This is a genomic window from Streptomyces griseus (assembly GCF_900460065.1).
In the GTDB taxonomy this organism is placed as follows: Bacteria; Actinomycetota; Actinomycetes; order Streptomycetales; family Streptomycetaceae; genus Streptomyces; species Streptomyces griseus.
Window position 1 is genome coordinate 115,344 of record NZ_UAVD01000028.1, and the last position, 55,577, is coordinate 170,920.

Below are 55,577 nucleotides of genomic sequence, written 5' to 3' on the forward strand. Positions count from 1 at the left end.
GCCGGCCGCTTCCTACTTCGCCCGGTCGAAGTCGATGGCGCTGTAGGCGCGGAGCTTCGACAGCCGGTGGGACGAGGAGATCGTCCGGATCGTGCCGGACTTGGAACGCATCACGATCGACTCGGTGGTCGCCGTCTCCGCGCGGTACCGCACACCGCGCATCAGCTCACCGTCGGTGATCCCCGTCGCCACGAAGAACACGTTGTCGCCGCTGACCAGGTCGTCGGTCGACAGCACCCGGTCCAGATCGTGGCCCGCGTCCAGCGCCCGCTGCCGCTCCGCCTCGTCCTTGGGCCAGAGCTTGCCCTGGATGACGCCGCCGAGGCACTTTATGGCGCACGCCGAGATGATCCCCTCGGGCGTCCCGCCGATGCCCATCAGCAGGTCGACGCCGGTGCCCTCGCGGGCCGCCATGATCGAGCCCGCGACATCGCCGTCGGAGATGAACTTGATCCGCGCGCCCGTCTCCCGGATCTCCTTGACGATGCCCTCGTGCCGGGGCCGGTCGAGGATGACGACGGTGACGTCCTCGGGCATGGAGTTCTTCGCCCGCGCCACCCGCCGGATGTTGACCGACACGGGCGCGTTGATGTCGACGAAGTCCGCCGCCTCGGGCCCCGTCACCAACTTGTCCATGTAGAAGACCGCGGACGGGTCGAACATCGCGCCGCGGTCGGCCGCCGCCAGCACGGCGATGGCGTTCGGCATGCCCTTGGCGTTGAGCGTGGTGCCGTCGATCGGGTCGACCGCGATGTCGACCTCGGCGCCGGTGCCGTCGCCGACCCGCTCGCCGTTGAACAGCATGGGGGCTTCGTCCTTCTCGCCCTCGCCGATGACGACGACGCCGTTCATCGAGACGGTCGAGACGAGGGTCCGCATGGCCTTCACGGCGGCGCCGTCGGCGCCGATCTTGTCGCCGCGGCCCACCCAGCGCCCGGCAGCCATGGCGGCGGCCTCGGTGACCCGGACCAACTCCAGGGCCAGGTTGCGGTCGGGGGCCTCCGGGGAGACCTCCAGTTGGGACGGCAGATGATGCTCGGACATCGGAGCGCACCTTTCTGTACGGCGACGACCGGATATGAGGGTGCTGTGACTCTATCGGTAGGTCGATAAAATGAGCAGGCCGGGTCACGCATGAGCGCCCCTGTGCCGGGGCCGTGACGGGCACCCTGCGGCCGGGCGTGTCAGGCCGCGTGCCACCATGGATGCCGTGGCAAGCAAGCGAGGCAAGCAGACAGTCCGGGACATGATCCTGTCGACCTTGGTGATCGCCGCCTGCGCGGGCGTCATCTACCTGTTCATCCCGAAGGACGAGCACGCCGACCCGATCAAGGCCGTCGACTTCACCGTGGAGCTGGCGACGGTGCGCACCGCCGCCCCCTATCCGGTGGCCGCTCCCGAGGGGCTGCCGAAGGAGTGGAAGGCGACCTCCGTCCGGTACGACGACGTCGCGGGCGACGCCTGGCACCTGGGCTTCCTCGACGCGGACCGCCGGTACGTCGCGGTCGAGCAGTCCACCACCGCCGCGGGTACGTACGTCCCCGAGGTCAGCCGGAAGGCCAAGGACACCGGGCGCACCGAGACGGTGGCGGGCCGGGAGTGGCAGGTCTGGGAGGGTGCGAAGTACGACGCCCTCGTCCTGCCCGGAGAGGGCCACACCACGGTGGTGACCGGCTCGGCCCCGAAGGAGAGCCTGGTCGAGATGGCCGCCGCGTTGAAGACGGCGCCGCCCGCCGCCCCGGCTTCCTGACGCGGCCCCGCTTCCGACCGCGTGCGCGAAGGGGCCCCGGAACACCTGGTGTTCCGGGGCCCCTTCGCGTGTGACGGGACTCAGACGGTCGTGATGACCTCGTCGAAGGAGAGGCGCGGGCTGCGCGGGAACCAGGCGTCGTCGCCCGGCTTGCCGATGTTGACGACCATCAGCGGGGTGTGGTCGTCGTCCAGGAACTCCTTCTGGATGCCCGCGGCGTCGTAGCCGGTCATCGGGCCGGCGGCCAGGCCGGCGGCGCGGACGCCGATGATGAAGTAGGCGGCCTGGAGCGCGGCGTTGAGGCCGGCGGCCGACTCGCGGACCGGACGCTCCGAGAAGAACAGGTCCTTGGCCTGGGGGAAGTGCGGGAGCAGCGCCGGGAGCTCCTCGTGGAACTCGTTGTCGGCGGCCAGGATCGCGACCAGCGGGGCGGTGGCGGTCTTCGGCCGGTTGCCCTCGGCCATGTGCTGCACCAGGCGCTCGCGGCCCTCGGCGGAACGGACCAGGACGACGCGCAGCGGCGACTGGTTGAACGCGGTCGGCCCGAACTTGACCAGGTCGTAGATCGCCTGGACCTGCTCGTCGGTCACCGGCTCGTCGGTGAAGGTGTTGGCGGTACGGGCCTCGCGGAAGAGGAGGTCCTGGGCGGCGGGGTCGAGAACGAGGGACATCTGGTGCAAACCTTCCGAGCGAACGCGGTGGGGAGAAGACCCGAACGTACGCCAGAGGTAGGTGAAGTTTCAACTAAAGTCGGCCGGGAGTGATCCATTGCACAGTACATCTGTCTTGCGCGACGGCCCCCGGCCCGCACCCCGCCGGTCGCCCCGAGGCGCCCGCGCCGCATGGGACCCCCCTCGGCGGGCCCGGCGGGCCCGCCCCGCCCGCCACGCCCGGGAGCGCCGGTTCAGCCCTGGTCGTCGCCGTCCCGCGGACGGGCCAGGGCCGCGTCCAGTCGGGCGCGGGCGCCCTCCAGCCAGTGCCGGCAGATCTTCGCCAGCTCCTCGCCCCGCTCCCACAGGGCCAGCGACTCCTCCAGCGTCGTGCCGCCCGCCTCCAACCGGCGTACGACCTCGATCAGCTCGTCCCGCGCCTGCTCGTACCCGAGCGTGCCCGTGGCGGCAGCCGCCGTCGTCCCGTCGTCGTCCGTCATGTGATCCACCCTAGATGTCAGCTGTAACGACTTCGTGGGCACCGAGGCCCCTGCGACACGGCCGCCCGGCCGCCCGTCTCCCGGCCCGTACGGGCGTGGAGCCCTCCGGGGCCGGCCACCCCGTCCCGGCGGACTCGGCCGCCCCGCCCCCCGGCCTCATCCGTCCACCCGCACCGTGAACTCGCCCTCCGAGACCCGCGCCCGCAGCGGCTCGCCGGGCGCCCCGGCCTCCTCGGGGGAGCGGACCACGTGTCCGTCGGGCCGCTGGAGCACCGCGTAGCCCCGCTCCAGAGTCGCGGCCGGCGACAGCGAGACGACCCGGGCGAGCGTGTGCGACAACTCCGAATCGGCCCGGTCCAGCAGATGCCCCAGCACCCGGCGAGCCCGCCCCAGGAGGGCGTCCACCTCGGCCTCCCGCTCGTCCACCAGCCGGTGGGGACGCTCCATCGCGGGGCGGCCCAGCGCGTGCGCGAGCCCCCGCTCCTCGCGGTCCAGCAGCCCCCGTACGGTCCGCAGCGCCCGGTCCCGCAACTGCTGCACCCGCTCCAGCTCCTCGCCCACGTCGGGGACGACCTTCTTGGCCGCGTCCGTCGGCGTGGAGGCGCGCAGGTCGGCGACCAGGTCCAGCAGGGGCGAGTCCGGCTCGTGGCCGATCGCGGAGACCACCGGCGTACGGCAGGCGGCCACGGTCCGGATCAGCTGCTCGTCGGAGAACGGCAGCAGGTCCTCGACGCTGCCGCCGCCCCGCGCCACCACGATCACGTCGACCTCCTGGAGGGCGTCCAGCTCCTCGACGGCCTGCACCACCTGGGCGACCGCGTTCACCCCCTGCACGGCGGTGTTGCGGACCTCGAAGCGCACGGCGGGCCAGCGGCGGCGGGCGTTCTCCAGGACATCGCGCTCGGCGGCGGAGGCACGCCCGCAGACCAGCCCGACGAGCTGCGGCAGGAACGGCAGCGGCTTCTTGCGGTCCAGCGCGAAAAGCCCCTCGGCGGCGAGCGACTTCTTCAGCTGCTCCAGCCGCACCAGCAGCTCGCCGATGCCGACCGGCCGTATGTCCGTCGCCCGCAGCGACAACTGCCCCCGGGGCGCGTACCACTCGGGCTTGGCCAGCACGACGACGCGCGCGCCCTCCGTCACCACGTCGGCGATCCGGTCGAACACCTGCCGGAAACAGGTCACGCTCACCGAGATGTCGTGCGACGGGTCGCGCAGCGTCAGGAAGACGACCCCGGCCCCCGGGCGCCGCGACAGCTGGGTGATCTGCCCCTCCACCCAGATGGCGCCGAGCCGGTCGATCCAGCCTCCGATGAGCCGCGACACCTCACCGACGGGCAGCGGCGCTTCCGCGGACGTGTTGAGAGCCATACGGGCGAGCGTATCGGCAGCCACCGACAGGCCCCCCGCCCCGCGCGGAGGTCCGTGTCCACGCGGGGCGCGAAGCCGTACGCCGCGCAGCGCCGCGGCGCACGGAGTCCCACGATTCGCCTACGGGACCGGGACCCCCTTCTCCGCGGCCCCACCCGGCCCCTCGCCACCGCCCCGGCGGCCCGTCCCCTGCACCGCCAGCACCACGAGCCCCACCCCGAGCCAGCAGAGCCCCACCACCTGGGCGGACGTCGTCGCCTCCACGATGACCGCGACCAGCACCCCCGCACCGACCACCGGCACGAGAACGTGCCGCCACCACACCGGCGGACCCTCCATCCGGCGTACGGCGAACCAGCCGACCACCGACGCGTGCAGCAGGATGAACGCCGTCAGCGCGCCGATGTCCACCACGGAGACCAGATGGTCCAGGCCGTCGTCGCGCCGGGCCGCCCACACGGCGGCCACCAGGGTCACGATCGCCGCGCCCAGGATCGCCACCCGCGGCACGCCCGACGACGGGTCGACCCGCGCGAGGAAGCGCGGCAGGCGCCGCTCCCGGGCCATGGCGAAGACGAGCCGGCCGGCCGCGGCCTGCCCGGCCAGCGCGGCGAACGCGGCGCCGATCGCCTTGCTGACCGCCACCAGGTCGTGCAGCCACGTCCCCACCGAGGCGTCCACCGCGTCGTAGAACGCCGACCCCTGTGCCGCCGGGTCCGCCGCCAGCTCCGCCGAGCTCACCGGCTCCAGCAGCGCCGCCAGATAGGTCTGCGCCACGAATAGGACACCGGCCAGCACCAGACAGAACAGCACCGCCCGCGCTACCTTCTGCGAACCGCCCGTCACCTCCTCGGCGAAGGAGGCGATGGCGTCGAAGCCCAGATACGACAGCACGGCGATCGACACGGCTCCCAGTACCGCCGCCATGGAGAACCCGGTGTCCCCGGTCAGCGGCGTCAGCCAGCCGCGCTGTGCCCCGTCCCGTACGAGGACGACCACGGCCGAGACCACGAAGACCAGCAGCACCACGATCTCCATGGCCAGCACCGCGAAGCCGACCCGGGCGGCGGCCCGCACCCCCCACAGGTTGAGCAGCGTGGTCACGAGCACGGCGACCGCGGTCCACACCCACCGCGAGACCTCCGGGACCAGCGCGTTCATCGCGATCCCCGAGAAGAGGTAGGCGACGGCCGGGATCAGCAGGTAGTCGAGCATGGCCATCCACCCGGCGATGAACCCCGGCCCTTCCCCGAGCCCCTTGCGGGCATACGTGAAGACCGAACCGGCGAAGGGGGCGACCCGCACCATCTGGGCGTAACTGAAGGCGGTGAACCCCATGACCACCGTGGCGACCACGTAGACGAGCGCGACCGCGCCGTCGGACTTGGCGTCCAGGGTGCCGAACACCCCGACCGGAGCCATCGGGGCGATGAAGAGGAGCCCGTAGACGACCAGATCCCGGAACCCGAGCGTCCGCCGCAGCCGGCCCGGTCCCGCACTGCTTCCGACACCGCCCCCCGTGCCGCCGCCAGGCCCGCTTGCCGCGCCGCCGCCATGCCCGCTTCCCGCGCCGCCCCCCGTCCCGCTGCCCGAACCGCCGCTCTCCGGAACCGACGCCATAGCCCCTCCATCACCATCCGTCATGACTCACGAACGCACCGCGACCAGTCTCCCGACCCGGCCGTCCTCGCGCCTGTTCGCCACGGCCTTACGATGGGACGCATGACTGCAACTCCTGCCCGCCGTGTCCTGCTCGCCGCTCCCCGTGGCTACTGCGCGGGCGTGGACCGTGCCGTGATCGCCGTCGAGAAGGCCCTGGAGCAGTACGGGGCCCCGATCTACGTGCGCCACGAGATCGTGCACAACAAGTACGTCGTGCAGACCCTGGAGAAGAAGGGTGCGATCTTCGTGGACGTCACCGCGGAGGTGCCCGAGGGCTCCATCGTGATGTTCTCCGCGCACGGAGTCGCGCCCACCGTCCACGCGGAGGCCGCCGAGCGCAAGCTCGCCACCATCGACGCGACCTGCCCGCTGGTCACCAAGGTCCACAAGGAAGCCGTCCGGTACGCCAAGGACGACTACGACATCCTCCTGATCGGCCACGAGGGCCACGAGGAGGTCATCGGCACCTCCGGCGAGGCCCCCGACCACATCCAGCTGGTCGACGGCCCCGAGGACGTGGCGAACGTCGAGGTCCGCGACGAGTCGAAGGTCGTCTGGCTCTCCCAGACCACCCTGTCCGTCGACGAGACGATGGAGACGGTCGACGCCCTCAAGTCGAAGTTCCCCAACCTCCTCTCGCCGCCCAGCGACGACATCTGCTACGCCACGCAGAACCGCCAGATCGCGGTGAAGAAGCTCGCCGAGGACGCCGAGCTGGTCATCGTGGTCGGCTCCAAGAACTCCTCGAACTCCATCCGGATGGTCGAGGTCGCCCTGGACGCCGGAGCCCCCGCCGCCCACCTGGTCGACTTCGCGAGCGAGATCGACGAGGCCTGGCTGGAGGGCGTGACCACGGTCGGCCTGACGTCCGGCGCCTCCGTCCCCGACGTCCTCGTCGACGGCGTCCTGGAATGGCTCGGAGAGCGCGGTTACGCGGACGTGGAGACGGTGAAGACGGCCGACGAGTCGATCACCTTCTCGCTCCCCAAGGAGCTCCGCCGCGACCTGCGCGCCGAGGCCGCCGCCCTTTCCGCCGAGTAGCCGCGCACCGGGCCCGGCCTGCCCGTACCGTGGGTCCCATGGAGATCTTCGGCGTGGACATCGGCGGATCCGGGATCAAGGGCGCTCCCGTGGACCTGGACCGCGGAGACCTGGCGCGGGAGCGCCACAAAGTGCTGACACCGCACCCGGCCACGCCCAAGGGCGTGGCCGACGGCGTCGCCGAGGTCGTGGGCCACTTCGACTGGACGGGCCCCGTCGGCATCACCTTCCCCGGAGTCGTCACGGACGGGGTCACGCGCACCGCGGCCAACGTCGACAAGGGCTGGATCGACGTGGACGCCCGCACCCTGCTGGGCGAACGGATCGGTCAGCCTGTCACCATCCTGAACGACGCGGACGCGGCCGGGGTCGCCGAGATGACCTTCGGCGCGGGCAAGGGCCGTACGGGCACGGTCATCCTGCTGACGTTCGGTACGGGCATCGGCAGCGCGGTCTTCACCGACGGGAAGCTCGTCCCCAACACCGAGCTGGGCCACCTGGAACTGCACGGCCACGACGCGGAGAAGCACGCCTCCACGAAGGCCAAGGAGGACGAGGACCTCAGCTGGCACCACTGGGCGCACCGGGTCCAGAAGTACCTGCTGCACGTGGAGATGCTGTTCTCGCCCGAGCTGTTCATCATCGGCGGCGGCGTGAGCCGCAAGGCGGAGAAGTTCCTGCCGCTGATCGAGAAGGTCAGGGCCGAGATGGTCCCCGCCCAGCTTCAGAACAACGCGGGGATCGTGGGAGCGGCGATGGCGGCCGCGGGCCAGGCGCACGCCGAGAACTGACCGGACCGGACGGCACCACGGGTCCGCCCCCACCGCCGGTGGGGGCAGGCCGAGCGCCGGTGGGGGCGGGCCGAGCGCCGGTGGGGGCGGGCCGAGCGCCGGTGTGGGCGAGCCGAGCGCCGGTGTGGTGGGCGGGCCCGAGCGGTGGTGAGGGCGGGCCGAGCGCCGCTCAGGGCCGCTGAGGACGCCGCGCCCCCGCACCCGCGCCGCCCGCGCCCGCGGCCCCGGCCCGTACGGGCTTCGCCGCCACGGCCCCGGCGGCCGAGGCCCGGGGTGCCCGCTCGGGTGCGGTGCCACGCCCCTGGGCCAGCACGTACCGCCGCCGGGCCCGCATCTGCCGCACCTTGCGCACGGTGGCGATGAGCCCGGCGACCAGCGTCCCCCCGTACAGCCAGCCGGCGTGCACGGCGAGGGCGGTGACGAGCCCCATGGTCTGCCCGCCGAACCCCTCGGACCCACCGGAGATCGGGAACACCCCGACGGCGAAGGCGATGGGCACGCTGATCGGAGCGGTGACCAGGTCGGCGGGCCGGACCCAGAGGGCGGTCAGAGCGGAGACGGGCAGAAAGAGCAGCCCGTAGACGAACTCCGAGCCGTCGAACAGCAGCCGGTCGACACAGGCCAGCACGAACATGGTGAGGGCGGCGAACAGCCCGGCCCCGATCCCGGTGAGCCGGGGGTTGGGAAACCGCCGCAACGCGAGAACCACCGGCGGCACCCTGCGCACCCGCACCCGGTACACGGCGGAACCACCCGGCGAGGGCGGGGCGGTCGCGGCCTGCGGGGGCTGACTGCGCTGCGGGGGACGTGTCCTGTGCTGCTCCACCTGGACAACGTAGGTCGCGGGGGGCGGGGAATCAGGCGTTGGACACGCGCTTTGGCCGACCTTGGCGTTGCGTTCGATGTCACACCGCCGAAAGGCGGAGTGTTCGGACCGACGGCGCCCGGGCGATCGCACTGTTCGAACCGGGTACGAGCGCGGGAGGCGGAACGGTGCTGACCGGGGGGTGGACCCGAGTGAGGCGAACGATCCGAACCGGGGGCGGACCCGGATGAGGGGACACGATCCGAACCGGGGGCGGACCCGGGTGATGGGACACGGTCCGAACCGGGGCGGGCCCGACTCGGGCGGCACGGTCCGAACCTGCGCGAGGGGCCCGTGAAACCGCCCTGTACGAGCGCGAGGGGCGGCCCCGTAAACTGGAGAATCGGTCCCACTCCGGGACTCGGCGGACCCGGCCCGACAGCCGAGCCGGCCCCGGACGCCCCTGACCCCCTCCTCACTCCAGGAAGTCGCCAAAGTGTCGCTCACGATCGGAATCGTCGGTCTGCCGAATGTCGGCAAGTCGACCCTGTTCAACGCCCTGACCAAGAACGACGTGCTGGCGGCCAACTACCCGTTCGCCACGATCGAGCCGAACGTCGGCGTCGTCGGCGTCCCGGACCCGCGCCTGAACAAGCTCGCGGAGATCTTCAACTCCCAGCGGCTCCTCCCGGCGACGGTGGACTTCGTCGACATCGCCGGCATCGTCCGGGGCGCTTCGGAGGGCGAGGGCCTGGGCAACAAGTTCCTCGCGAACATCCGCGAGTCCGACGCGATCTGCCAGGTCATCCGGGCCTTCAAGGACGAGAACGTCGTCCACGTCGACGGCAAGGTCTCGCCGAAGGACGACATCGAGACGATCAACACGGAGCTGATCCTCGCCGACCTCCAGTCCGTCGAGAAGGCCGTCCCGCGCCTGACGAAGGAGTCCCGCCTCCAGAAGGAGAAGGTCGCGGTCCTCGCCGCGGTCGAGGAGGCGAAGCAGATCCTGGAGACCGGCCAGACCCTCTTCGCCGCGGGCATCACGGCCGGCACCGAGAAGGGCAAGCTCCTCCACGAGCTGCACCTCCTCACCGTCAAGCCCTTCCTGTACGTCTTCAACGTCGACGAGGACGAGCTGGTCGACGAGGACTTCAAGAACGAACAGCGCGCCCTGGTCGCCCCCGCCGAGGCGATCTTCCTGAACGCCAAGATCGAGTCCGAACTGATCGAGCTCGACGACGACGAGGCCCTCGAACTCCTCCAGTCCATGGGCCAGGAGGAGCCCGGCCTCGCCACCCTCGGCCGCGTCGGCTTCGAGACCCTGGGCCTCCAGACCTACCTCACGGCAGGCCCGAAGGAAGCCCGCGCGTGGACCATCAAGAAGGGCGCCACGGCCCCGGAGGCGGCCGGTGTGATCCACACCGACTTCCAGAAGGGCTTCATCAAGGCGGAGATCGTCTCCTTCGCCGACCTGGTCGAGACCGGCTCGGTCGCCGAGGCCCGCGCCAAGGGCAAGGCCCGCATGGAGGGCAAGGACTACGTCATGCAGGACGGGGACGTGGTGGAGTTCCGCTTCAACGTGTAGGCGTGCGCATACTCTGCATGATGAGTCGGAATGTGCACATCAGAAGGGGTCGAGCCTTTGCCGGGTTCGACCCCTTCGGCGTCACTGTGCGCGATGAGTGGCGCATATTCCGACGACGTATGGACGGCGGTTGATCGGGTGCCGTAAACGGGACCGGAGTCCCACGTGAACGCGATCTCTTGGGCGAAAGTCGCCGCCGTCGTCCTGTCCGGATGGGGAAAGACCCTGACGAGGTGCTCCTCTCATCCTGAGATTCCAGCCTCGGCCGCTACGCCGCTGTGCGCTTCCGCAGCCCGCCCACGGCCCCCGGTCGCAGGTCGGGCACGTCGGACGGTTCCGTTCGTGGCCCGGAGGGGTAAGAAGCTGGGTAAGTCCCCTTGGGGAGGCTGATTCGATGCCGTGGTTCGCTTGGTTGCTCGCCGCCGCGGCGCTCGGAGCTGCGGAGTTCTTCACTCTCACGCTCGTCTTCGGGTTGCTGGCCGGCGCGGCGTTGGTCGCTGCCGTCGTGGCCGGAGTGGGCGTCGGTCTGCTGGGGCAGCTCGTGGCGCTCGGGCTGGCGGCGGTGGCGGGTCTGGCCCTCGTCCGGCCTGTCGCGCTCCGGCAGATGACGCAGGGGCCCTTGACCTACGAGGGCAGCGACGCGCTGATCGGCAAGCGGGCCGAGGTCGTGCAGGAGGTCACCGCGACCCACGGGCTGATCAAGATCTCCGGCGAGGAGTGGTCGGCTCGCGCTCTCGATGAAAACCTGGTGATTCCGGTGGGCGCTCTGGTGGACGTCATGGAGATCGAGGGCGCCACCGCCGTCGTGTATCCCCGCGAACTCCTTCCGTGAACGGCTCGCAGCGCGGGAGGACCGAGGAGGAAGTATGGATCCGGTTGTCATCCCGATTCTTGTGGCGGCGATCGTCGTCGTGTTCCTCGTGGCCGCCACCGTGCGTATCGTTCCGCAGGCGCGCCGCTACAACATCGAGCGGTTCGGCCGGTACCGCCGGACGCTCCAGCCGGGCCTGAACTTCGTCCTGCCGGTGGCGGACCGGGTCAACACCAAGCTCGACGTGCGTGAGCAGGTGTACTCCTCCGACCCCAAGCCGGTGATCACCGAGGACAACCTCGTGGTCAACATCGACACCGTGCTCTACTACCAGATCACCGATCCGCGGGCGGCGGCCTACGAGGTCGCCGACTATCTGCACGCCATCGATCAGCTCACCGTGACCACCCTGCGCAACGTCATCGGCAGCATGGACCTGGAGGGGACGCTCACCTCGCGTGAGGAGATCAACGCCCGGCTCCGGGCCGTCCTCGACGACGCGACCGGCAAGTGGGGCATCCGGGTCAACCGCGTCGAGATCAAGGCCATCGATCCGCCGAACACCATCAAAGAGGCGATGGAGAAGCAGATGCGGGCCGAGCGCGACAAGCGCGCGGCCATCCTGCACGCCGAGGGTGAGCGGCAGGCCAAGATCCTCACCGCGGAGGGCACGAAGCAGAAGGACATCCTGGAGGCGCAGGGTACGCAGCAGGCCATGATTCTCCGGGCGGACGGCGAGTCGAAGGCCGTGGAACTCGTCTTCCAGGCCGTCCACCGCAACAACGCCGACGCGAAGGTCCTGGCCTACAAGTACCTGGAGACGCTCCCGCATCTGGCGCAGAGCGACAACAACACCTTCTGGGTGATTCCGGGCGAGCTGACCGAGGCGATCCGCACCGTCACCACCGCGTTCGGCGACCAGGCGTCGGGCACCGCGCCCCCGCCCGGTGCGCAGCGCGAGGACGCGACCGACGCCGACGCCTCGGACAAGGACCACGTGGGGGCCCCGGAGGTCGAGGCGAACTCCACCCTCGCGCTGGACGCCGTCGCGGCAGCCGACGAGGCCGCGAAGCAGGCCGCCGTCGCCGTGAGCGACGCGAAGGCGGAGGCGGAAGCCGCGGGAGAGACACGGCTGCCGGGGCGGGAGCAGGCTTCCGGCGACTGAGCGGCAGCAGCGGTACGGGGGCGGCTCCCGAGCGCCCGACAGCCCTCCTTGCACGACCTCGCGCGGCAGCCCTGCTCCTGCGACCTCGCGTGGCAGCCTTGCTCGTGCGACTTCGCGCGCCACCCCTGCTCGTGCGACCCGCGTGGCGCGCGTGCGGCCCGGCAGTCCCGTACGGCCCGGGCAGCACCTGGGCCCCGGCGGTGAGCACGTACGGTCCCGTACGGCCTGCGTGGCCATCCGCAGCCCCGTACCGCCCCCCGGCGGCGTCGTGCCCCGTCAGGTTCCGGTACGGCGGTGGTGCAGGTCCGCCGCCGTGTCCAGCGTGCGGTCGATGCCGCCGGCGACGGTGGGGTTGGTGTTGTTCACGTGCCGCACGATCGCCGCGCCCGCCCATGAGATCGCCGGGGGAGGGACAGAAAATCTGTGGAACAGCGGTGGCACCCCGTAGATCTCGCGGAGGATCTCCTCCACGACGAACTCGTTGACCGGCCGCCGCTCGACGCGGTGGGCGGCGGCGACCTCGTCGCTGAACGCCGCCAGGTCCTCGATGCCGCACCGGTCGCCCAGGCGCGGCGCGAGCATCACGGCGATCACCGTGACGAGGAATCCGTTGAAGGCGATCCGGTCGCCGGGCGACAGTGCCTCGTCGAGCGCCTTCGCCCGGCGGTCCTTGAGGACCAGGCACCTGATCTGGTCGCGGAACCGCGGCTCTACGCGCACTTTCCCACCTCCTGCTCGACAACTGGGCTGATCGGCCGCTTCGCCACGGTGCGGCTACTCGACGTGGGTGAAGGACATGAGCACCGCCAGCACGGCGTCCTCGAACGACGCGTGCCGGCCGACCTCGTCCGAACGGAAGACGCCGTGGGGGCGTACGACGGCGAAAGCGCTCCACAGTCCCAGGTAGTGGTCCAGATGGCCCGCGTGAAACGTTTCCCCGCCCTGGTCAAGGATCACGTGGACGGTCTCCTCGCCGGGGGTCGTGCCGGGCTGTGCCCGGAGCACGAACCGGTGGCGTCGCAGCGACTGCCCGAGCGCCTCGCTGATATCGGGGATCGACATGTCGCACTCCCTGTCTGTGCCGTGCGTCGCAGGAGCTGGGGGGAGGGGGAGGGAAAGGGGGGAGGAGTAAGGGGCGGGGCGGGGTCGGTCAGGGGCGGCGGCCGTCCAGTCCGGCCGCGTAGGCGCGGAGCCTCCCCCGGCCGACGGTCTCGTAGTAGCGGCGTGCCGTGCTCGCCAGGTCCGACCTGAGCGGCCGCAGTCCGGCAAAGTCGGAGAGGACACGCGCCTGTTCCGTCTCGTCGAGCGTCGACCACTCCCCGTAGGCGCCGCCGCAGGCATCGACCAGGACGTCGAGGCACTGCGCCAGCGCCAGCGAATCCGATCCGTCCCACGCGGCCAGCCAGCGTTCGCGCGGTACGCCGGACGCGAGGGCGGCGACGGCGGCGAGGACGGCGAGGGTGGGCCCGGGCGCCGGGGCCGGTGGATCGGGGCGGGGCGGCTCCGTCTCCTCCTCCCCGGTCCGCCGAGGCGGCCCGATGCCCAGGCGGATGCGCTGTTCCAGCCCCGTCAGCCGCTCCTGGGCCGCCGTGTTGCCCCGGCGCGCGGCGAGGGCGTACCAGTACAGCGCCCGGTCCTGGTTGCCGTACTGCTCCTCGTAGAGCTGCCCGAGGTGGAGCGGGGCGACCGGATCGCCGGCCTCGGAGGACCGCACGTACCACTGGGTCGCCTCCTGGAGGGCCTTCCCCTCGACCGGACCCGGCTTGATCCCCTGCATCCTCGCCCGGACCCGGCCCTCGGCGATCTGTCCGAGCCGGTTCATCGACGGCGTGTGCCCGGTCGCGGCCGGGCCCTCGTACAGCGCGGCGATCGCGGGGAGCCGCTCGACGCCCTCCTTGGTCTCCCGCCGGTACGCCTCGCGGTAGACGGCCTCGGGATCGGCGCCCGGCTCGGGCGGGGCTTCGGGGGCGTTGTTCCGGGCGAACACCCAGCGGGCGGCGTGGTTCTCGACGCGGCGGCCCGGTTCGGGCCTCCCGTTCGCCACGAGGTGGTCGGAGACCGCGCCGAAGATGTGGTCGAACGTGAGGCCGGCCGGTGCGCCGCTCAGGCCCTCGTACACGGTGTCCACGAGGGCCTTCGTGAAGTACGTCTGCGCGTCGGCGACCGTCTCCAGTTCGTGCCAGGAGGTCTCGAACGCGCCGCTGCTCATCATCAGGTACGCGCCGGGCCCGGGCGGCAGGTGGTCGACGGAGAGGCGGCCGTACTCCTCGGTGGCGAGCCCCGCGTAGCAGCAGTCGAGCACCGCGATCTTGACCCGGGCGCGGCTGGCGCGGAACGCGTCCCGCACCGCGTCGAACGGGAGCCCCGTGGCGGCCGTGAGGTCCGCGTCCCGCAGGGTGTCGACCACGGTGAGGCACAGCCGCTCCCGATGGTCGTAGATCCCGTGTCCGACGTAGTAGAAGAACGCGACGTCCTCGGCCTCCTTGAGCGTCGAGATGAGATCGCGATGGATCGTGCCGAGCGTGGTCATGTTCGCGAAGGTCACGAGGGAGGCGTCGGGCCAGGGGCCGCACACCGGATCGCGGAGCAGGCCGTTCATCCGGTCGAAGCTGCGCTTCACCGCGGGCACGTCGTCGAGGCACTCGTCCGCGTACGTCCAGGTGCCCATGAGGACCGCGCGGGACCGGGAGTAGTCCCGGTTCGCGGGTTCACCCGTCGCGGGCTCACTCATCGAGGGCTCTTTCGTCGCGGGCACGTTCATCGTCGCCGAGCAGGCGCTCGACGATCTCCAGGACCCTCTGCGGGTCGTCGAGGTTCCCGCCGGAGATCGTGACCGTCCGGTCCTCCCGGGTCAGCTTCACGGTCACGGACGACCTCCGGGACTTGATGAACGCCGGCAGTGTCCGGATCGCGACGGCGAGCACCGCCGAGGAGGGCACCAGCAGCTGGATCACCTCGGCGGCGCCGAGTTCGCCCGCGCCGGGGCGGGACCGCTGCCGGGTGACGTCGGCGCCCGGGATCGCGCCGAGGCGTCGGGACAGCGGGCCGACACCGGCCGGCTCGGAGACGGTCACGACGATCTCGTGAAAGGTGTCCGTTCCGTCGACGGCGCCGGTGGTTCCCATGGCCGTGTACCTCGCGTTCGTGGATCCCGTGTCCGTGGGGCCCGTGCCTGTGTACCTTGCGTCCGTGCGGCCGGCTCAGACCTCGGTGCGGCGGACCTTGTTGTAGTAGATGCCGATGTCCTCCGGCGCGTGCAGGCGTATGTCCTCGCCGTCGGCGCTCACGGCGCAGACCCAGCCGGACGGCGCGGAACCGGGCTTCGCGAGGGTGAAGGGGCCTTCCCCGTTGATCGACCACACCGTGCTGCCGAGGCCCACGGTGTGGCCGTCCTTGGTACGAAAGTCTGCGGCCATGCAGCAGTCGTAACACCCCCTGTTCCGCCCGGGGGCCCTGTTCACGGAACTTCGACAACCTGAAGCCGGGCTACCGGTCGGCCGGCGGTGCGACGGCACGCGCCGACCGGTGGCCCGGCGGGCACTACCGGTCGTTCGCCTCCACCCGCAGCTCCGCCAGTCCGGCCGGCTTCTCCGGGTCCTCCGAACGGACCGTCACACGGACCTTGCGTGCCGAGTCGCCCGCCAGATAGGGGCGCCAGAAGCGGCCGTCGAGGGAGGTCTCCACGGTGTGCGAGGCGGGGGCCGTGTCGCTCCACTCCGGGGTGACGGAGACGAGCCGGAGCGGCTTCGCGCCCAGGTCCACCGTCAGGGATCCCGCCGCGCCGTCGGGGGACCAGGACGTCGCCGGGGCCCCGTCCACCGCCGCCTCCGCGTAGAGGCCCTGCGCCTCGGAGGCCGCCGTCACCGGGCGGCAGCGTGCCGCGTCGGCCGTCGGGGTCAGGTCGGGGCGCCGGGTGGGCACCTCCAGCGTCGAGGCGAGGCGGCGCGGGCCCTCGGGCGTGTGGACCGTGAACGGGGCGCCCGAGGTCAGGCGGACCGTGGTCGTCCGGGGGCCGATCCCGACCTCGTACGTCGCGTCCCGGTACCGCAGGCCCTTCAGCGTGACGCCTTCGTGGAGCTGGGGCGGCAGCGTCGGATCCAGGCGCACGCCGTCCTCGCGGAGGCGCAGCCCCGTCAGGCCGTGCGTGAACACCTGGAGGAAGCCGCCCTTCCCGGTCAGGAAGTCGTCGGCGGGGAAGCCGGACAGCGGGTCCGAGGCGCCCGCCTTGTCGCCACGCGCCTCGGAGAACAGCTCGTACGGGCCCTGCAGATACGGCCGCACCGAGCGCTGGAGATACGTGTACGTCGAGCAGCCCGGCTCCCCGATCTCCGCCGCGTCGATCGCGTGCACCGAGTCCGTCATCGCCGGGCCGTCCGGGTCGGTGCGGGCCGCGTAGTAGTCCAGGGTGGCCGCCGCGGCGCCCGGCTCCATCGGCCACTCCAGCGGGTAGGTCAGCAGGACCGTGTCCGCCTGCTTGATCGTGGAGCCGTTGTAGCCCGCGTACTGGAGGAAGACCTTCCTCTCCGCGTCGTACGGGATGCGCAGCCCGTCCGCCACCTCGTTCCAGGCGGCGGGCGGGCGCTCGCCGAGGAGCCGGGCGGCGCGGGTCGCGTGGCGCAGGGCGGTGGCGGCGACCGCGTTGGTGAAGACGCCGTCGTCGACGCCGTTGCTGTACTCGTCGGGGCCCGCCACGTCGTTGACGGAGTAGCTGCCGTCCGCGTTCGCCGTGGCGCGCGACTCCCAGAACTCGGCGATGCCCCGGAGCAGGGGCCAGCCCCGCGCCGCCAGCCAGTCGCGGTCGCCGGTGGCGAGGTAGTACTGCCAGACGGCGAGCGAGACGTCGCCCTGGAGGTGGTTCTGGGTCAGGCAGTGCGGCGGGTCCCAACTCTGGCACTCGGAGTCCATACGGCCCCGGCTCGCGCTGGTCCACGGGTAGAACAGGCCCCGGTGGCCGTACTCCTCGGCGTTCGCGCGGGCCGCGCCCCGGGTGCGGTAGCGGTACTCGACCACCGAACGCGCCAGCTCCGGGCGGGTGGCGAGCAGGCCCGGGAACATCCACGTCTCGGCGTCCCAGAAGACCATGCCCGCGTAGTTGTCGCTGGTCAGGCCGGCCGGGGCGATGCTGTCGGCGGAGCCGCGACGGGTGCTCGCGAGCAGTCCGTACTGGGCCGAGCGCAGCCAGCCCTGGAGCCGCCGGTCTCCCGGGACCAGCACATCGGCGGACCAGGCCTCCCGCCAGGCGGCCTCGTTCGCCGCGAAGACCCGGTCCCAGCCGCGCCGTGCCGCCCGGTGCGCCGCCTCGCGGGCGTCCTCGGCCGGGGCGCGGGAGGTCAGGGCGGTGTCGACGCCGACGTACTTCTCGAACGTGTACGTCCGGCCCGCGCGGACCGGCGTCGCCCCCGGGGTCGTACGGGCCCCCGGCCGCGGGGTCTCGACCACGCCCGAGCCGCGCCGCACGGTCTGGGCGACGGCCCCCTCGATCCCGGTGCCCAGCGTCCGGAACGTGCCGTCCTCGCGCAGCGCGATCCGGCGCGCGCCCCGGTCGTCGAGCCGGCCGGTGACGGTCGCGGTGCCGCTCCAGCGCGGCGTCATCCGCAGGCGTACGGCTCCGGTGTGGACGTCGGACCGGTCGGCGAGCACCTCGTACACGAGGTCGGTGGCCCGGCCGTCGGCCGTCGTCCACCGCAGGGAGGTGCGCACGAGGCCGCAGGAGAGGAAGACCGTCTGCCGGTAGTGCGAGATCCGGCCCGCCGGGGTGTCCGGGCCGAGGGTCTCCTCGCCCACGCCCACATCGATGTTCGTCCAGCTCGGCAGCGCGGCGATCACCTCGCGGCCCTCGGAGACGGCCTTGTCCCGGGCGTAGAGCCCGGAGACGAACGCGCCGTCGTAGCGGGGGGTGTAGAGCGGCCAGCCGGTCTTCTCGCCGGTGGCCGCGTAACCGGCTCCGGCCGGGGGGACCCGGTGGCCGAGGTAGCCGTTGCCGATGTACGGGTCGTAGCCGGCGGCCTCCCCGAAGCGGGTGGATGTCGGCGCCCAGGAGGTCCCGGGACCGCCCTGGCCGCTTGTCGCGCCGCAGGCGGGCACGGCCGGGGACGGCGGCGGGGGAGAGGGCGGTGCGGGGGAGCCGGACGGGTGGGCCGGGCCCGTCGGCGGCACGGGGCCGCCGGGGGTCCCGGTGGCGCCGGCGAGGGGCGGCAGCGGTGCGATCAGGGCGGCCGCGACGAGGGGTGCGAGGACGGAGATGCGCGAGAGGCTCACAGGACGAAGGTAGGGACGGGCGGGTGCGGGCGGCCGTCACGGCACGCACGCCCACCGCGCCGGGCACCCGTCGGACCGCCGGATGGAGCAGATCCCCGCGCCCCGCCCTCACCCCGCCGGGCCGGTTCCGGGGCCGGCTGTGGGGCGGGCCCGCTCTCCCCGTCGTGCCTGGTCCCGGGCCGGCCACCAGGCAGGGCTCCCTCACTCCGCCATGCCCGTCTTCAGACCCGCCCCGCACAGCGGCACCACCACGCTGCCCCGCACGGCCTCGCCCCCTTCCCGTACCGCCGCCCAGCAGGCCACGCCCGTCGTCTCGACGTAGAAGCCGCGCGCGGCCAGATCCCGTTGGGCCTCGCGGACGTGGTCCTCCGACACCGTCAGGAACGTGCCGCCCGAGGCTCGCACGGCTGCCAGGATCTGCCGGGCGCGCGGCGGGCGGGGAATGGCGATGCCCTCCGCGAGGGTCGGGGAGACCACGGCGGCCGGGTCGGACGGATCGGCCGGAGGGAGGTCGTCCGCGCCCGCGCGGAAGGCCCCGGCCAGCGGGGAGACCGCCTCGGCCTGGACGGCGATCAGCCGGGGGCGGGTCGCGATCAGGCCGAGCGCGTGCAGTTCGGCGACGGCCAGCGCCGCGCCCAGCAGCAGGGTGCCGTTGCCGACCGGGACGGCCAGCGCGTCCGGCAGCCGGCCGCCCAGGTCCTCCCAGAGCTCGTACACGTACGTCTTCGTGCCGTGCAGGAAGTACGGGTTGAAGACGTGCGAGGCGTAGAAGACCCCCGGTCCGTCCGCCGCCGCGCGGGCGGCGAGCGCGGTCGCCTCCCGGCCGCCCGGGACGGTGACCAGGTGCGCGCCGTGGGCCCGGATCTGCTCGGTCTTCTTCGGGGAGGTGCCCTCGGGGACGAACACCGTGCAGGGGAGTCCCGCCCGCGCGCAGTACGCGGCGACCGAGGTGCCCGCGTTGCCCGTGCTGTCCGCCACGACCCGGTCCGGACCCAGCCGGCGGGCCAGCTCCGCCAGCATCACCGCGCCCCGGTCCTTGAAGGAGAGCGTCGGCATGAGGTAGTCGAGCTTCGCCGACACGCTGTCCGTGAGCGGGACGAGGGGGGTGCGGCCCTCGCCCAGGGAGATCGGCGGGGCGGCGAGGGGCAGGAATTCCTCGTAACGCCACAAGGAATCGACCCGCCCGGAAAGCGCGTTCGGCGCCACGCCCCGCTCGGGGGCGAAGTCGAGGTCCCAGGGGCCACGGCAGACCGGGCAGCACCAGGTCAGGGCGGTGATCTCGGACCGGGTCCCGTCCACGGGGCAGTGATAGACCGTCATGGTCACCAGCATGTCAGGCGTATGGCAGATGAATGGCGCGCGTATGGCGCACGCCAAGGCACCCTTGTGAGTTCGCCATGGATCGGTCAATCTTTCGCTGGCAGCAGGGCATGCCGCTCATCGGACGACGCAGAAAACGGGGCGCTCGACCGGCTGATTTGTCATGCCCCTGTCGGGAGTCCGCCGGGCTCCGGCACCACCCCCCACCAGAGCACCGCCTATGAGGAGGACCCCTCAGATGTCAGTGACGCGTCACACCCCCCAGGCCCGTCGAAGACTCGCCGCGGCGACCGTCATAGCCACCGCGGCAGCCGTCGCGCTCGCCACCGCCGCGCTTCCGGCGACCGCGGCCGAGCGCGCACCCGAAGGCGTGATTCTGAACGCGGGCGCCCCGGGCACCATCAGCGACAGCTACATCGTGACGCTGAAGGACTCGGCCGCGAAGTCCGATTCCGCCCAGGGCAAGGCCCTCGCGAAGAAGTACGGCGCGAGCATCGAGCGCACCTACCGCTCGGCCCTCAACGGCTACGCGGTCGAGGCGACGGCCGCCGAGGCGAAGAAGTTCGCCGCCGACCCGGCCGTCGCGTCCGTCTCGCAGAACCGCACGTTCACGGTCTCCGCCACCCAGACCAACCCGCCCTCCTGGGGCCTCGACCGGATCGACCAGCGGAGCCTGCCGCTGGACCAGCGCTACACCTACCCCGACAAGGCCGGCGAGGGCGTCACCGCCTACGTCATCGACACCGGGGTGCGCATCAGCCACAGCGACTTCGGCGGCCGGGCGGCCAACGGCTACGACGCCATCGACAACGACAACGTCGCGCAGGACGGCCACGGCCACGGCACACACGTGGCGGGCACCGTCGCGGGCACCGCCCACGGCGTCGCCAAGAAGGCGAAGATCGTCGGCGTCCGTGTCCTGAACAACCAGGGCTCCGGCACCACCGCGCAGGTCGTCGCCGGCATCGACTGGGTGACGGCCAACGCCGTCAAGCCCGCCGTCGCCAACATGAGCCTCGGCGGTGGCGCCGACGCGGTCCTCGACGCGGCCGTCCAGCGGTCCATCGCCGCCGGCATCACCTACGCCGTCGCGGCGGGCAACGAGTCGACCAACGCGAACACCAAGTCCCCGGCACGTGTCGCCGAGGCCATCACGGTCGGCTCGACGACCAACACCGACGCCCGCTCCAGCTTCTCCAACTTCGGCGCGGTCGTGGACATCTTCGCGCCCGGTTCCTCGATCACCTCGACGTGGAACACCAGCGACAGCGCCACGAACACCATCTCCGGTACGTCGATGGCCAGCCCGCACGTCGCCGGCGCCGCCGCGATCTACCTCGCCGACAACCCGGCCTCGACCCCCGCCCAGGTCTCCGCCGGACTGGTCGCGGCCTCCACCCCCGGGGTCGTCACCAACCCGGGCACCGGCTCGCCGAACCGGCTGCTGTACGTCGGTCCGGGCGGCACCACACCGCCCCCCGGCAAGAAGTTCGAGAACACCACCGGGTACGCGATCAACGACAACGCCACCGTCGAGGCGCCGGTCACCGTCACCGGGGTCACCGGTAACGCCCCGGCCGCGCTGAGTGTCCCGGTCAACATCTCGCACACCTACATCGGCGACCTGAAGATCGACCTGGTCGCGCCCGACGGTTCGGTCTACAACCTGAAGGCGTACGGCTCCGGCGGCAGCAGCGACAACGTGGTCACCACGTACACCGTCAACGCCTCGTCCGAGGTCGCCAACGGCACCTGGAAGCTCCGGGTGAGCGACAACGCGAGCGCCGACACCGGCCGGATCAACAGCTGGGCGCTCCAGTTCTGAACACGCTCCGGCACGCCGGTTCCGCACCACTGAACCGCTGAGTCCAGGAAAGGGGCCGGGGTGGCCGCGTCACGCGGTCGCCCCGGCCCCTTCGCCCGTCGGTACGGGTGCCCGCGCGAGAGTGTCGCGCGCCGGTCCCCGCACGGGTGGGTCAGCGGCGGTTGAGCCCGCGGTCGACCGCGGTGATCAGCTCACCGTTCTCGGTGTCGCCGTCCAGCGACCAGAACATCGCCCCGCCGAGACCCTTGTCCCGGATGTACGAGGCCTTGGTGCGCAGCACCTGCGGGTCGTCGTACGTCCACAGCGTCTTGCCGTCGAACAGCCACGCGTGGCCGTTCTTCACATCACGGTGGATCTTGTACGTCCCGGAAGCGGCCAGCTGCTTCAGGACCTTGTAGTCCTCGTAGCCCGCCGCCCAGGTCGCCGGAGCCGGGGCCGTGGCCGGCTGGCCCATGCCCGTGCCGCCGCCGGTCACGCCGGTCCAGCCCTGGCCGTAGGTCGGCATGCCCACCACGATCTTGTGCTTGGGCGCGCCGCGGCGCACCCAGTCGCGCACGGTCTGATCGACGCTGAAGTCGTTCTTCGCGTACAGGGCCGACTGCTGGGCCGTCTTCTTCTCGCCGGAGACGTGGTAGTCGTAGCCCTGGATGTTGACGAAGTCGAAGTCCTTCATGAGGCGCTTCACGTCGAAGCCCGCGTCGATCGCCTTCGGGTTGGCCGCCACGTAGGCCGACAGGTCGTAGTGCTTGGGCTTCGGCTTTCCGTGACCGTGACCCTTGCCCTCGGCCGCCTTCGCCCGGCTCTTCGCGTAGGCGTCGAGCTGCGTGCGGAACTCGTGGATCAGGGCGGTGAAGTTCTTCTTGTCCTCCGGGCGGTAGACCGTGCCCTCGTTCCCCGGCGAGCCGGGCCACTCCCAGTCGACGTCGATGCCGTCGAAGAGGCCGGCCGCCGCGCCCTGGCCGCCGCGGGCCCCGTCCACCGGGAGGTTGCCCTTGATGTACAGGTCGACGCAGGAGGCGACGAGGGCCTTGCGCGAGGCCTCGGTGCGGACCGCGTCGGAGAAGTGGGTGGAGTAGCTCCAGCCGCCCAGCGAGATCATGACCTTGAGCCCGGGGTGCTTGGCCTTGAGCTCGCGCAGCTGGTTGAAGTTGCCCGCGAGCGGCTGGGTGTCGGTGTCGGCGACGCCGTCGACCGATCCCGCCGCGTCGAGCGGACGGGCGTAGTCCGCCCAGGCGTCGGCCTGGCCGGGGATGTTGCCGGTGAAGCACTTGCCCTCGGCGTTGACGTTGCCGAAGGCGTAGTTGATGTGGGTCAGCTTGGCCGCGGCCCCGCTGGTGTCCAGGTCCTTGACCTGGAAGTCGCGTCCGTAGATACCCCATTGGGTGAAGTAGCCGACGCTCTTGTACGCGGGGCGGTGGTGGCCCTTGTCGCGGTCGCCGCCGTTGTCGCGGTCGTGGCCGGAGCTTGCCGTGGCCGCGGGTGCGATGCCTCCCAGCAGGGCCAGGGCGACGGCGGCGGTGGTCAGTCGGGTCAGGTTTCTTCGGCGCATGAGGCTCGTTCCTGTGCGTGATCCGGTGCGGAAGGAAGGCAGAAGGCAGGCAGGAGGAAGCAGAAGGACAGCGGAAGGAAGTGCGGGGCCGTGCTGTGCACAGGAATGTATTGGTCTGGACCATAAATGTTCAAGAGCCTGTGGGCTGCCGGACTTTGGGGCGAGGAGGTGGTGGCGCCGGTGCGGGGTGTCGGCCGGTACGGCGCTGGGCAGGGTGGACTCGGAGAACGTCCGGGACTGGCCTGGTGTCCGCGTGCGATGTATGCAGGGATCGTCACAAGGTCATCACATTGAGTGAAACTCTGGCCTATGCTTGCGGTGCACAACCCACGGTTGTCAGGCTGTCGCAGACTGTCAACCTGTTGGGAGTGGCCTGTGACTTTCGGTGAGCAGCCCGCCTATCTGCGCGTGGCGAGCGATCTCAGGGAGAAGATCGTCAACGGCGCGCTGCCGCCTCATACCCGCCTGCCGTCGCAGGCCCGCATCCGGGAGGAGTACGGGGTCTCGGACACCGTCGCCCTGGAGGCGAGGAAGGTCCTGATGGCGGAGGGGCTGGTCGAGGGGCGCTCCGGCTCCGGCACCTATGTGCGCGAGCGCCCCGTGCCCCGCAGGATCGCCCGCTCCGGCAACCGCCCGGACAAGGGGGCCAGCCCGTTCCGGCAGGAGCAGACCGCGGAGGGGGCGCGCGGGACCTGGGAGTCCCGCAGTGAGCAGGAGGGGGCGAGCCCCGAGATCGCCGAGCGGCTGGGCATCGAGCCGGGAGACCGCGTGATGCGCACGCACTACCTCTTCCGGGAGGCGGGGGAGCCGGTCATGCTCTCCACCTCCTGGGAGCCGCTCGCCGTCACCGGGCGGACGCCCGTGATGCTGCCGGAGGAGGGCCCGTTGGGCGGCAGCGGGGTGGTCGACCGGATGGCTGCGATCGACGTCGTCGTGGACAACGTCGCCGAGGAGGTCGGCGCCCGGCCGGGGTTGGCGGAGGAGCTCCTGGCGCTGGGCGGCGTCCCCGGCCATGTGGTCATCGTCATCGGGCGGACGTACTACGCCTCGGGCCGGGCCGTGGAGACGGCCGACGTGGTGGTGCCGGCGGACCGGTACCGGGTCGCGTACCACCTGCCGGTGAGATGAGCCGGGATGACGCCCCGTCGGCGCGGTCGAGGGGCGCCGACCGGGGGCGTCGCGTCATGAGGGGGCGCATTCTGTGGGTGCGCCCCTTTCGTGATGGCCGGATGTGTATCTCTTTGTGTAAACCCGCCTGCGCTGAGTGAAGGTCAGGCGTACGCTCGGGCATATGCGTACTGCGGTTTCCTGGGGATCCTTAGAGACGTGCACGCCGGTGGGAAGAGGGGCGATATGCGGGGGAGCGACACGATGAGCGACAGCGGCGCCGTGCTTCCTTGGCAGGTGGTACGGCAGGACGACGGCGGCAACCGCTACCGCGTGGGCAGGTACGCCACGGAGGCCGAGGCGCGGAAGGTCGCCGACGGCCTCGACGACCGCCATCGCCACCAGGTCTACCGGGTGGAGCGCGTCGGGCAGGGCACCAGGCCCTGACGCCCTGACGCCCTGACGCGGCGCCCGGGGCCCCGCGGGGGCTCCGGGCGGCCGTGCCGTGCGTCCGGCGGTCGGGGCGGTAGGGTCCCGCCCGGACCGGGGGCACGGAAGCCGCCGGACGTGCGGCGAGCGGGGCGGAGCGGTGACGATGCTGATCGACACGGTGGCGTGGGTGCGGATCGAGGGCGGCAGGATCCTCTGCGCGCGCCCCCGGGGCAAGGACGTCTTCTACATCCCGGGCGGCAAGCGCGAGGGTGCGGAGACCGATCTGCAGACCCTCCTGCGCGAGATCGAGGAGGAGCTGACGGTCGGCCTGATCCGGGAGACCGTCGTCCACGCCGGCACGTACGAGGCCCCCGTGGACGACCGGCCGGACGCCGCCCTCGTGCGGATGAGCTGCTATTACGGCGACTACCGCGGCACGCTCGCCACGAGCGGCGAGATCGAGGAGATGGCGTGGTTCTCCTTCGCCGACCGGGCCCTCGTTCCGCCCGTCGACCAGTTGCTTTTCGACGACCTCAGGGCGGCGGGCGCGCTGAGCTGATCCCGGGGCGGCGGGTGCGCTGAGCTGAATCCCGGGGCGGCGGACGGGCACGCCGAGCCGGCCGGGGCGGGCGCGCCGCCCCGAATCCCGGCCGCGGTGCGCGTGAGAGCCGTCCCGCCACTCCACCCGTCTGCACCAAACAGCACGTTGTGCGGTAGTGAGCAACAAATGGTGGGTATGGGCTGATTAGTCACCATTTGTACAAGGGGTGACCCCGCGGTCGTCCCTGGGAAGTGATCGGCGTGATCGGTACCGAAGGCGACCGCGCCGAGTGGGCCTTCCCCGCCGAACCGGGTTCCGTGCGCAGCGCCCGCCACGCCGTCCGGGGTGCGCTGGGCTCCTGGGGGCTCGACACCGCCGTGGGCGACCTCGCGGTCCTGCTCGTCAGCGAGCTGGTGACCAACTCCCTCCGGTACGCCTCCGGACCCATCGGCGTACGCCTGGTGCAGTCGCACGCCGACGGGGGCGCGCCGAGTGCCGACTTCGCTCCCCCGCCCCCGGTACTGCTGGTGGAAGTCTCCGATCCGCTTCCGGATCCACCCACCGAACGCTGTGCGGGACCCGACGACGAGGGCGGCCGGGGACTCCAGCTCGTGGCCTGTTCCGCGCGTCGCTGGGGGACCCGTCGCGGAAAGACCGGCAAGACGGTGTGGTTCGAGCTGGCTCTCCCTGGTTAGGAGAGTGGAGGGACGCACAGCGATCACCAGAGGTCGGGCAGAACCTGGCTGAAAGGGACTGAGACCGTGCTGTGATCGTGAACGCCGTGTCGGTCGGGCCCGTAGTGCTGAATACTGCGGGCAGGACCGGTCCGGTGTGTGAGCTGGAGGGGACGGTCGCGTGAGCGAAATACCTGGGACAACGGGTGATGTCGGCGATGTCGTCGGGACCACGGGCGACGTCGTGTGGCAGAGCAGCCCACCCGGCTCGATCTACGACTACATCAGGGTCGCCTCCTTCTCGATCGGCCCCGACGGTCTGATCGAGCAGTGGAGCAGCCGGGCCGCCGGTCTGTTCGGCATGTCCTCGACCGAGGCCGTCGGCCGCGACCCGGTGGAGGCGTTCATGCCCGCCGAGCTGCGCTCGGACGGCCATCGGCGGGTCGGCGAGATCCTGGACGGCAAGGAGTGGACGGGCCTCGTCCCGTTCCGGATGCCGGGCGAGGGCGGAGCGCACGGCCTCGCCGAGGTCTACGTGATGCCGAGTCTGACCGGCCGGGGCGAGCGGGCCGCGCTCTGTATCGTCGTGGACGTCCGGGCCCTGCGGCGCATCGAGACGGACCTCGCCGCCTCTCAGGCCATATTCGGCCAATCTCCTTTCGGCTTCGTGCTGTTCGGCACGGACTTCGCCGTCGTCCGGGCCAACCAGCGCTTCGCCACGGTCTTTGGCGGCGCCGCCGACGACCACCGCGGCCGCACGGTGGAGGACTACCTGCCGCGGGCCGAGGCCGACCGGCTGTCCGCCACCCTGAAACGGGTCCTGGAGACCGGGGAGTCGGTCACCGACCTCCAGCTCGTCGGCCCCGCCCCCGGCGGCACCCAGCGCCGCCACTGGTCCATGAACCTCTACCGGGTGCACAGCGGGGCCGGGCGCCCCGTCGGCGTCGCCGGCCTCGCCACCGACGTCACCCGCCGCCACATCGCCGCCCGCGAGGCGGCCAGCGCCCGCCGCAACCTCGCCCTCCTCAACGAGGCCAGCGCCCGCATCGGCAACTCCCTGGACCTGGAGACCACCGCCCGCGAGCTGCTCGACGTGGCGGTCCCCGGCTTCTGCGACCTCGCCGCCGTCGACCTCTACCAAGGGCTGCTCACCGGCGAGGAGGCCGCTCCCGGCAGCTGGGCGCCCGCCCACCGCGAATCCGCCGGCGGCTCGGCGGAGCTGCGCCGGGTGGCCCACGCCAGCGCGGTCGCCGACGCCCTGCCCACCGCCGTGGCCGGCAGCGGACCCCCGGGCCCGGACGATCTGCCGCCCGCGCTCGGCTCCGTCCACCGCTTCCCCTTCGGCTCGGCCTGCGCCATGGCGCTGCGCTCCGGGCGGGTCGAGGACGTCCCCGGCGACGAGATGGGGTTCGTGCAGTCGACACTCGCCGTGCCGATGGTCGCGCACGACACCGTCGTCGGTCTCGTCCAGTTCTCCCGCACGAAGGGCAGCGAGCCGTTCGGGGAGCGCGACCGGGGCCTGGCCACCGAGCTGGCCGCCCGCGCCGCCGTCTGCATCGACAACGCCCGGCTCTACCGCCGCGAGCACGAACGCGCCCTGATCCTCCAGCGCAGCCTGCTGCCGCCGGGCGACCCCGAGGCGGCCGGCCTCGACATCGCCTGCCGCTACCTGCCGGGCAACACCGCCACCGAGGTCGGCGGCGACTGGTTCGACGTGATCGAGCTGCCCGGCCACCGCACCGCCCTCGTCGTCGGCGACGTCATGGGCCGCGGTCTGCGCGCCGCCGTCGCCATGGGCGAACTGCGCACCGCCGTGCGGACCCTGGCCCTGCTCGACCTGGAGCCCGCCGAAGTGCTCTCCGCCCTCGACGAGGTCGCCCGCGGCCTCGGCTCCCCGAGCGGCGGCGAGCGCAGCGAGGGCCTCGGCGGCAGCGGCGGAGCCCAGTGGCCCTCCCGCGCCGCACAGAAGTCCCGCGAGGCCGACCTCTCCGAGGTGTACCTCGCGACCTGCGTGTACGCCGTCTACGACCCGGTCACCCGGCGCTGCACGTTCGCCAACGCCGGGCACCTCCCCCCGGCCGTGGTCGAGCCCGGCCGGCCCGCCCGGCTCATCGAGGTGCCCCCGGGCATGCCGCTGGGCGTCGGCGGCGAGCCGTTCGAGGAGGTCGAGGTCGAGCTGTCGGAGAACGCCCTGCTCACCCTCTACACCGACGGCCTGGTCGAGTCCCGGGACCAGCCGCTGGACGAGGGCCTGGCCGCCCTGCGGGCCGTCCTCACCGGTCCGCAGATGGAGCTGGAGGACGCCTGCGACCACGTCCTCTCCACCCTCGACACCCAGCACGGCGAGGACGACATCGCCCTGCTGATGGCCCGTATCCAGGGGCTCCCCGCGGAGGCGGTCGGGGACTGGACGCTGCCGCGCGAACCCCGCTCCGTGGGACGCGCCCGCGAGCTGGCCCGCGGCCAGCTGCTCGCCTGGGACCTCGACGACCTCGTCGACACCACCGAACTCCTCGTCAGCGAGCTGGTCACCAACGCCCTGCGCTACGGCGAGGGCGAGATCCGGCTCCGGCTGCTGCGCGACCGCACCCTGGTCTGCGAGGTGTGGGACGCCGGTCTCGTCCAGCCGCGCCGCCGCCGCGCCCGCGACACCGACGAGGGCGGGCGCGGCCTCCAGCTGGTCGGCCTGCTCAGCGCCGCCTGGGGTTCGCGCCGCACCCCGCGCGGCAAGACCGTCTGGTTCGAGCTGGCCCTGCCGGACGGGGCCCCGGCCGCCGAACTCTCCGTGGAGCAGCTCCTGAGCATGTACTGAGCACCACGTTGCTCGCCCTGTCCGGGCCGGTCTTCATCGTGCTGTGCGTGCGGCGGCTGCGCGAACCCGTCCCGGCCGGCCCCGCGTCACGCGCCCGTCTTCAGGGCCGCCAGCCGGGCCTCGACCTCCGCGCTGTCGCCCAAGCCGTCCAACTCCTCGAACTGGGCGTCCAGCGAGGAGGCCGCCAGCTCCTGCTTGCCCAGCGTCTTCGCCTCCTCGCGCCGCACCTTGTCCTCGAAGCGGCTCAGCTCGCTCGTGGGGTCCAGGACGTCGATGTTCTTCACGGCGTCCATCATCCGGTTCTGCGCCTGCGCGGACTTCGAACGCGCCACCAACTCGTCGCGCTTCGCCTTCAGCTGGGAGAGCTTGGCCTTCATCTGGTCGAGCCCCGACTTCAGCTTGTCCACCACCTCGCTCTGCGAGGCGATCGTGGGCCCGGCCGCCTTCGCCTCCTGCTCCGACTGGAGCTGGCGGCCCAGCGCCACCTTCGCCAGGTTGTCGAACCTGTCGGCCTCCGCGACCGACCCCGCCCCGCGCAGCTCGTCGGCCTTCCGGCTGGCGGCCAGCGCCTTGCCGCCCCATTCGGCCGCCGCCTCGACGTCCTCCTTGTGGTCCTGCTCCATCAGCCGGAGGTTGCCGATGGTGGCCGCGACCGCCTGCTCGGCCTCCGCGATGTTGTTCGTGTAGTCCCGGATCAGCTGGTCCAGCATCTTCTGCGGGTCCTCGGCCTGATCGATCAGGGCGTTGATGTTGGCCTTCGCGAGCTGGGTGACACGGCCGAGGACGGTCTGCTTCGACATGGGATGGCTCCTTGGAAGTGGTGATCGCCGATACGGGTGAGGAAGGAGGGGCGGTGGGTCAGAAGCGGCCGCCACCGCCCCGGCGCCCCCTGGTCCCGCCCCCGCCGAAGCTGCCCGGCCCACCCCCGAAACCGCCGGCCCGGCCGCCGCCGAAGCCGCCGCCCACGCCCCCGCCCCGGCCCCCGCCCCCGAACAGCCCGCCGAGGATGATGCCGCCGAGCACCGCCCCGCCCATGCCGCCGCCCCCGCCCCCCATGGGGCCGGGCCCCTGCGTGGCGCCGAAGCCGCGGACGTCCTGCTCGGCCAGGCTCCTCGCTTGCCCGGCCAGCGCGTCCGCCTGCCGCGCCTCGGCCAGCGCCCCCTGCGCGTCCGCGGCCGACAGCTCCCGGGCCCGCTCCCACCGCCGCTGCGCCTCCGCGAGCCGGGTACGGGCCTGGCTGCCGACCGCGCCCCGGTGGGTGGTGATGTAGTCGGCCGCCGCCCCGATCGCGGAGCGGGCGGTGAGCATCGCCTGGTCGAGGAGGGAGCGGGCCTTCGCCTCGCCCCGCTCCCGGTCCCGGGCCCCGGCCAGCGCCTCGTCCAGGGCCGCGTCCGCCTCCTCCACCCGGCGCAGCGCGTCGATCGGGTCGTACGGTCCCGCCGCCATCGCGCCCCGCACATCGGCGAGCACGGCCTCGGCGCGGGCGGTCCGGCCGCGCAGATCGGCGGTCGACGCGCCCTCGGCGGTCCCTGCGAGCAGCCCGCCCGCGTCCGCGAGGTCGGTCTCCGTCTCGGTCAGCGCGGCCGGCAGCTTCCGGGCCGCCTCGCCCAGCTCCGCCGCCCGCCGGTCCACCGAGTCCAGCAGTGTGCCCGCCTGGCCCACCGCGCCCTCGGCGCCCCGGATGTACACCGCGGCCCGGGAGTTCTCGCCGCCCTCGACCGCCGTACGGGCCTCCTCCACGGCCGAGGCCGCGAAGACGAGCCGGTCCTCGGCCTGCTCGACGCCGGCCGCCACGGGGGCGGCGGCGCCCTCCCCGTACCGCTCGCGCAGCCCGGCGACGCCCGACTCGGCCGCCTCGACCCGGCCGGCGAGGGTGCGGTGGGTGGCCTCCACGGTGGCCAGGGCCTGCGGAGCGGTGCGTTCCAGGGCGCGCAGCCGGTCGAAGTCCTCGGCGACGGTGTCCAGGCCCTCGTTCGCGGTCGCGCACCGCCGCAGGATCTCCTCCAGCATCCGGCGGCGGGTGGCGTCGTCCTCGGGGAAGGCGTCGTCGAGCCGCTGGCGCAACCGGAACGACTGCGTCAGCTCGTCCTTCGCCCGCGCGACGGCCTCGGTGAAGGGCTTCGCCGCCTCCTCTCCGAACTGGCCGTGGCGAAACCGAGTTCCTCCTCGCTCGTGCGCACCGCGTCGTCGGTGTCCACCAGCACCTGCTTCGCCTGCCCGTCCAGCTCCGGCAGCGGGGTCGGCGGCTCCGGCGCACCGCCTGCCCCCGCGCCCCGCCCCCAGCCGGTGGCCGCCGGGGTGGTGCGGGTCGTCGTCCGCCGTCTGCGCCGGGCGTACGCGTAGGCGCCGACAGCGCCGACGCCCACGACGACGGCGACCGGCAGGATGACGTCACGGGCGCCGGTGGAGTCGGAGCCGCCCGTTCCCGGGTCGGCGGGCCCGGGGGTGATGGCGGGGGCGGTCACCGGGCGTCCGGCCAGGACGGAGGCGTAGCCGTCGGCCGCGCCGATCGCGGCCCCCGCCCAGTCGTTCTCCCGCAACGCGGGCTCGATCGCGGTCCCCGCCACCTCCCGCAGCCGGGCATCGGTGAGCCGGGAGTCCACGTCCACGGAGTAGGCGTACTGCCGGTCGTGGGTGGCGACGGAGAGCAGCACGTCGTCCTGGCCCAGGCCGTTGCGGTCGGCGGTCTCGTCGCTCCAGGCCTGTCCGGACCGGCCGGAGAAATCACGGACGTACACCACGAAGAGCTGGACGCGCTCGTCGGCGTACAACCGGTCGAGCGCGTCCTCCACCTGCCCCGTCCGGTCGCCCAGGGCTCCCACCCGGTCGGTGATCTGCCCGTCCCGGGACAGCTCGACGGGGTCGTCGGCGCGTGCGGTCGCGGCGGCGGGAAGGACCAGCCAGCACACGGCGGACAGCACGGCGAGCAGCCCGGTGAGCAGTCGAGGAGATGTCACCTTTGTGAGGCTATGTGGGCTTTTTCGCCCCCGCGACCCGGCGTTCTGCCGATCCGCGTCGGCTGTTCGCATGAAAGGGCGCGGGAAAGGGGCGCCCCCGCGCGTGTACGGAGGGACGGAGGCCGCCGACCGTCGTCAGATGGGGCGGACGTGGCGCGTTCCGGGGCCCGGTGCCGGAGGCCGACGGTGCCGCGCGGGTGAGGCCCGGCACCCACGAGGGGCCCGAAGTCCGGAGGTGGCGAGTGACTGGCCTTCAGCTGTCGGTCGTCGTGCCGTGTTTCGACGAGGCCGAGGTGATCGAGGCCTTCCACGCCGCGCTGGTAGCCGTCCTGGACCCCCTCGGGGACGGCTTCGAGATCTGCTACGTGGACGACGGCAGCCGGGACCGCACCCGCCTCCTGCTGAGCTCCCTCGCCGGGCGCGACCCACGGGTCCACTACACCGCCTTCAGCCGCAACTTCGGCAAGGAGGCCGCCATGCTCGCCGGCCTCCGGATGTCGCGGGGAGCCGCCGTGGTGATCATGGACGCCGACCTCCAGCACCCGCCCGAGCTGATCCCCCGCATGCTGGAACTGCACCGGCACGGCTACGACCAGGTCATCCCGCGCCGCGACCGCGCGGGCGAGGGCGTTCTCCGCAGCACCCTCAGCCACACCTACTACGCGCTCGTCCGCCGCTGCATGGACGTGGAGCTCATCGACGGGTCGGGGGACTTCCGGCTGCTGTCCCGGCGGGCGGTGGAGAGCGTCCTGTCCCTCCCCGAGAGCAACCGCTTCTCCAAGGGGATCTTCTCCTGGATCGGCTTCGACACGGTCACCTTCCGCTACCACAACAGCGAGCGGATGGCGGGCCGGTCGAAATGGGGCAGCAGACGGCTGCTGAACTACGGCATCGACGGACTGCTCTCCTTCAACAACCGCCCGCTCCGCCTTGCGATCTACACCGGCTTCTGGGTCTTCGTCTCGGCCCTGGCCTACGCCCTGTGGACGGTCGTGGGCGTCGTCCTGCACGGCACCGAGACCCCCGGCTACGCCACCCTCCTCACCGCCGTCGTCGCCCTCAGCGGCATCCAACTGGTGACGCTCGGGGTCATCGGCGAGTACGTGGGCCGCATCTACCACGAGGCGAAGCACCGGCCGCCGTACGTCGTGCGGGAGACCGACGCCACGCGGCGGGCGCTGCCGGACGGCCCGCCGCCGGGCCCGCGACCCATCGAGGACCCGGGCGGAGGCGCCGCCGCCTGCGCCCCGGCCGCGGTGACCCTCGCCCCCGCCCCGCCCGCCGGGACCGGCGCTCCGTCACGGTCCCGTACGGTCCGCCAGTTCGGCAGCTTCCTCCTCATCGGCTGCGTGAACACCGCCGTCTACCTCGGGATCTACGCCTCGCTGAACCGCTTCATCCCGTATCTGACGGCCCATGTCATCGGCTACGCGGTCAGCATCGTGTGCTCGTTCCTGCTCAACTCCTACGTCACCTGCCGGACGCGGCCGACCTGGCACGCGTTCGTCCGCTATCCGATCTCCAGCCTGGTCAACCTGGTGGCGTCCGGAGCGCTGCTCTACGGGGCGGTCGGCGTTCTCGGGATGGACAAGAACCTCGCCGCGCTGGCGGCGGGCGTCCTCGTCACCCCGGTCTCGTTCCTGCTGGCCCGCTGGGCGATCACCTCGGGGCGGCGCAAGGCCGACACGGCGGTGCGGACCGCCGGACCGCCGCCTGGCCGTCCGGCGCCCGAACCGCTGCCCACCCGCTCCTCCCGGGAAGGGTGAGGCCCGCGATGCCCGACGACCGCCCCGTGACCGCCGCCCCGGAGAGGCCGGGAAGGGGCGAGAGGAGGCCGGACCCGGCCGGCCGCCCCACGGACCGTCCCTGGACGGCTCTCTGGGTGAGCGCCCTCGCCCTCCCGCCCCTCGCCCTGCTCGCCACCGCCTCGTGGTCCGGGCGGTGGGTGCGGCCCGGCGCCGACGACTGGTGCTTCCTGCCCGCCGTACGGGACGACGGCATCACCGGACTCGTCGGGAAGTTCTACCTCGACGACAACGGGCGGGTCGCCAACGCCCTCCTGGTCGGCGCGTACGCCGAGTTCCAGGTCGCGGGACACCAGTGGTTCCCCCTGGTCAGTGCGGTCCTGGTGCTCGCGGTCCTCTGGGCGGTGGCCGTCCTCGCCCTGCGCCGGGCCCGGCTGCGCACCCCGCGCGGGCTGCCGCTGCTGCTCGCGGCCCTGACCACCGCGCTGTTCCTGTTCGTCACGCCGAACACGTACAAGACCTTCTTCTGGCCCGCCGCGTCCGTCTCGCACACGCTGCCGCCGGTCCTGGCCTGCGCCGCCCTGATCCCGTTCCTCCTCGCCCGCACCCGCCGGGGGCGGGCCCTCGCGATCGTCGTCGCGGCGCTCATGGGCGCCTTCCTCGCCACGCTGTCCGAGGAGACGGCGATCGTCGTGGTGATGGTGCTGGTGGCCGCGCTCCTCGTCTCCGGCCGGGTCGTCCCGGCCCGTGAACGGGGGTTCGTCCGGCGGTGGTGCGCGGCGGGAATCGCCGGGACGGCGGCCGGTGCGGTCGTCCTCGTCACCTCACCCGGCTCCATGACCCGCAGGGAGCGCTTCGGGGCGGATTCCACCTCCCTGCTCGCCCCCGACTCCCTCGCCGCGTCGCTGCGCGCGTTCGCGGAGATCACCGTCACCGTGGTCACGACCTGGCAGTACGTGGGCGCGGTCGCGGTGGGGGTCCTGCTGGGGCTGCTGTGCCGCCGGGCGGACGGGACGATGCCCCGCCCGCCCGCGCACCGGCCGCTGCTGACCGCCGCCGGGCTGATCACGCTGCTGGTCTCCGGTTACCTCTGCACGGTCATCGCCTACCCGGTGTTCGGCGACCGGGTGAGCGATCCGAGCGCCAACCGGCTGTGGAACGACTACCTCCTGCTGTACGTGATCCTGCTCGTCGGCGCGGGCGCCCTGCTGGGTCTGACCCTCCGTCGGCACACCCGCCGCACCGCCCCGGCGAAGGCGGTGTGCGCCGCGCTCTGCGTCCTGGTCTGCGTCGGCCCGGCCGTGGCCCTCACCGACCTGGACGCCGCGATGCGGGCCCGGGCCGAGAAGTGGGACGCCCAGGACCGCCGGCTCCGGGAGGGGGCGGAGGCCGGGCAACGGGTGCTGCCCTACGAGCGGCTGGTGATCAGCCGGATGCTGGAGCCGTTCAGCGCGGGCGGGCGCCGGTACTGGCCCGGCGGGTGCGTCGCCGACTTCTACGGGCTCGACCGGGTCACGGACGGGAGCGCGGGGCGCGGCTCCTGATCGTCGGTGCGCCGGACGCGCCGGGGCCGGTCGACAACGGCCGGTTCACGCCGGCCCGGACCGTGGGTCCGCCGCCTGGCACGGCCGGTGGGGGCCGCCGACACGCGGTGCCCGGTCGATACGGACCGCAACGGTCGGGCCGTATCGCGTTCCGGGGTTCACGGCATCCCTGCCGACCGCCTCCACCCGGTCGGCAGGCCGGCAGGGCGCCGGGGGGTCACACCCGGGGGCGTGACGCGTACTCAGGCGTACGTATAGAACTGCGTGTGGTCCAGCATGTCCTGCGGGGTCGTGTTCGGCCAGGGCGGCATGGTGTCGTTCAGGTCGATCACATCGACCGTCCCGCCGGCGGGGAGGTACTCGGCGCTCGTCGGGTGGAGCGCGTGCCAGTCGGCCCAGAGCTTGTCGACGAACGCGTGGTGCAGCCAGAACACCGGATCGTTCGGGGAGACGCTCGTCTCCATGTGGCCCCAGACCCAGGTGTGCACCCGGTTGTGCATGCTCATGTAGCCCGCGGAGCCCTCCAGCGCGGAGCGGAACCCCGTCGAGCCGTCGCGGAAGGGCGGAGAGTCGTACGTGGGCATGGCGAGGGCTGCGTCGACGTCGGACCGGGGCGGGAGCGTGGGAACGCGGTGGGCGAGATTCCGGGCGAGGAAGGGGCGGCTGTCGACCGAGACGTTGATCGTCCAGTTGCCGCCGGAGTGGGCGAAGGGCCCGTCCATCACCTGGTCGTCCAGGGGGCGTCCGGTGCCGCCGAGGAAGGCCGGGGCCCAGAGCGAGGAGCCGACGGTGTTGTCGGCGGTCCAGTCCCAGTAGGGGATCGAGACCGACGCGTCGACCTTCCGCAGCTCGTTCTCGAAGTCGATGAGGAACTTGCGGTGCCACGGCAGGAACGACGGCCCGAAGTGGCCCACGTACACGCCGGTGTTCATGTCTATGGAGAACCGCGTGCGGTGGGCGAGCACGAACTCGTCGTACACACCCAGGCGTTTGACCTCCAGTACCGCGTCGACGAAGGCCTTCTTCTCGGCCGCCGTGAGGTTCGCCTGGTTCTTCCGTACGGTCATGGCTGGCTGCTCCCGGGTCAGGCGGTGGGGTCGAACGGGACGACGACGGCGCCCTTGAGCGAGATGACCGCGGTGCGAGCGGCCTCCAGCGGGGTCGCGAATCTCTCGTAGTGGTTGATCGTGCTGCTCCAGCCGTTTCTCCCGTGCTGCATCACGGGGAGTTCACGGCCGTCGATCAGCACGCGGTAGCCGGCGCCGTGCCCGGCGTGCCCGTGTGCGTGGGCGCTCGCGCGGGCCTCGGCGGGCGTGCCCTGGATACGGCGGCCCTCGAAGACCTCGTCGAAGGAGGAGGGGGTCCCGGCGAGGCCGGCCGCGCTGCCTTCGCTGCCGGTTCCTGCTGGAACGGTGTCCGCGGACGCGGTGGTGACGCCGATGAGCGCGCCGCCCGCTGCGACGCCGATCGCGGCCCCGAGGGCCTGCCGACGGGTGGGTCCGGGCATGACGGATGTACCCCCAAATACACATGGCTGAGGCGTCCCCCCAGGCTGTTCGGGGCCGCCGTGATCATGTGTACACGGGGGTTTGTCTCCGCATAAGGAGGTGAAAAGGGGTTGGCTCTCATATGGACACGTATGCACGGCCACAGCGCCGCCACCGCCCCCGCCCGCCGCTCGGCGTCGGTGCCGGAGGGGGCGGAAGGCGCAGGTCTTGCCGTCCATGTACCCAGCCTGTGAAGGATCTTCGGTATCCGGCCCGCCCTCGGCCACCGGAACGATCATCTGCGGCTGGCTGGAACTCCTCCCTCCTCCCGTCCGGTCGCCGGACGGGCCGGCCCTCAGTACCCGTAGATCATCTTGTAGGCGACCTCCGGCAGGAACTGCCCGGCCACCGAGCCGGCGCCGACTCCGCAGTCGCCGTCGGACTCCCCGGGGGTCTTCAGCCACAGCAGCATCTCGGCGCCGCCGCCCGTCTGGCCGACCGCCCCCGTCCTGCGCCCGCCCGGGTTGCACCAGGCGCCGTTGGAGCCGTTCCCGTTGCGGCTGGTGTCGATGACGTACGGCTTCGTGTAGCCGTAGGACGCCGACAGGGACGCGTTGACGGCGTTGCCGTACGCGGAGTTCTCGCCGGTGCCGTAGTAGTTCGAGATGTTCAGCGAGAAGCCGTGCGCCTGCCGGGCCCCCGCGCCGTCGAGGTGCTGTGCCATGGTGGCGGCGCTGATCCAGGCCGGGTTCCCGGCGTCCAGGTAGGTCCAGGTGTTGGGAGCGTGGGCGGCGAACCGGGCGAGCGCGTCCTTGAGCATCCCGTTGCGCTCGTCGATCTGCGCCTGGTCCAGGCAGCTGAAGTCGCCGAGCGAGTCGGGCTCGATGACCACCAGCGCGGGCCGGGAGCCGATCGCCGAGGCGAACGCGGAGATCCAGGCGCGGTAGGCGCTCGGAGTGCCCGCGCCGCCGCCGGAGTGCCCGCCGCAGGCGTCGCGGCCGGGGATGTTGTACGCGATCAGGACGGGCAGCTTGTCGGCGGCGTCGGCGGCACCGACGTAGGAGCCGACCGCTGCCCCGATGTCCCCGCTCCACGCCCCGAACCACCGGGCCATGGGCCGCGAGGCGATGTTGTCGCGGATGGCGGCGGCCCGCCCGTCGCCGGGGTTGGCGGCGGCCCAGGCGGCGGGGGCCGCATGCGGGTCGGTGTAGAACCCGCTGGTCATGCCGATCGGGTCGGCCTGCGCGGTGGCGGCGGTGGCCTGCTGCCCGGCGCCGAGGGGGAGCAGGAGGCAGGCGAACGCCGATGCGGCGAGCGTACGCAGGAGTCTTCTCATGGCTGCGGCCCTTCTGTGGGAGCGCTCCCAATCGACGACGGCGAGGAGACGGGCTGGGGAAGGGAGCGCGGAATGGGGGGAGGGGAAGGCGCGGGGGCGGTGCGGAGTCCGTACGGCGGACCGGGTGGGGCTTCGGACCGCGACTGCCGTCGTCAGACCAGACGGTGACAGCGGCGCACCCCCGTGTCAATGAGTCCGGCAGCGGTTCCCCCGACCCGGGGCCCGGGGAACCGCGACCGTTCTCAGACGGCGGGGTCGCGGTGGACGCGGGGGATGCCCAGGTCCGGCAGGTCGAGGTGGAAGCCGCGCCCGCGGCCGGTCATGGTGCCGTCGTACGAGAGGTCGGCCAGGCCGACGCCCAGGTGCCGCAGCTCCTCGACGAGCATGCGGGCCCCCGTCGCGGCGCGCGCGGGGTCGTCCCCGGCCCCGGTGAAGCGGCGCTGCCAGACCTGGCGGGAGCCGTCCCAGCCGTTCCCCGTCAGCCGGGCGGGGTCGGCCGCACCGGGCTGGTGCAGATAGCCGGTTGCCTCGACGACGAGGCCCAGGTCCTGGCTCCAGCACTGGACGAAGCGCCGGGGGTCGGCGGCGGATCCCAGGTGCAGGATGAATCGGCCGGGGAGGAACGGGGTGTCGCGGTCGAGGGAGCGCAACGTTTCCGACAGGCGCTTCTCCACGTCTGCCCAGGTGGTGCCGGGGGTGTGCGGCGCGGCGGGCGCGACCGGCAGAGCGGACCGGTCGGCCGCGCGCCAGCGGCCACGGGAGTAGCCGCTTCCGGCGGCGTCGGTGCCCGCGTCGGGAGGCAGGAGTTCGAGGCTCACCTCGCCCCCGTCGTGCGTGTGCACGAGGAGGCGGACGCCGGGGAGCCGCCACGACATCCACGGGCCGGAGTCGCCTCCCCAGGTCGTGGGCGGGCCGAGCTCGTCCTCCGCGACCCACCAGGCGGCGCGGACGAGGTCGGCGGCGGTGGCCCTGTCCTCGGCGGGCAGGTCGACGACCCGCACGTTCAGTTTGCGCACCTGCTCGGGTGCCGAGGCGGCCGAGATCACCGTGCCGTAGCCGCCCCGGGGCCCCTTGCGGGCGGTGAACCTGCGCCAGACCCGGTCGCCGATCTCCTTGGGCTCCCGGAGTTCCCAGCCCAGCGCCGAGGTGGTGTGCTCGAAGTCCGACAGGCTCCACGAGCCGAACCGGAGCGGGGCGACCTCGCGCACCTGTTCGCGGAAGATGTCGTCGTCGAGCCAGCGGCCCCGGGGGATCGAGTTCTCCATCCGGCAGACAGTAGTGGGCCGGTGCCGACGGGACCCCGCGGGGCCGATGTTGACGGATCGGTGCCCGGAGAGCGACGCTCACGCGTCAACGACGACGGATCACAGGTGGGTGGAACATGGAGGCGAACGCCTCGCGACTCGCGCTCGGGCAGCGGGTTCTGGAAGCTCAGCCCTTCAGCGTCCTGCTGGGCGCGCGGCTGACGGCCTTCGGCGACGGCGCGGCGGTCCTGGAGCTGGACGTACGGGACGAGCTGCGCCAGCAGAACGGCTTCGTCCACGGCGGAGTCCTGAGCTACGCGGCCGACAACGCCCTCACCTTCGCGGCGGGCGCGGCCGTCGGCCCGTCGGTCCTGACCGCCGGCTTCACCATCGACTACCTGCGCCCGGCCCGGGGCGAGGTGCTGCGCGCGCGGGCCGAGGTGGTCCGCCCCGGCCGCACCCGGGTCGTCTGCCGCTGCGATCTGCTGATGGTCGACGCCGAAGGCGTGGAGACGCTCTGCGCGGTGGCCCAGGGCACGATCGCCGTCGCCGGGGGCCCCGGAAGCTGACCGCCGCCGTCGCCCCGCCGGGCGGGCGGGGCGACGGCGGCGCGGGAGAGACGGGGTGCGCGGGGCCTCAGATGCCGCAGCTGGGCGCGGACCAGAAGCGGCCGCTGCCCCCGGCGACGTGGGTGTGGTCGTTGTGGCCGGGGTAGCCCGGGCCGAGGATCTCGGTGAAGCCGTGGTTGCGCGCCGCCTGGGCGAGGGCGCAGAAGCCCTGGGAGCCCGCGCCGAGGTCCGCCGCGTGGCCGTACATGTGGCGGCTGTTGGCGGCTCCGCCGACCGCGCTGTTGCAGGAGACGCTGCGGAAGCCGCCGTTGACGGTGATCGGCCGGTCGCCCATCGCGTGCCGCATGGCCTGGAGCTTCCACATGGTCACCAGGGCGTTGGCGCGTGCCGTGCCGGCGCTGACCTTGCCGCCGGACCAGTCGGAGTTGCAGCGGTTCAGTTCGGCGTAGGTGAAGTTGACGGGGGTGCAGTCGTCGTCCTGCAACTGGTAGATCTTGTTGAACGTCTGGGCTCCGGCGATGCCGTCGGCGGCCAGCCCGTACGCGGCCTGGAAGCGCTGCACGGCCGCCTTCGTGGCCGGGCCGAACGCCCCGTCGATGGCGATCTGGTTTCCGGTGCCCGGATAGCCGGCGACCCGGATCTGGAGCTGGCGCACGGCTTCGCCGCTGGAGCCCTCCTGGAGCGTGCCGCTCCAGGTGTAACAGGCGTCGGCCGTACCGACGTCACCGGCCGACGCGGAACCGGGGGCCGGGGTCGCGGACGGGTGCGCGGAGGCGGTCGCGGTGCCGCCGAACGCGAGGGCCGCGCCCGCGAGGGCCGAGAGGAGGAAACCGATGGGGCGTGATCGCATGGGGGCTGCACCTCATTGTCGTCAGGCTGTCCATGGGGGGAATCCGAGCCTCGACCGGGACGCCGGGAGTGTCAAGGTCATGTCAACATGCTGCCAAGGGATACCCCCGTACCGGGGTGACAGGAGGGGAGTATGGCGACAGATCGACCCTGGGCAGGGCCTCAGGCCCGGGGGCTCCACCGGCCGGGCGCGGAGGCGTCGGGCTCGCGCTGATCCACCGCCACTGACCGCCCCGGCCTCCGCGCGGGCCCGCCGCGCGACGGGAGCGAAGCCCCGACGGCGTCGTACTGCCGCGCCGCCGGGCCGCCGGGCTGCCGGGCCGCCGGGCCGCCGGTCTCAGGCGAGCGGGACGAAGGAGTCCAGCGACTCCGGCAGGGTCTGGCCGCCGTCGACGGTGAGCGTCTGACCCGTGACGAACGAGGCCTCGTCGGAGGCGAGGAACAGCACGGCGTGGGCGATGTCCGCGGTCTCGCCGAGCCGGCCCGCCGGGATCGTGGCGGCCATGCGGCGCAGGTAGTCCTCACCCAGCTTGCTCAGCCCCTCGGTGCGGACGTTTCCCGGCAGGACGGCGTTGACGGTGATTCCCGCCGGGGCCAGTTCGAGTGCGGCGCTCCGCAGGAATCCCAACTGGCCCGCCTTGCTCGCCCCGTAGTGCGACCACCCGCCGTAACCCGTGGTCGGCCCGGTGATCGAGGAGGTGAGCACCACGCGTCCGTGCCCCGCGCGCTCCATGGCCGGCAGGAACGCCTTCGTCGTCAGGATCGAGCCCCGCAGGTTGACGGCGAGGACGTCGTCCACGTCCGCGGCCGTCATCTCCCTCAGGGACTTCTCGGGGAAGATCCCGGCGTTCGCGCACACCACGTCCACATGCCCGTGGCGCGCCTCGGCCTCGTGAGCCATCGCCTCGATCGCTCCCGGGTCCCGGAGATCCACACCCAGCCCGGCAACCCGGGATCCGGTGACCCGCGCGAGTTCGTCCGCCACGGCGCGGGCGGTCTCCTCCTCCCGCCCCGTGACGACGACAGCGGCCCCGCGACGGGCGAACAGTTCCGCGATGCCCCGCCCGATGCCCCGCGTCGCGCCCGTCACGACCACGGACCGCCGTCGCCAATCGGTCTCCGTCACCATCAGACTCCTCCGCACTCCGCGCCCCTGGTTCGTGACCACACGTAGCCACCGTCGCGATGATCGACACGCTAGGTCACCGAGGGCGGATGCGCCCCGAACCGTGGAACTCCGGCCGGATACCGCCTCCGTCGAGGCCGAGAACCGCGAGGCGGGGGACAGGGCGCGGAACGGGGGCGCGGTTGCACCTTCCGTAGCGGCATGTGGTCCGGTGGAGCCACGCCCCGGTCCCTGGAGAAGAGGTCCCCGCCCATGAGTCCGTCCTTCGTGCCACCCCGCCGGATCAAGATCGGTGACGCGGCGGCCTTCGTCGGCAGCACTCCTCGCGCGATTCGCCACTACCACGAGATCGGCCTGCTCCCCGAGCCCGGGAGAGGCGGCGACGGCCGCCGCCGCTACGGGTACGAGGACATGATCCGCCTGCTGTGGATCCGCAGGACGGCCGACGCCGGGATCGCCCTGGACGACATCCGCGACGCCTTCGCGACCGGGGCCGCTTCGGCCGACGCGGACGGCGGGGAAGCCATCGCGGGCGTCCTGGAGCGGTTGGAGCACTCGCTCGCCGAGCAGGAGGCGGAGTTGCGGCGGCAGCGGGCCGCCGTGCGCCGGATGCGTACCGAGGGCAGCCGGACCGGCCTGCTCTCCGACCTCGTCACCGGCCGCCTCACGTCCCTCCCCGAGGGCTCCCTGCGCCCGGCGGACCTGGACACCCTGCTGGTCACCGAGCGGATCTTCGGCCCCCTGGGCGCGGCGGTCCAGGCCACCCGCTTCATCGCCCTGGCCAGGAATCCCACTCTGCGGCAGGAGTCCGACCGCGTGGACGACGCCGAGGAGGCACTCGACGACAGCGTGGCCGTCGACGATCCGCGGGTGGCCCGTGTGGCCGCCGAGCGGCACGCCTTCGAGAGCGCCCTGCACGCCTTCATCGAGGAGTCCGGCCTGAGCGAGGAGGACGAGGCCCTCTTCGACGCCTGGGAGGCCGCGCACCCGGAGACCGCCGAGGGCGGCGAGGAGGGAGCGGATCCCGCCTCGCGGAGACGGGAGGCCGACTCGATGAGTGTGGTGGAGGCCGTCGGCAAGATGCCCTACGACTTCTCCCCGGCCCGCCTGCGCTGTGGGGAACTGGCCGAAGAACTCTCCGCCCGGGACGCAGCCGGTACCTGAAACACGGCCTGGCCGCCCGGACCGCCGGGGAAGGGACGGGCGGCCAGGCACGGACGGGCCCGGAGTTCGGCGAGGTTCACTCCGCGGGGGACGGGCCCCGCTTCCAGACCAAGGTGTAGCGCCAGAACAGCCGTCGGCGCAGCCGCGCGCCGGGCAGCACGTGCCGGGCGTCGCGAACGATGTCCGGAAAGGCCGTCGTCGCTGGTCGGGTCGGGGCGGTCATGGCGACGGGGCGCGGGGCTCGGCGGCCCTTGTTCTTGATCCAGGCCATGGCGATGTTCGACGGAAGGGCGACGGCGTCGATCAGGTGGTCGCTCAGGGACCGCGGGCGGTAGAGGCCGACGACGATCAGCGTTCCCCCGGGAGCGAGGAGTCGGCGGAAGTGCGTGAGTGCTTCGCCCAACGGCAGGTGGTGGACGGTCGCGACGCAGGTGATGACGTCGTAGAGCCCGGACGGTACGTCCTCCAGCGCGTCCCCGACGGAGAACGTCACCGGAGCCCCGGGAGCCGTGCGTTCCCGCGCGCGTTCGACGATGGTGGGGTCGATGTCGATGCCGTGCACCGCCTCGGCCCGGGTGGCCAGCAGCCGGGCGAGGTCGCCACTGCCCGATCCGACGTCCAGGGCGCCGGTGAAACGTCCGGGGAGCCGGCGCAGGATCCAGCGGTGGTAGTGGGCGTTGTGATCCCACGGGTGGGTGGCGTGGAACCGGTCGAGTGCGCGCAGGAGGCGGGGGAGTACGGCCGTCATGAGGGGAGTCCATCAGAGCCCCCGGCGTCCACAGCGCGGGAGGGCGGCTACCGCTCGGCTCGGGCGGCGCGTTCGGGATGGTCCCGGGCGGCCATCCAGATCGTCAGGTCGAGGGCGATCCGGCCGATGCTGGTCTCGGTGACGACCTCGTGTTCCCGGCGGGTGGAGTCGCGGCGGACGACCTCGTAGCCGCCCTCGTCCAGGACGGTGACGGAGGCGGACCAGACCGGGGCGGCCTCGTCGGGCCGGATGACGACGAAGGTGTTGTCCGAATCGTTGAGGTCGTCGAACAGCATGTACAGCGCGTCCTCGGACGGGTCCTCGATGTGGTCGCCGTTCTCGCTGTCGGCCCGGTAGTACTCGGCTGGCATCGCTCTGTCTCCTCTCGGCCCGCTGGCCTGATCGCGGCCAGGATGACACGAGGGTCCGACAGTAACCTCCCGGGCGGGGGCCCTGCGGTCCTGCGACCCGGCCCCGCCCCGGCCGACCACAGGCGCCAAGTGCGCCGGCCGCACGCCGGTTGCGGGCCGTGTTCGGCTCGCGTCGGCCTCTTCTACGCCGGGATCAGTTCGGGGCGGACGATGTCCCGGGCGCGTTGGTAGAGGGCTTGCGCATCGTGGTTCTTGAGGTGGGGGGCGAGGAGACGGAACATGTCCGTCACACGCTGGTCGATACGGCCCGAATTCACCAGCGGATAGTCGTCCAGCGCCAGCCACCACGTCTTGCAGGCCGCCTCCAGATGACCCGTCGCCAATTGGCGCTCGGCCAGAATGGCCCGCTCCTTGACGCGTGTACGGCGGTAGATGCCATACCGCAGACGGTCCGATTCCTCCATGGCCGCTACCGCACCGTGCACGTCGCCCATTTCGTACCGCACCTGGCTGGTGTGATAGCTCAAGGACGCCGGAGCGTAGGAGCCGAAGACCTTCCCACGTGCCTCTGCCTTGTCCATGGCGACTTCGGCTTCCTGCAAATACATCAGGGCTGAGCGGCGATTGCCGGTCTGCGCCGCCGCATGCGCCTGCTGGCCTGCGAGAAAGGCGCGCATTCGAGGGCCGGCCTGAGGGGATGACGCCGCAGCGGCATCGGCGAGACGCATCGCCACCGGTCCTTGTCGCAGATCCACCGCTTGCACGCTCATTCCACGGAGAGTGGTGCAGAACGTCAGGTGATCCTCGGACGCTCCGGCCAGCTCCAGGGCCTTGAGGTAGTAGCGCTGCGCCAGGCCGTGGAGTCCTTCGTCGACCGCCATGTAACCCGTGAGGTAACAGAGGTCCGACGCGGCGGACATCATCGCCCTGCGTACGTCCTCGCGCCCGCTGGCCTTGAGGAAGGGCGCAACGGTGTTCACCAAGAAGCTGGCGGCCAGCGGTCGGGCCGTTCTGCCGCCGAACTGATCGTCCATTGACGAGAGTTGCTCGGTCATCGCGGTCACCGTGTGCACGTCGGACATGCCTAGGCGCGATCGGACGCCCATCTGGGCGGCTTCCATTCGTCCCACCACGTCCGGCCAGTCCGACACCGTGAGGGCTACGGAGAACAGGGCGACTCCCAGCACGCTGCGCCGGGAAGGGTCCATGTCCAGCCTTCCGAGGTCGATGATTCCGTCCACCGTGCTGACCGGTCCCGCCTCCGTTCCGTGCTCGGGATCCGGGACGGGGAACCCGGCCTCCGACGCCGTGATCGGCCGCCCGAGCCTCCGGGCGAATGCCTCCAGGATCAGGAACCGGGCATTCTCGCGTGGAACGCCCCCGCTTAACCACTGGTGCACGGAAGGGGCGCGGTACTGCTGGGGAGTTCCGCGCTCCGTCCCGATGCGGTTGACCGCTTGCGCACATTGTCTGAGCGTCCACCCGGTCTCGCGGAACAGCCGAGCAAGGCCTGTGTTCGGTTCGCCGGTACCCAAGTTCCGTCAACTCCCCCTGCGGGACGACATCAAGCGCTTAACGGTCTTAACCCTTGCCCACGTCTCAACACTACCGCCGGGCGCGCTCGCGCGATTACCTGTAGTGACCGGTCGGTTGCGAGGAGGAAAGAGGGTTGGGTGGACAGGGAGCCGCTGCTGCCCGCTGTGGGCGCGTTCATGGTGGACACGAGCCGTGGAGGCGGTGTTGCGGAGTTCCGGGGCGTCGCCGGCCCGTACTGGTCCCTCCGGCCGGTCGGCGGTGGGCGCGAGTGGGAAGTCGAACCGCGCTACGTACGACCCGCGCTGCTCATGGAGCAGCTTCGGGCCCGTACGGCGCGGCTCAACGCCCGCAGCCGGGGAGAAGTGCTGTGAAGGCGGCGTTTGCGGCCCCGGGCCGTGCGAGGGTGCTGGACTACGTCGCGGCCGTCACCGTGAAGGCCGACGGGCAAAATCTTCCGCTCGGCGGAGTCGCCCTGCCGAACCGCCGGCTCGTCCTCCGCTGGCTCCGGCGGCAGGCGCTGCGCCTGGCGGACGGGCACGGGCGCGATCCGGTCGAGGCCGCAGCGTGGCACGGCGCGCGAGACGTCCTGCCGGTGACCTTCCACGGAGCCGACGCCCCCGAGGCGCTCCGGGCGTGGGCGGGCGACCACGGCAGCCAGGAGCACGCCATGAGCGCGCTGGCATCCGGGCTCCCCGCCCTGCTCACCGTGGTCGACCCCTTCGTGGGGCTGCGGGTCACCCTCGGCGCGTGGCCCGTCGACCTGTGCGGGTGGGCGACGGCGGCGGCCCCGGCGAACCACCCGTACCCGCCCCGTACGGAAGGGGCCTGACCTCGTGCTGCAATGCACCGCCGTGACTCACGTCCCGTACGCGGAAACGCTGCTGGCGCTCGCCACCATGGAGGGCGGGCCGGAGCACCCGCCCGACGTCGTGGAGCCGGAGGACTTCGTCCTGTGCGAGCTGGGCGACCACGACGAGTCGGCCGAGCACGCCGCGCACCTGTGGACGGCGGACGTACCGGACGACCGGGACCTGTGGTTCCTCTGGTCGGGCACCGGCGCCCACCGCGTCCACCGGCTCGACGTACTCCGTCTCTGCCCCGCCGTGCTCCGCGAGCTGGCGACCCGCACGGTGACGACGTGCGCGTTCTTCGACCATCACCCCGGGCCGCACTCCTTCTCCGTGACCGATCCGCTCGGCGACCTCATCGCCGACCACGTCCACAGCGAGGTCCGGCGGCTGGTCTCGGACGATGCCCCCGACGTACCCGACACCGACGCGCCCTGAGGGCGACGACCAGAGGATTCCCGCCCCATGAACCAGTGCACCGCCGTGACCCTGCTGCCGCCCCCGGAGTTCGTGATCCGCCTCGCCGCCGCCGGCGGCGCCGGCCGTCCGGAAGCCGGGCACCTCCTCTGCGAGCTGGCCGCCCACCACGACGGCGACCACGCGATGGCGTTGTGGGACGACGACGTGAACCGCACCGCCGTGTGGGCCCGGTGGAAGGGCGAGCGGGCGACCTTGGGCGAGCTGGCCTGGTGCGGCGCGATCGACCCCCGGGGTGAGGACGCCTGCGGGCTGTTCGCCGACCACCCCTCCGCCCACGACTGGGACATCGTCGATCCGGCGCTCGCTGCGGTGGACGCCGTCCTCGCGGGGGAGCACCCGCACCTCCTACCACGTGACAGTGCGTGAACTCCCGCGCATACGGTGCTGTTCGACAGTCGGCGCGGCGGCGGCCGGGAGTGAGGAGATCGTCCCTGTCTGCGTGATCCCGGTGGCGGCGGGCGGAGCGCGAGGCCGTGAAGAGAGGCAGTGGGCGGCAGCGGCCGAGTCCACCTCACCCGCCGCACCGGCCGCCGCAGGGACCTTCGCGGAGAAACGAGTTCTGCCGTTCGATCGGCACGTCCTACGCTTCCGTGATCGATGACACCGCATATTCAACTGACGGGGGTCCTGGTGTGAGTGTGAACAGCGGCAACGGACTCGCATCGCTGAAACAGTTGCCTGGCTACGTCCTCCGGCCGTATCACGGCCACGAAGACGACGGCGCCATGGCCGCTGTGCGGCTCGGCTGTGCGGAGCGAGACCGGGTCGACGCCCGTTCGGTCGTGGAAGGTCTCCCGACGGCAGCCGAGATCGCCGAAGCCTCCGCCAAGCTCGACGACCCATCCGAGAACCAGGCACTGGTGGAGCACAGCGGTGGTGTCGTCGGCTACGCGACGATCAGGCGGTGGCAGGAGCGGGACGGGACGTGGTTGTACCTGCACCGCGGCTACCTGATGCCCGAGCACCGCGGCCAGGGCATCGGCTCAGCCATGCTGAACTGGGCAGAGAGCCGTATCCGTCAGCTCGTGCAACAGCATGGAACCGCACGAACGGCCGTGCTCGGCGCGAACGCCATGGTCTCTGAACAGGATGCAACGGCGCTCCTGCTCGATGCGGGATACCGGCGTGTCTTCAGCTTGGTGGAGCTGGAGCTGGCCGATCTCCGACAGCTCCCCGACCGCAAGCCGTTGCCGGACGGCGTCCGCGTCGGAGCCGTTGATCCGAGCAGCTACCGCGCGGCCTGGAAAACGGTCGTCGATTCCTATGCGGAGGCCGCCTTCACCGAGAGGTGGACGTTCGAGAGCTTCCTCGCCTCGGCGGCCGACCCGACCTGCTGGCGGGCTGCTTGGGATCGCGAGGCCCTGGCCGGTGTCGCCCTGTGCTCCATCCGTCGCCGGAATGCCACCGTGGGCGAAATCGAAGAACTGAGCGTCCGGAAAGAGTCACGGCGTCTCGGACTCGGGCGAGCCCTGCTACTGGACGGGCTGCGATGCCTTCGCGAGCACGGTGCGGAGACTGCTCGGTTGTACACCGGCACCGCGAATCCGCACCGGTCCTACGACCTCTACGAGGACGTAGGGTTCCGGCGCCAGAACGAGCACGTCCGCTACCGCAAGCCGATCTGATCGGTTGCCTGGTCCCCCGCTCCACAGGCTTCGCACCACGCTCGGATGTCGGAGTCCGAGGGGGCGGTCCTGGCGCCAGCGATACGGGCGCGGCGGATGCGGACGCCCTTGGCGGTGATCTCCTGCACGACGTCGAGCCAGGGGCGCCACCAGGAATCACGATCGTCCGGGTCGAGTTGATGGCCCTGTCGCCACGCCGCGAATTGTTCGTTCTCGTTCGGGACGGCATAGACGTCACGCATCTCCAGATGGACGGCGGACCGCTCGGCCGACCGGATCAGGTCGGTGAAGCTGCTCAAGCTCTGCGCCATCAAGTGCCTCCCTCAGCAACGGAATCATGCGCTGTGGCAGCCGCACCACACTCTCGTGACCGGGCAACGGGCTGTCCTGGACTGTCCGGGCAGTCGTGTCGGAGTCGGCCGTCACCCCCCGGATGACGAGTTCTTTCGTGTGCTCATCCACCCACACGGCCGGACAGCCATGATCCCCGGACTCAGGATCCCTTCCGACGAACCGTAAACGCATAGCCTCTCCTTGCGTCGAGCCCGGTTCGCACCGGACTGCGTGGAGCTTCCTGCCCCCGGCGGTGCGCATGTGCCGTGGTGGGCACCCCGTCGACGACCGTGCCGTCACCGATCCGGCGCTCGCGGCGGTTCACGCCGTCCTCGTGGGGGAGCACCCGCACCTCACGCCACGCTACGGCGTGTGACTCCCCGGCGCGGCGCCCCCGCGTCGGAATGATGGCGCGCATGCCAGAACACCCCGAAAGCGATATGCGCGGCGAAAGCAGTGAAAGCGGCGGGACCGGCGGGGTCGGCCGGTTGCGGCGTCGGCTCGCCCCGATGACCGGACGTGACCCCGGGGAGGACGGCCGGGTCTCCTCACCGCTGGAGCTGCTGTTCGACCTGACCTTCGTCGTCGCGGTCGGTACGGCGTCGTCGCGGTTCGCCGAGCTCCTGGCCGAGGGACACCTGGGGCACGCGGTCACCGCGTTCGTCATGGCGATGTTCGCGATCAGCGTCGCCTGGATCAGCTTCAGCTGGTTCGCCTCGGCCTTCGCCACCGACGACTGGCTCTACCGGGTCCTGACGATGCTCCAGATGATCGGGGTCGTCGTCTTCTCGCTCGGCCTGCCGGCGATGTTCCACTCCGTCGACGAGGGCGGCCATCTCGAACTGCGTGCCATGGTCGCGGGGTATGTCGTGATGCGGGTCGCGATGGTGTTCCAGTGGGCCCGTGCGGCCCGGGAGGCTCCCGAGTTCCGGGGCGTGGGCCTGGCCAACATCCGCTGGACGGTGATCGCCCAGGTCGGGTGGGTCGTGCTGGCCTTCGTCGGACTGCCGGTGTACGTCGTGTTCGCGGCGTTCGTCGTCCTCGGCGCGCTGGAACTGGCCCTCCCGGTCTTCGCCCAGGGCGCGGCGGGCGGCACCCCCTGGCACCCCCACCACATGGCCGAGCGGTACAGCCTGTTCGCGATCATCGTGCTCGGGGAGAGCGTGGTCGGCACGGTCGCCTCGTCGGGCGAACTGCTGGGCGGGGCCGACGGCACGGCCTGGACCGGCAACGCGATCGCCGTGGTGGTCGCGGGGGTCGGCCTGACCTTCGGCATGTGGTGGGTCTACTTCACGACCCCGTTCGGGGACGTCCTGGAGCGGCGCCGCGACCGCGGCTACCTCTTCGGATACGGCCACATCCCGCTGTTCATCGGCGTCGCCGGCGCGGGGGCCGGGCTGCACGTCGCGGGGCTCTCCCTGGAACACCACGCGGAGATCTCCCGGACGACGGTCGTCCTCGCCCTGGCCCTCCCGGTGACCCTCTACCTCCTGGTGGTCTACCTGCTGCACACCCTGCTGCTCTCGGCGGCGGACCGCTTCCACCTGCTCCTGATCGGCCTGACCCTGGCGGTCCTGCTGGCGGCCTGCCTGCTGGGCGTGACGGGAGCGCCGCTGGCCGTGTGCCTGATCGTGGTGATGCTCGCGCCCTTCGTGACCGTGGTCGGCTACGAGACGATCGGACGCGAGCATCAGCGGCGCATGCTGGAGGGGGCCGGGGTGGGGTAGGGGGTGGAGCGGGAGGCCGGCGGCTTACGCGGACCTCCTCCTCCCGGACCTGTACATCAGCGCGCCGATGATCAGGAAGACGACGGGAGCGGCCATGATCGGAACGAACTTCGCGCCAGTGGCCAGCATGACGACGACCGATATCACCATGAGCGCGGTCATGGCGAGTATCAGGATCCCGAAAACCTTGTTGATCGTTGCCTTCTCGTTGGTCACGCGCGGTCCTTTCTCGAATGCGTCGGACTGACCCGGCTGTCAGGCGGGGCCGTTCTTCCCTCGGCGGATGAAGAACCAGCCGGTGACGGAGACGCATCCGATGATCCCCAGCAGTGCCCACCCTCCGCTGTTGCCGGACGCGATCAGGAAGACGGAGAGGACGATACCCACGAAGCCGAATGCGGCGGCGAACCGGAGATACCGCTTGACGGCGGCGCGCTGCTCCACCGTCCATCCGACGTGCGGCTCCGGCATACTCATTCCCACTCCTTCCCGCGGCCCGATGCTTCTACTTCGCACGATCGCGTACGTACAGGAAAGCGATGATGGCCCCGAACACGATGAATAGACCTACCGCCAGGTAGGGCGACCAGGACGGCCCATCGGGTCGGTTTCCGGCGAAAAGAAGAACCTCGCGCATCATCGCCTGCCCTTTCTCCGGTCGTCGGAAAGCGCGTCGTGGTGACGGCTTTTCCCCCACGGCTCATGGAGTTCAGCGTGCCCCCGGGTTCCCGGTTGAATCCCGTGTCCACGTGGGCCGTCGAGGCGGCGGACGGGCCGGGGCCGCCGGATTGCCGGGCGCGCCACCGGAGGCGCGCGGGGCGGTTCGGGTGGCGCGCCCGGCCCATCTGCGGCCTCAGATCGAGAACCGCTCCCGCTCCAGCAGCGGCTGCACCCGGGACCGGAAGCCGCCCGTGCGGAACGGCCGCTGGAGCAGGCCGGGGCGCAGCTCCTGGGCGAGCGCGGCGACGATCATGCCCTGGTCCAGGGCGAGCATGAAGTCGCTGACCCGGCCCGTCGACACGTTCACCGAGTCCCGGAAGCCGAGCCCGTCCTCGTACGCGCCGAAGTCCCGCTCCAGGGCCCGCAGGTTGGCCACCGCCTCCCGGCCGGCGTACGGCAGGGCCAGGAAGGAGGCGTGCGGGGTGACCACGCCGTTGGTGAACGCCGAGGGAGGCGGCAGGGGTTCGCCGTCCGTGGTGTGCGTGCGGTCGGTGTTGGAGGCGTAGCCGTCGACGGCCATGCCGAGCGCGTCGACCCCGTACTCCTGGTAGCCGTCCTCGGGGACGTTGGAGGGGGAGAAGCCCCAGTAGCCGTACTCCGCCTCCCGCAGGCCGTGGTCGATGTGGCCGCGCACGTAGCGGTGGTGGGTCTCGCCCCACGCGCGCGGCGACCACTGCGGCTCCGGCACGAACAGCGGCACCATCAGCGCCTCGAACATCGAACCGCCCCAGGTGGGGACCACCTTGCGGCCGCGGTGGGTGTAGTGGCCGTTCCAGACGCGTACGCCGTCGACGGTGACGTATCCGCCGCCCGGCTTCTGCTCCTGTTCGTGCTCCGGCAGCATCGTCCGCAGCATGTGCCAGTAGTGGTCAGAGGGGAGGGAGCCGTCCGCGATGCCGAGGTAACTGGCCATGCGCGGCTCGGTGTTGAGCGCGCCGTAGTGGTGCGGGGTCGGCTCGTCCGTGTCCGTCCAGACGCCGCCGCGCAGCTGGCCGGGGCCCGCGACCGGGTCGGCCGGGTCGAAGGGGGTGTAGAAGTACGACCAGTCCGCCGTGGCCAGGATGCGGTGGATACGGGGGCGCAGGCTCGGGGCCGCGTCGGCGGCGATCCGCAGGCCCGTCACCAGCCAGGCGTTGTCGACGGAGGACAGGAAGGGGCGGACCGGGTCGCCGGTGCCCGGCCACTCGGTCAGCACCGAACCGTCGTGCGCGTCGTACCAGTTGAGCCAGAAGCCGTGGTGGCGTTCCAGCTTCTCGACGGCCGCGACCGTACGGGACAGCGCGCGGACCATCGTGCTCTCGCGGATCACGCCGAGGCCCGCGGCGGCCACCGTCGACCACAGGCCGCAGCCGATGTTGGTCGGCGAGGTCTGGGCGGACTGGACGGGGGCTCCGGGGCCGCTCAGGTCGATCTTGTCGGTGACGAGGCCGAAGTCGGTCGTCATCGCCTCCATCGAGCGGTACGTGTCACGGAACCAGGTGGTGAGAAGGCGTGGTCCGGCGGGGGCGGCGACTGCCGCGGGGGCGGTTACGGCTCCGAGCGACAGGGCCGCGGCCCCGGTCCCTGCGGCGGTGAGAAACGTGCGACGGTCCATCGTTCCGGCTCCTGGTGGCAGAAGGGGGAGGGGAAGGGCAAGTCGTGGTGTTCGGCCGTGCGGGGTGGTGCGGGGTGGTGCGGGGATGCGTGGTCGTGCGGGGCGTCCCGGCATCCGAGGTGGTGCGGGGGTCGTGCGGGCGCGCCGGGCGTACGGGGGCGTGCCCTGCGTCCGGGCGCGGGCGGTGTCGCGCCGCGCGTTGGGGCGGGTGATGTCGCGCCGAGCCGGGCGCGGTGTCGCGCGGGGCGGGCGGGACCGGGGGGTCGGGGGCCGGCGGTCGTCAGGATCCGCCGGCCCCCGGCCCACCCGAGGGAGCCGTCAGGTGGCTCCCCGTACAGAGGGGCAGCCCGGGGGCGGGTCAGGCTGCCGTGCGCGGGAGTTCGCGGGTGCGGCCGAGCGAGCCCAGCCACTTCGCCGAGTCGCGGGGGGTGCGCTCGAAGGTCTCCCAGTCGATGGCGATCAGGCCGAACGTGGCCTTGTACGTGCCCCACTCGTAGTTGTCCAGGGCGCTCCACGCCAGGTAGCCCCGGATGTCGAGGCCGTCGGCCAGCGCCGAGGCGACCTCGTCCAGCGCGCCCGCGTAGTAGTCGACGCGGCGGCTGTCGTCGGCGGTGGCGATGCCGTTCTCCGTGACGATCAGCGGGACGTCGCCCACCACCGCGGCCGTGTGGCGCAGCGCCTCGCCGACCGCCGTCGGGTAGTACTCCCACGTCGTCAGGGTCCGCTCGACGTCGTCGGCCGCCGGGATCGGGCCCTCGGGGCCGATCCGCGTACGGGTGTAGGACTGCACGCCGATCCAGTCGTCGCCGCGCGCCGCCTCGATGAAGACGTCCTCGCGCGGGTGGCGGTAGGCGGCGGTGACGTCCTCCGCGCCGGGGAGCGCCTGGTAGACCTGGTTGGCGATGGTCCAGCCGACCTGGATGCCCGCGTCCAGGGCCCGGACCTCCTTGACGGCCGCGTGGTGGGCGGCGATGACGGCCGCGGTCGTCTCGTCGTCGGGGGTGGGCAGGCCGGCGGGCGGGAAGCTGTTGTCGCCGCGCTTGGCCTGGCCCGCCATCACGGCGATCATGTTCGGCTCGTTGATCGTGCAGACGTGGGAGACGCCCTCGGAGATCACCGGGGCGCAGGCCGCCACGTACCGCGCGAACAGCTCCACCGCGCCCTCGGCCGTCCAGCCGCCGCGCGCCTCGAACCACTGCGGGACGGTGAAGTGGTGCAGGGTCACCATCGGACGCAGGCCGCGCTCGATCGCGCCCTCCACCATCCGCCGGTAGTGGGCGAGCTGGGCGCGCGAGAAGTGGCCCTCGACCGGCTCGATGCGGGCCCACTCGACGGAGAAGCGGTAGTCGGTGAAGCCGAGCGAGGCCAGCAGGTCCATGTCCTCGGGCCAGCGGTGGTAGCTGTCGCAGGCGTCCAGGCTCGGCTCCGCGATGTGGGTGCCGGCGGCGTGCTCCTTGACCCACCAGTCGCTGTCGGTGTTGTTGCCCTCGATCTGGTGGGCGGCCGTGGACGCGCCCCAGAGGAATCCCTCGGGGAACGGGACGGGGGTCTTCTGGTCCCAAGCAGGGGTGTGTGTCATCGCGACATGTCTTTCTGGTGGTGGTGAGGGGTGTGGCCGCGCTCTGTTGCGGGGTGGGGTGCGGCCTCGTACGAGAGGTGCCCGGGCGGACGCGCTACTTCATGCCCGCCGTGGCGATGCCCTGCGTGAAGTGCCGTTGCAGCGCGATGAAGACGACCAGCACCGGCAGCACGATCAGGAAGGCCCCGGCCATCAGCATCCCGTTGGAGCCGCCGGCCTTGTTGGGGTCGGTGGCGAAGGTCGCCAGGGCCACCGGGAGGGTGTACTTGTCGGGGTCGTTGGTCGCGATCAGCGGCCAGACGAAGTTGTTCCAGGAACCCAGGAACGTGAAGATCGACAGGGTCGCGAGGGCGGGCTTCACCAGCGGCATCACGATCCGCCAGAAGATGTACCACTCGCTCGCGCCGTCCATCCGGGCCGCCTCCAGCAGCTCGTCCGGGATCGACTGCATGAACTGGCGCATCAGGAAGACCCCGAAGGCTCCGGCGGCGAACGGCAGCACCAGACCCGCGTAGCTGTCGATCAGCTGGAGCTTGCTCATCAGCACGAACAGCGGCAGCAGCATCAGGTTGCCGGGCACCATCAGCGCGCCGAGCACCAGGCCGAAGATCTTGTTGCGGCCGACGAAGTTCAGCTTCGCCAGGGCGTAGCCGAGCATCGAGCAGAAGACCAGGTTCGAGACGGTCACCAGGACCGCCACGATCACCGAGTTCATGAAGTACAGCGGCAGGTCCAGCTTGTCGAGCAGCTGCCGGAAGTTCTCCAGGGTCCACTCGGTGGGGATCCACACGGGCGGGCTGGCCGACAGCTCGCTCTGCGTCTTGAAGGCGGAGAGCCCCATCCAGAGGAAGGGCGCCGACATGACCAGCAGACCGAGCGAGAGCAGGACGTAGACGAGGGGGCGGGAGGCGCTCCGCTTCGTCCGCGGCTCGGCGCTCCCCTTCTTCTCCAGGAGCCCGGCCGGTGCGTTCCCGCTGTTGGCGCTCATTTCGTGTTGTCCTTCAGCAGTCGGAGCTGGAGCACCGTGATGCCCATGATCACCACGAAGAGGACGTACGCCATGGCGCTCGCGTAGCCCATGTGGAAGAAGTTGAACCCTTCGCGGTACATGTTCAGCGAGACCGTGAGGGTCGAGTCGGACGGGCCGCCCTGGGTCATCACGAACGGCTCCTCGAACACGTTGAGGTAGCCGATCGTCGTGATCACCGTGGCGTAGAGGACCGTCGGACGCAGCAGCGGGACCGTGATGGACCGGAACTCCTGCCAGACGCTCGCGCCGTCGAGCTTCGCGGCCTCCCGCACCTCGGTGGGGATCGCCTGGAGGCCCGCGATGAACAGCACCATCACCG

General features: G+C 72.0%; 52 protein-coding genes and 2 pseudogenes (1 of these 54 only partly in view). 22 read left to right on the top strand and 32 right to left on the bottom strand.

Going from position 1 to position 55,577, the window contains the following annotated elements; translation table 11 throughout:
- Positions 1-12: 12 nt before the first annotated feature.
- Positions 13-1,044 (bottom strand): class II fructose-bisphosphatase, encoded by a 1,032-nt coding sequence (glpX, locus tag DTB53_RS18270; protein ID WP_003966594.1) that lies wholly within the window; start codon positions 1,042-1,044, stop codon positions 13-15.
- Between the two features lie 157 nt (positions 1,045-1,201).
- Here glpX and DTB53_RS18275 point away from each other — a divergent pair, with 157 nt between their 5' ends.
- The gene (locus tag DTB53_RS18275) at positions 1,202-1,750 is read left to right on the top strand and encodes a DUF4245 domain-containing protein (RefSeq protein ID WP_012379229.1); all 549 of its coding nucleotides are present in this window, start codon (positions 1,202-1,204) and stop codon (positions 1,748-1,750) included.
- Between the two features lie 80 nt (positions 1,751-1,830).
- On the opposite strand, the gene DTB53_RS18280 is transcribed toward DTB53_RS18275, so the two are convergent.
- From DTB53_RS18280 to DTB53_RS18300, 4 genes are all read right to left on the bottom strand, one after another.
- Positions 1,831-2,421: a malonic semialdehyde reductase gene (locus tag DTB53_RS18280; RefSeq protein WP_012379228.1), complete on the bottom strand. Its 591-nt coding sequence runs from the start codon at positions 2,419-2,421 to the stop codon at positions 1,831-1,833.
- 233 nt (positions 2,422-2,654) lie between these two features.
- Complete coding sequence (locus DTB53_RS18290) at positions 2,655-2,900, bottom strand: exodeoxyribonuclease VII small subunit (protein ID WP_042496232.1); 246 nt, start codon at positions 2,898-2,900, stop codon at positions 2,655-2,657.
- 156 nt (positions 2,901-3,056) lie between these two features.
- Positions 3,057-4,268 (bottom strand): exodeoxyribonuclease VII large subunit, encoded by a 1,212-nt coding sequence (gene xseA, locus DTB53_RS18295; RefSeq protein ID WP_012379226.1) that lies wholly within the window; start codon positions 4,266-4,268, stop codon positions 3,057-3,059.
- A 120-nt stretch (positions 4,269-4,388) separates the two neighbouring features.
- Positions 4,389-5,888: an APC family permease gene (locus DTB53_RS18300; RefSeq protein WP_236586381.1), complete on the bottom strand. Its 1,500-nt coding sequence runs from the start codon at positions 5,886-5,888 to the stop codon at positions 4,389-4,391.
- 93 nt (positions 5,889-5,981) lie between these two features.
- On the opposite strand from DTB53_RS18300, the gene DTB53_RS18305 reads away from it, so the two are divergent.
- Positions 5,982-6,971, top strand: a complete 990-nt coding sequence (locus DTB53_RS18305) for a 4-hydroxy-3-methylbut-2-enyl diphosphate reductase (protein WP_012379224.1) — start codon at positions 5,982-5,984, stop codon at positions 6,969-6,971.
- 38 nt (positions 6,972-7,009) lie between these two features.
- A complete protein-coding gene (gene ppgK / locus DTB53_RS18310) occupies positions 7,010-7,762 on the top strand; it encodes a polyphosphate--glucose phosphotransferase (protein WP_012379223.1) in 753 nt (250 codons plus the stop codon).
- A gap of 169 nt (positions 7,763-7,931) precedes the next feature.
- Here ppgK and DTB53_RS18315 read toward each other — a convergent pair whose 3' ends face one another.
- On the bottom strand, positions 7,932-8,504 hold the full coding sequence (locus DTB53_RS18315; protein ID WP_063744772.1) for a DUF6542 domain-containing protein: 573 nt from the start codon (positions 8,502-8,504) through the stop codon (positions 7,932-7,934).
- A 559-nt stretch (positions 8,505-9,063) separates the two neighbouring features.
- On the opposite strand from DTB53_RS18315, the gene ychF reads away from it, so the two are divergent.
- The 3 genes from ychF (at position 9,064) to DTB53_RS18330 (ending at position 12,128) form a co-directional block, all read left to right on the top strand.
- Entirely contained in the window at positions 9,064-10,152 is a 1,089-nt protein-coding gene (gene ychF, locus DTB53_RS18320; RefSeq protein ID WP_003966585.1) for a redox-regulated ATPase YchF, read from the top strand.
- 394 nt (positions 10,153-10,546) lie between these two features.
- On the top strand, positions 10,547-10,984 hold the full coding sequence (locus tag DTB53_RS18325; protein WP_012379221.1) for an NfeD family protein: 438 nt from the start codon (positions 10,547-10,549) through the stop codon (positions 10,982-10,984).
- Between the two features lie 34 nt (positions 10,985-11,018).
- Complete coding sequence (locus DTB53_RS18330; protein ID WP_003966581.1) at positions 11,019-12,128, top strand: SPFH domain-containing protein; 1,110 nt, start codon at positions 11,019-11,021, stop codon at positions 12,126-12,128.
- 276 nt (positions 12,129-12,404) lie between these two features.
- Here DTB53_RS18330 and DTB53_RS18335 read toward each other — a convergent pair whose 3' ends face one another.
- The 7 genes from DTB53_RS18335 to DTB53_RS18365 form a co-directional block, all read right to left on the bottom strand.
- A complete protein-coding gene (locus DTB53_RS18335) occupies positions 12,405-12,848 on the bottom strand; it encodes a hypothetical protein (protein ID WP_012379220.1) in 444 nt (147 codons plus the stop codon).
- Between the two features lie 54 nt (positions 12,849-12,902).
- Complete coding sequence (locus DTB53_RS18340) at positions 12,903-13,190, bottom strand: hypothetical protein (RefSeq protein ID WP_012379219.1); 288 nt, start codon at positions 13,188-13,190, stop codon at positions 12,903-12,905.
- Between the two features lie 88 nt (positions 13,191-13,278).
- Positions 13,279-14,859: a caspase, EACC1-associated type gene (locus DTB53_RS18345; protein ID WP_012379218.1), complete on the bottom strand. Its 1,581-nt coding sequence runs from the start codon at positions 14,857-14,859 to the stop codon at positions 13,279-13,281.
- Positions 14,852-15,253 carry an effector-associated constant component EACC1 gene (locus tag DTB53_RS18350; protein WP_012379217.1) on the bottom strand — a complete coding sequence of 134 codons (402 nt, stop codon included), beginning with the start codon at positions 15,251-15,253 and terminating at the stop codon, positions 14,852-14,854. Before DTB53_RS18350 ends, DTB53_RS18345 begins: the two co-directional genes overlap by 8 nt.
- Before the next feature lie 75 nt (positions 15,254-15,328).
- Positions 15,329-15,544 carry a hypothetical protein gene (locus DTB53_RS18355; protein WP_012379216.1) on the bottom strand — a complete coding sequence of 72 codons (216 nt, stop codon included), beginning with the start codon at positions 15,542-15,544 and terminating at the stop codon, positions 15,329-15,331.
- Positions 15,545-15,668: 124 nt separating this feature from the next.
- A complete protein-coding gene (locus tag DTB53_RS18360; protein ID WP_012379215.1) occupies positions 15,669-18,386 on the bottom strand; it encodes a glycosyl hydrolase family 65 domain-containing protein in 2,718 nt (905 codons plus the stop codon).
- A gap of 201 nt (positions 18,387-18,587) precedes the next feature.
- Entirely contained in the window at positions 18,588-19,706 is a 1,119-nt protein-coding gene (locus tag DTB53_RS18365; protein ID WP_012379214.1) for a threonine synthase, read from the bottom strand.
- A 238-nt stretch (positions 19,707-19,944) separates the two neighbouring features.
- Between DTB53_RS18365 and DTB53_RS18370 the strand changes: the two genes are divergently transcribed.
- On the top strand, positions 19,945-21,531 hold the full coding sequence (locus DTB53_RS18370; RefSeq protein WP_003966573.1) for a S8 family peptidase: 1,587 nt from the start codon (positions 19,945-19,947) through the stop codon (positions 21,529-21,531).
- A gap of 151 nt (positions 21,532-21,682) precedes the next feature.
- Here DTB53_RS18370 and DTB53_RS18375 read toward each other — a convergent pair whose 3' ends face one another.
- Positions 21,683-23,080, bottom strand: coding sequence for a glycoside hydrolase family 18 protein (locus DTB53_RS18375; protein ID WP_012379213.1), 1,398 nt, complete (start codon positions 23,078-23,080; stop codon positions 21,683-21,685).
- Between the two features lie 375 nt (positions 23,081-23,455).
- On the opposite strand from DTB53_RS18375, the gene DTB53_RS18380 reads away from it, so the two are divergent.
- The 5 genes from DTB53_RS18380 to DTB53_RS18400 all read left to right on the top strand — a co-directional run bounded on the left by DTB53_RS18380 (position 23,456) and on the right by DTB53_RS18400 (position 28,646).
- Positions 23,456-24,208 carry a GntR family transcriptional regulator gene (locus DTB53_RS18380; protein WP_003966571.1) on the top strand — a complete coding sequence of 251 codons (753 nt, stop codon included), beginning with the start codon at positions 23,456-23,458 and terminating at the stop codon, positions 24,206-24,208.
- A gap of 225 nt (positions 24,209-24,433) precedes the next feature.
- Positions 24,434-24,634, top strand: coding sequence for a hypothetical protein (locus DTB53_RS18385; protein ID WP_003966569.1), 201 nt, complete (start codon positions 24,434-24,436; stop codon positions 24,632-24,634).
- 148 nt (positions 24,635-24,782) lie between these two features.
- A complete protein-coding gene (locus DTB53_RS18390) occupies positions 24,783-25,178 on the top strand; it encodes an NUDIX hydrolase (protein ID WP_078562747.1) in 396 nt (131 codons plus the stop codon).
- 233 nt (positions 25,179-25,411) lie between these two features.
- Positions 25,412-25,855: an ATP-binding protein gene (locus DTB53_RS18395; protein ID WP_003966566.1), complete on the top strand. Its 444-nt coding sequence runs from the start codon at positions 25,412-25,414 to the stop codon at positions 25,853-25,855.
- A gap of 223 nt (positions 25,856-26,078) precedes the next feature.
- Positions 26,079-28,646 (top strand): SpoIIE family protein phosphatase, encoded by a 2,568-nt coding sequence (locus DTB53_RS18400; RefSeq protein WP_030705296.1) that lies wholly within the window; start codon positions 26,079-26,081, stop codon positions 28,644-28,646.
- An 86-nt stretch (positions 28,647-28,732) separates the two neighbouring features.
- Here the strand turns inward: DTB53_RS18400 and DTB53_RS18405 are convergent, their stop codons facing one another.
- Complete coding sequence (locus tag DTB53_RS18405) at positions 28,733-29,446, bottom strand: PspA/IM30 family protein (protein WP_012379209.1); 714 nt, start codon at positions 29,444-29,446, stop codon at positions 28,733-28,735.
- Positions 29,447-29,504: 58 nt separating this feature from the next.
- Positions 29,505-31,588: pseudogene (locus tag DTB53_RS18410) on the bottom strand (TPM domain-containing protein).
- Positions 31,589-31,845: 257 nt separating this feature from the next.
- On the opposite strand from DTB53_RS18410, the gene DTB53_RS18415 reads away from it, so the two are divergent.
- Complete coding sequence (locus tag DTB53_RS18415) at positions 31,846-33,369, top strand: glycosyltransferase (RefSeq protein ID WP_012379206.1); 1,524 nt, start codon at positions 31,846-31,848, stop codon at positions 33,367-33,369.
- 8 nt (positions 33,370-33,377) lie between these two features.
- Entirely contained in the window at positions 33,378-34,892 is a 1,515-nt protein-coding gene (locus DTB53_RS18420; protein ID WP_042496219.1) for a DUF6056 family protein, read from the top strand.
- Positions 34,893-35,134: 242 nt separating this feature from the next.
- On the opposite strand, the gene DTB53_RS18425 is transcribed toward DTB53_RS18420, so the two are convergent.
- From DTB53_RS18425 to DTB53_RS18440, 4 genes are all read right to left on the bottom strand, one after another.
- Positions 35,135-35,959: a tyrosinase family protein gene (locus DTB53_RS18425; RefSeq protein ID WP_012379204.1), complete on the bottom strand. Its 825-nt coding sequence runs from the start codon at positions 35,957-35,959 to the stop codon at positions 35,135-35,137.
- Positions 35,960-35,976: 17 nt separating this feature from the next.
- Complete coding sequence (melC1, locus tag DTB53_RS18430; RefSeq protein ID WP_012379203.1) at positions 35,977-36,399, bottom strand: apotyrosinase chaperone MelC1; 423 nt, start codon at positions 36,397-36,399, stop codon at positions 35,977-35,979.
- Positions 36,400-36,734: 335 nt separating this feature from the next.
- On the bottom strand, positions 36,735-37,715 hold the full coding sequence (locus DTB53_RS18435) for a glycoside hydrolase family 6 protein (RefSeq protein WP_012379202.1): 981 nt from the start codon (positions 37,713-37,715) through the stop codon (positions 36,735-36,737).
- A gap of 242 nt (positions 37,716-37,957) precedes the next feature.
- Positions 37,958-38,980: a DUF6301 family protein gene (locus DTB53_RS18440; protein ID WP_012379201.1), complete on the bottom strand. Its 1,023-nt coding sequence runs from the start codon at positions 38,978-38,980 to the stop codon at positions 37,958-37,960.
- Between the two features lie 116 nt (positions 38,981-39,096).
- Between DTB53_RS18440 and DTB53_RS18445 the strand changes: the two genes are divergently transcribed.
- The gene (locus DTB53_RS18445) at positions 39,097-39,528 is read left to right on the top strand and encodes a PaaI family thioesterase (RefSeq protein WP_012379200.1); all 432 of its coding nucleotides are present in this window, start codon (positions 39,097-39,099) and stop codon (positions 39,526-39,528) included.
- Between the two features lie 67 nt (positions 39,529-39,595).
- Here the strand turns inward: DTB53_RS18445 and DTB53_RS18450 are convergent, their stop codons facing one another.
- A complete protein-coding gene (locus DTB53_RS18450; protein WP_003966556.1) occupies positions 39,596-40,378 on the bottom strand; it encodes a M15 family metallopeptidase in 783 nt (260 codons plus the stop codon).
- A 336-nt stretch (positions 40,379-40,714) separates the two neighbouring features.
- A complete protein-coding gene (gene fabG / locus DTB53_RS18460; protein ID WP_012379199.1) occupies positions 40,715-41,506 on the bottom strand; it encodes a 3-oxoacyl-ACP reductase FabG in 792 nt (263 codons plus the stop codon).
- 249 nt (positions 41,507-41,755) lie between these two features.
- On the opposite strand from fabG, the gene DTB53_RS18465 reads away from it, so the two are divergent.
- The gene (locus DTB53_RS18465) at positions 41,756-42,667 is read left to right on the top strand and encodes a MerR family transcriptional regulator (RefSeq protein ID WP_012379198.1); all 912 of its coding nucleotides are present in this window, start codon (positions 41,756-41,758) and stop codon (positions 42,665-42,667) included.
- A 76-nt stretch (positions 42,668-42,743) separates the two neighbouring features.
- Here the strand turns inward: DTB53_RS18465 and DTB53_RS18470 are convergent, their stop codons facing one another.
- The 3 genes from DTB53_RS18470 to DTB53_RS18480 all read right to left on the bottom strand — a co-directional run bounded on the left by DTB53_RS18470 (position 42,744) and on the right by DTB53_RS18480 (position 45,321).
- Positions 42,744-43,415: a class I SAM-dependent methyltransferase gene (locus DTB53_RS18470; RefSeq protein ID WP_012379197.1), complete on the bottom strand. Its 672-nt coding sequence runs from the start codon at positions 43,413-43,415 to the stop codon at positions 42,744-42,746.
- Positions 43,416-43,462: 47 nt separating this feature from the next.
- The gene (locus tag DTB53_RS18475) at positions 43,463-43,786 is read right to left on the bottom strand and encodes a hypothetical protein (RefSeq protein WP_012379196.1); all 324 of its coding nucleotides are present in this window, start codon (positions 43,784-43,786) and stop codon (positions 43,463-43,465) included.
- 182 nt (positions 43,787-43,968) lie between these two features.
- Positions 43,969-45,321 (bottom strand): NsdA family TPR-like regulatory protein, encoded by a 1,353-nt coding sequence (locus DTB53_RS18480; RefSeq protein WP_012379195.1) that lies wholly within the window; start codon positions 45,319-45,321, stop codon positions 43,969-43,971.
- A gap of 177 nt (positions 45,322-45,498) precedes the next feature.
- Between DTB53_RS18480 and DTB53_RS18485 the strand changes: the two genes are divergently transcribed.
- The 5 genes from DTB53_RS18485 to DTB53_RS18505 all read left to right on the top strand — a co-directional run bounded on the left by DTB53_RS18485 (position 45,499) and on the right by DTB53_RS18505 (position 48,275).
- Positions 45,499-45,693 (top strand): hypothetical protein, encoded by a 195-nt coding sequence (locus DTB53_RS18485; RefSeq protein WP_236586385.1) that lies wholly within the window; start codon positions 45,499-45,501, stop codon positions 45,691-45,693.
- The gene (locus DTB53_RS18490; protein WP_012379193.1) at positions 45,690-46,151 is read left to right on the top strand and encodes a hypothetical protein; all 462 of its coding nucleotides are present in this window, start codon (positions 45,690-45,692) and stop codon (positions 46,149-46,151) included. The genes DTB53_RS18485 and DTB53_RS18490 overlap by 4 nt, the downstream gene beginning before the upstream one ends.
- A 4-nt stretch (positions 46,152-46,155) precedes the next feature.
- A complete protein-coding gene (locus DTB53_RS18495) occupies positions 46,156-46,608 on the top strand; it encodes a hypothetical protein (RefSeq protein ID WP_003966548.1) in 453 nt (150 codons plus the stop codon).
- A 27-nt stretch (positions 46,609-46,635) separates the two neighbouring features.
- Positions 46,636-47,016: a hypothetical protein gene (locus tag DTB53_RS18500; RefSeq protein ID WP_012379192.1), complete on the top strand. Its 381-nt coding sequence runs from the start codon at positions 46,636-46,638 to the stop codon at positions 47,014-47,016.
- Between the two features lie 266 nt (positions 47,017-47,282).
- Positions 47,283-48,275: a GNAT family N-acetyltransferase gene (locus DTB53_RS18505; protein WP_003966546.1), complete on the top strand. Its 993-nt coding sequence runs from the start codon at positions 47,283-47,285 to the stop codon at positions 48,273-48,275.
- An 80-nt stretch (positions 48,276-48,355) separates the two neighbouring features.
- Here DTB53_RS18505 and DTB53_RS18510 read toward each other — a convergent pair.
- A pseudogene (locus DTB53_RS18510) lies at positions 48,356-48,586 on the bottom strand (DUF6879 family protein); the annotation flags it as partial.
- A 531-nt stretch (positions 48,587-49,117) separates the two neighbouring features.
- Between DTB53_RS18510 and DTB53_RS18520 the strand changes: the two are divergent.
- The gene (locus DTB53_RS18520) at positions 49,118-50,335 is read left to right on the top strand and encodes a low temperature requirement protein A (protein ID WP_012379190.1); all 1,218 of its coding nucleotides are present in this window, start codon (positions 49,118-49,120) and stop codon (positions 50,333-50,335) included.
- 24 nt (positions 50,336-50,359) lie between these two features.
- Here the strand turns inward: DTB53_RS18520 and DTB53_RS18525 are convergent, their stop codons facing one another.
- From DTB53_RS18525 to DTB53_RS18550, 6 genes are all read right to left on the bottom strand, one after another.
- Positions 50,360-50,551: a hypothetical protein gene (locus DTB53_RS18525; protein ID WP_012379189.1), complete on the bottom strand. Its 192-nt coding sequence runs from the start codon at positions 50,549-50,551 to the stop codon at positions 50,360-50,362.
- A 39-nt stretch (positions 50,552-50,590) separates the two neighbouring features.
- A complete protein-coding gene (locus tag DTB53_RS18530) occupies positions 50,591-50,812 on the bottom strand; it encodes a hypothetical protein (RefSeq protein WP_042496211.1) in 222 nt (73 codons plus the stop codon).
- A 376-nt stretch (positions 50,813-51,188) separates the two neighbouring features.
- The gene (locus DTB53_RS18535; protein ID WP_042496208.1) at positions 51,189-52,649 is read right to left on the bottom strand and encodes a glucoamylase family protein; all 1,461 of its coding nucleotides are present in this window, start codon (positions 52,647-52,649) and stop codon (positions 51,189-51,191) included.
- A 358-nt stretch (positions 52,650-53,007) separates the two neighbouring features.
- Complete coding sequence (locus DTB53_RS18540) at positions 53,008-54,228, bottom strand: glycoside hydrolase family 1 protein (protein ID WP_003966537.1); 1,221 nt, start codon at positions 54,226-54,228, stop codon at positions 53,008-53,010.
- A 94-nt stretch (positions 54,229-54,322) separates the two neighbouring features.
- The gene (locus DTB53_RS18545; protein WP_003966536.1) at positions 54,323-55,216 is read right to left on the bottom strand and encodes a carbohydrate ABC transporter permease; all 894 of its coding nucleotides are present in this window, start codon (positions 55,214-55,216) and stop codon (positions 54,323-54,325) included.
- Positions 55,213-55,577, bottom strand: the end of a protein-coding gene (locus DTB53_RS18550; RefSeq protein ID WP_003966535.1) for a carbohydrate ABC transporter permease. Its footprint extends 607 nt past the window's final position; the window shows 365 of its 972 coding nt (coding positions 608-972); the start codon falls outside the window, past its right edge; its stop codon occupies positions 55,213-55,215. Before DTB53_RS18550 ends, DTB53_RS18545 begins: the two co-directional genes overlap by 4 nt.

What these genes read in the sequence shown, in the direction of transcription:
- DTB53_RS18290 (WP_042496232.1), bottom strand. Translation starts at nt 2,900, where the DNA reads ATGACGGACGACGACGGGACGACGGCGGCTGCCGCCACGGGCACGCTC.
- DTB53_RS18385 (WP_003966569.1), top strand. Translation starts at nt 24,434, where the DNA reads ATGCGGGGGAGCGACACGATGAGCGACAGCGGCGCCGTGCTTCCTTGG.
- DTB53_RS18350 (WP_012379217.1), bottom strand. Translation starts at nt 15,253, where the DNA reads ATGGGAACCACCGGCGCCGTCGACGGAACGGACACCTTTCACGAGATC.
- DTB53_RS18375 (WP_012379213.1), bottom strand. Translation starts at nt 23,080, where the DNA reads ATGCGCCGAAGAAACCTGACCCGACTGACCACCGCCGCCGTCGCCCTG.
- DTB53_RS18450 (WP_003966556.1), bottom strand. Translation starts at nt 40,378, where the DNA reads ATGCGATCACGCCCCATCGGTTTCCTCCTCTCGGCCCTCGCGGGCGCG.
- DTB53_RS18275 (WP_012379229.1), top strand. Translation starts at nt 1,202, where the DNA reads ATGGATGCCGTGGCAAGCAAGCGAGGCAAGCAGACAGTCCGGGACATG.
- DTB53_RS18420 (WP_042496219.1), top strand. Translation starts at nt 33,378, where the DNA reads ATGCCCGACGACCGCCCCGTGACCGCCGCCCCGGAGAGGCCGGGAAGG.
- DTB53_RS18545 (WP_003966536.1), bottom strand. Translation starts at nt 55,216, where the DNA reads ATGAGCGCCAACAGCGGGAACGCACCGGCCGGGCTCCTGGAGAAGAAG.
- DTB53_RS18300 (WP_236586381.1), bottom strand. Translation starts at nt 5,888, where the DNA reads ATGGCGTCGGTTCCGGAGAGCGGCGGTTCGGGCAGCGGGACGGGGGGC.
- DTB53_RS18435 (WP_012379202.1), bottom strand. Translation starts at nt 37,715, where the DNA reads ATGAGAAGACTCCTGCGTACGCTCGCCGCATCGGCGTTCGCCTGCCTC.
- DTB53_RS18390 (WP_078562747.1), top strand. Translation starts at nt 24,783, where the DNA reads ATGCTGATCGACACGGTGGCGTGGGTGCGGATCGAGGGCGGCAGGATC.
- DTB53_RS18405 (WP_012379209.1), bottom strand. Translation starts at nt 29,446, where the DNA reads ATGTCGAAGCAGACCGTCCTCGGCCGTGTCACCCAGCTCGCGAAGGCC.
- DTB53_RS18330 (WP_003966581.1), top strand. Translation starts at nt 11,019, where the DNA reads ATGGATCCGGTTGTCATCCCGATTCTTGTGGCGGCGATCGTCGTCGTG.
- DTB53_RS18280 (WP_012379228.1), bottom strand. Translation starts at nt 2,421, where the DNA reads ATGTCCCTCGTTCTCGACCCCGCCGCCCAGGACCTCCTCTTCCGCGAG.
- DTB53_RS18345 (WP_012379218.1), bottom strand. Translation starts at nt 14,859, where the DNA reads ATGAGTGAGCCCGCGACGGGTGAACCCGCGAACCGGGACTACTCCCGG.
- DTB53_RS18305 (WP_012379224.1), top strand. Translation starts at nt 5,982, where the DNA reads ATGGGACGCATGACTGCAACTCCTGCCCGCCGTGTCCTGCTCGCCGCT.
- DTB53_RS18500 (WP_012379192.1), top strand. Translation starts at nt 46,636, where the DNA reads ATGAACCAGTGCACCGCCGTGACCCTGCTGCCGCCCCCGGAGTTCGTG.
- DTB53_RS18370 (WP_003966573.1), top strand. Translation starts at nt 19,945, where the DNA reads ATGTCAGTGACGCGTCACACCCCCCAGGCCCGTCGAAGACTCGCCGCG.
- DTB53_RS18340 (WP_012379219.1), bottom strand. Translation starts at nt 13,190, where the DNA reads ATGTCGATCCCCGATATCAGCGAGGCGCTCGGGCAGTCGCTGCGACGC.
- ppgK (WP_012379223.1), top strand. Translation starts at nt 7,010, where the DNA reads ATGGAGATCTTCGGCGTGGACATCGGCGGATCCGGGATCAAGGGCGCT.
- xseA (WP_012379226.1), bottom strand. Translation starts at nt 4,268, where the DNA reads ATGGCTCTCAACACGTCCGCGGAAGCGCCGCTGCCCGTCGGTGAGGTG.
- fabG (WP_012379199.1), bottom strand. Translation starts at nt 41,506, where the DNA reads ATGGTGACGGAGACCGATTGGCGACGGCGGTCCGTGGTCGTGACGGGC.
- DTB53_RS18365 (WP_012379214.1), bottom strand. Translation starts at nt 19,706, where the DNA reads ATGACGGTCTATCACTGCCCCGTGGACGGGACCCGGTCCGAGATCACC.
- DTB53_RS18535 (WP_042496208.1), bottom strand. Translation starts at nt 52,649, where the DNA reads ATGGACCGTCGCACGTTTCTCACCGCCGCAGGGACCGGGGCCGCGGCC.
- DTB53_RS18520 (WP_012379190.1), top strand. Translation starts at nt 49,118, where the DNA reads ATGACCGGACGTGACCCCGGGGAGGACGGCCGGGTCTCCTCACCGCTG.
- DTB53_RS18440 (WP_012379201.1), bottom strand. Translation starts at nt 38,980, where the DNA reads ATGGAGAACTCGATCCCCCGGGGCCGCTGGCTCGACGACGACATCTTC.
- DTB53_RS18445 (WP_012379200.1), top strand. Translation starts at nt 39,097, where the DNA reads ATGGAGGCGAACGCCTCGCGACTCGCGCTCGGGCAGCGGGTTCTGGAA.
- DTB53_RS18470 (WP_012379197.1), bottom strand. Translation starts at nt 43,415, where the DNA reads ATGACGGCCGTACTCCCCCGCCTCCTGCGCGCACTCGACCGGTTCCAC.
- DTB53_RS18485 (WP_236586385.1), top strand. Translation starts at nt 45,499, where the DNA reads ATGGTGGACACGAGCCGTGGAGGCGGTGTTGCGGAGTTCCGGGGCGTC.
- DTB53_RS18465 (WP_012379198.1), top strand. Translation starts at nt 41,756, where the DNA reads ATGAGTCCGTCCTTCGTGCCACCCCGCCGGATCAAGATCGGTGACGCG.
- DTB53_RS18325 (WP_012379221.1), top strand. Translation starts at nt 10,547, where the DNA reads ATGCCGTGGTTCGCTTGGTTGCTCGCCGCCGCGGCGCTCGGAGCTGCG.
- DTB53_RS18355 (WP_012379216.1), bottom strand. Translation starts at nt 15,544, where the DNA reads ATGGCCGCAGACTTTCGTACCAAGGACGGCCACACCGTGGGCCTCGGC.
- melC1 (WP_012379203.1), bottom strand. Translation starts at nt 36,399, where the DNA reads ATGCCCGGACCCACCCGTCGGCAGGCCCTCGGGGCCGCGATCGGCGTC.
- DTB53_RS18475 (WP_012379196.1), bottom strand. Translation starts at nt 43,786, where the DNA reads ATGCCAGCCGAGTACTACCGGGCCGACAGCGAGAACGGCGACCACATC.
- DTB53_RS18425 (WP_012379204.1), bottom strand. Translation starts at nt 35,959, where the DNA reads ATGACCGTACGGAAGAACCAGGCGAACCTCACGGCGGCCGAGAAGAAG.
- DTB53_RS18540 (WP_003966537.1), bottom strand. Translation starts at nt 54,228, where the DNA reads ATGACACACACCCCTGCTTGGGACCAGAAGACCCCCGTCCCGTTCCCC.
- glpX (WP_003966594.1), bottom strand. Translation starts at nt 1,044, where the DNA reads ATGTCCGAGCATCATCTGCCGTCCCAACTGGAGGTCTCCCCGGAGGCC.
- DTB53_RS18530 (WP_042496211.1), bottom strand. Translation starts at nt 50,812, where the DNA reads ATGAGTATGCCGGAGCCGCACGTCGGATGGACGGTGGAGCAGCGCGCC.